This is a genomic window from Sphingobacterium sp. UBA7855 (genome assembly GCA_002500745.1).
Lineage (GTDB): Bacteria > Bacteroidota > Bacteroidia > Sphingobacteriales > Sphingobacteriaceae > Sphingobacterium.
In genome coordinates this window covers 230685-288355 of sequence record DLST01000002.1, presented here as the reverse complement: position 1 = coordinate 288355, position 57671 = coordinate 230685, and the positions used below count along the sequence as shown (strand labels likewise).

The following is a 57671-nucleotide window of genomic DNA, read 5'->3' as shown; positions in this document are numbered from 1 at the left end:
ATTATTAAAGAATTCGCTAAGGATAGAAAGAATAAAGCGTAATAGAACGATTCCATAGGTACTTAAACAGTCAACCATTATATGCTGCAACATGTTCAATGTATAAGTAAAAATAAACACATATATCATGAATACGACAAAAAGTTCAGGTGGTACGAATGCTGTTAATAAACATGAAAAAAAATAGCGTTAATATAAATGAATAGCGTGGATGATAAAAGAGACCCGCTGAATTGCGGGTCTCTTTTACTTCTTACTTTCCTTAGGCCTATCTGTAGGATCGTTCGGCATATCGTTAAGTTGATCGACCTGGGGGTCTACCCCAGCCTCTGCATCGCCTTGATCCTTATCATTTACATCCCGTATTACTTCGCCATTCACGCCTAATTTAACTTTTTTCTTCTTCTCCATTTCTGTTCCGACTACGCGATTTTCGTTCTTTGTTGCCATATCTTTTTCGTTTATTTTTTATAATTAATATAGTATGATACATTAATTTCATATGCAGGACCAAATTTGTTTCAGGTATGCATAAAGGAACAGCCTTCAACTTTATAAAGTTCTTTAGAATTCTATTTTTTCAACAATAAATAAGCGCAACCCTCTTTCCTATAACAATAGATAAATTAAATTCGAAACACTTTCAATTTGAACATTGTTCTCCAGTTGAGCGTATGCCACTGCATACTACCATTAAATAATAAAGTACATATGAGAAATTTAACAAAATTAATTGCCGTTGGGTTGGTTTGTTTTGCCGCCTACGGATGTAACAGCGCGAAGACCGATGATGAGAAATCAAAAGAGCTGATGCGGGACTCTGTCCCAAATGATACTACAACGATACAATATCGTGACACCACCTCTGCGCAATCTAGAGGAGAAATACCACCGACCCCTCAGCCAGACACATCGACGACGCGATAATAGCGTACGAGAATTTGCTACAGTCATTCCAATAGAATTTGGATAACCGTCAATTCTCTTTTATTCGAAGAACATGTAGTCAATTCATTAGCGAGAGCTAGAGCATTATAAAATCTTCTAGCTCTCCTATTTAAAGTTATTTGAAAGTCAAATTGATTTTCGTGAATCCCAAGCCCTGCAGAAGTGGTTTAAAAACCGTATTGGCGTTCGCTTTGGTTTGCTGAAGAATATCTGATTTTTTAACATCATCTGCAACTGCCTTTTCTGCAGCTTTATACCCTTCATCTACAAGTTCGGCTTCTCTCATAAAGGCCATTTTAGTATCATATACCTTGGACGCTTCGTGGTCAATCTTAATATAGCAAATTTCAGGAGCCGGTAACCTGATAGCGACTGAATCTCCAATCACTTCAATATCTTCTGGAGTAAGTTTCGTCAGATTTACACACCCTACTGCATCCGCTTTGACAATTAATAATACACTTGCATCAGGTAAAAATGTATTGACATTCTTATGTTCTACAACATCACTATAACGATATTTCACCAATTCTAATTTCCCCATAGCCTCAATACGATCCACTAACAACTGATGCTTACTTTCCACTAACGGACCGCTATTGTATTTATTGTAGATAAACCAACCGCCCACTACCAAAATGGCTACGACAATTAAAAATTTTAAAAATTTTCCCATAAATTATACTGTACAAATTAAAGACCAAGTTGCCTATTTATCCAATTAACCTCGAAATATTATCCAAATAGTAATGTAAAATTCGCCAACTTGGTAAAAATAAAAATTCTATCTTTTGATAGACAATTGTTTAATTAAAAAGTTTAAAAAACATTTGGAAAATATCTGGTATAATACTACTTTTGTGACATCAAAATCACGGTAGGTATAGCTCAGTTGGTTAGAGCACTAGATTGTGGTTCTAGGGGTCGTCGGTTCGAGCCCGATTACTTACCCTGAAGGCGGATCAATATCAATTGATCCGCCTTTTTTTTGTCTTTTACATTCCTAGCGCCACATAAAGCCACCTATACGAAAAAAACGCAGCAACTTATTGATCATCGTCAAGGCAGGCTTTTTAACTTTCCATTTTAACCCATCAATTCCTGTGGGTGCTGCATTGAAATCCTTTACTGTTGCCTTTCCTGTTTTCATATGTATTGGCGCATCATCTCTTCGGTTCTTCTCCACAACTAAAATACTGTCGTAATAGTGGAGCGAGCTTACCGAACGTGTAAATCCATTTACTTTCAACCCACTTTGCTCCGAATGGTAGGCGTTGATGTAATCGATGAAATTCTTACTATATTCAATAAAAGTTCCATTCCTTTTATGTCCCCCACCATAAAACACTTGATAAGATGTGTGCAGATCTTCGCACAGATAAACTCCAGTATCTTTTACATGATCAAAAAGTTCTTCAAAAGTCACAATCTGCTGTTTCATGGTATGGCCGCCATCATCGATTAAAATATCAATCGGTGGAATAGATTCTTTTACCTGACGCAGGAATTTTCGGTCAGACTGTGAGCCAATAAATATCTCCACATTCTGTTCTTCGAGCTCCTTACAATGCGGGTTGATGTCAATACCGTATATTTTCGCGCGATCACCAAAGTAGTTTTTCCACATCTGAAGGCTTCCTCCCTGAAAAACCCCCACTTCTAAAACGACGATATCTTTGCCTTTAAAACGACTAAAATGTCTGTCGTATATATCGAAATAATGCATCCATTTATTAATCAATTTTGCATCATTATTCCGGAAATAACTTTCTAACTCGTTCATTATTTTTGGTTTATTCTGATTCGTTCTTTTATTTTTATGTGGTGAATTTATAGAAATCTAACGAGAAAAACAATGCTATATTTTCTGTTTCTAATGGACTCATTTAGACGAAATCACTCTCTAACCGCACTACATTTCTTTCTTTGGATTTAGAACTCGATGAAGACGATTTCTGTGGAAACAATCAAGGAAATGACACTCTTTTCCCCTAATATAATCTAATTTTATTTTTCCTATGATATTCTTCAAATACTCTTGCTACCTTTGTGATTCAAATCAAATAAATATGCCAAAAGAGACTAAAGAAGGGCTTTATCAAGGAGTTATAGAGAAAGATGACAATGGAAACTATTTTTGCGGCCCTTACCTACTGGATTATCAGACCGTAGAAACTTACTATAAATTGGGTGACCGTGTTAGCCTAAAAACCATCATTAAAAACACAAGCCGCAAAAGCATGGAGGCTTATCCTCAAAAGTCGGTTAAATTTTCATTTGCTTCTACGGAAAATGATTAATATTAATTCTGGAAAGGGTATCATTTGGTTAGCACTTTTCAACATACCTTTCGACCGGTTAAGGCCATTAAGGCGTCCGTAACACTGTGAATTAAGGGAGGTTATTATACTTGAATTTAGACCTTTTAAAAACTCTACATCCGTTTAATCGGTAGAAAGATTAGAGCAATAGTATCAAAGACCATTGGATCTGTGAGCATTGTGTTGGTTGATCTAGAAAGTATGTAGTTTTTCAGTAATACATATCAGCAAATCAGGTATTGACTCGCTGATATGTAATCTACTGGGGACTGCTAGTTCATCCTATACACTTTAAGCTGTTTTTGGAGTTTTTTACGCACCATGTGTATTCTAGTTTTAACAGTACCTTCTGGCATATCAAAATAGGATGCGATTTCGTGATATTTATAACCGTCCAAAAACAGGCGGAAAATTTCATAATTATCTGAAGTTAAGCTCGTCATCGCTTTTTCAATATCTTCAGCCATGAATTTATTTATTCCTTTATTATGTTCAGTTGTATTTGTACTTTCTAAAACGACGTACTGATCTTGAATTTCAGTAATTCGTTTTGCTTTTCGATACTTATTGATGTACGTATGCTTCATAATGACATATAACCAGCTCATCAATTTTGGATGTTGTACAAATTCATCTATTGACTTCAATGCTCTAATCCATGTCTCTTGTATCAGATCTTCCTTTTCATCCGGATCAGCTGTAAATTTGGCGGCAAAATGATTAAGCAAACTTCTTTTTTCGTTAATGAGTACGTTTAAATTGTAATTGTTCATAACTTATCCTCTTTCTTTGTTCAACTGATTGTTTAAAATGGTTTTACACGATTAGGGTAACAAGAAAAGTGCTACAATTTAATCCCTGTTTATCTTGAAAGAGAAATCACATTGCTCCGAGTAGAAATACGTTTTCCAACTCTCCCAAGCCTAATTAGCGAGCTTTAACGGATATATTCCATATAATATGAATAACAATCAAAAAATGAGCGATATTATAAATAGATAATAAGGTATTTATATACTATTAAAATGTTAGAAATACGTTGAGACTGTATCTTAACGATTTAGTTCTGACAGGTTAGTGTGCAAACCGTATTATAAACTGAACATTTAAATCGATCTAAAATAATTTATCAAAACAAACCATACGTATGCGAACGATGTTCTACTGGTGAAACAAATCAAAAATTATGGGAAATTTATTGTACATCATCGCTGTTATTTTAGTTATCATTTGGGCAATCAGCTTTTTTGGAGGCTATGCTACAGGAAATATCATCCACGTATTATTGGTTATTGCTATTATTGTTGTACTGCTACGCGTTATTCGCGGTGCCGCCTAGTGTGACCGTAGCGAGCTGAAAATTTTGAAAGCCGAACAGTTCCTTGTTCGGCTTTTTTTACAAAAAACTGCTCGTCAGCAAGGATGGTAGTTTATTTAAATAAAATTAAATTGTCGGCAAACATTTTGTCCTACAGTTTTGTTCAGACTACGAAAAAACGTTGCAAGGCAGCAATCGATTTCAATAAACTTAACACAAAAACTTATCCACTATGATACAAAATTCAGAAGTTATGATACACGCCGCTCGCTTAGGCAATATCGAAGTTCTACGTGAATTGATCTCTCAGCAGACTGATGTCAATACTCGTGATAGCAAGGGCTATACGGCGTTGATAATTGCCTGCTACAATAATAAACTCGCCGCAGCCAAATTATTATTGGAAGCTGGTGCCGATGTGAATGCTCAGGACTATGGTGGAAATACAGCGCTTATGGGAGTAGCTTTCAAAGGCTATTACGATATTGCTAAACTATTAATAAGTTATGGTGCAAATTTAAATTTGCAGCATGGCAACGGCGGCACAGCTATCATGTTTGCAGCCATGTTTGGTCGAAATGAAGTTCTTCAACTTTTGCTGCAACACGGTGCAAATACAAGTTTGCTTGACACGCGTGGGCTATCTGTAGTTGACTTAGCCGCCCAACAAGGGAATGATGCCGCAGTTGCCCTTTTACAAAATGACACTGTCTTAAAATAAATAGCCCGCTTATGCGGGCTATTTATTTTAAGACTATGCTGGAACCTTACGTTTTTTTTCACGCTCCCAAAACCGGTGTCTGCCAATTGCCTTAATAAATTTATCAGCTAAAGACTTCGCGTCACCTTCAATGATTAACCCCGCGTCCAAGGGAGAGCCTCCGTCAAACTCCGGCGCATTACTAAGAAAATAGGTAGCATCCAATACTGGACGGGCCTCCGAATCCGCGGCGATAGCTTTACAGTGCTTAAAACCCTCATTTAGAAAATGAATTGCATCAGGATTGGATTGTAATTTGTTCACGCTGGCCTCTCCTCCCGGCACGTATATACCATCATACAGTACGGATGCTGCCGTCAAGAAGCTTTCCTCAACTTGAATCGGCTTATTATCTGAACCTGTAATTTGACCTAACTTTGGTGAGATTATATGAACGATGCCTCCTTCTGATTGGATAGCATCTGTCACAATTTTGAGCGAACTTGCGTCTACACCATCAGCAGCAAGTACCGCGATTTTTCGGCTTGCAATCGTATCTTTAACAGTATTTTCCATACTTAACGCAGCCGATTTTTTTAATTTCACTTTAACTTCAATAGGCTCATAGTCGGAAGGATTTGCATCTGCTGGTAGACTTTTATTGATTGGAGTTTCGAGCTTTTCCTGTACCTCCAGCCCCAGAGCGGCGGCTACTTCGCCTGCTAGGCTCTTATCAACCAAAGATAATATTCCAATCATTCGCTGTCTTACCGGAACTGATTTTACTTTTCCTAATTCGAAACTGAACGCGTCGATAATGTGGTTCCTCTCTGGCTCAGATTGACTATTATAAAATAATCGTGCCTGGCTAAAATGGTCTCGGAAACTATCACTTCTTGCACGAACTTTTCTCGCATCAATACGTTCTTGATAGCTCTTAAATCCCCCTGCCTCTTCTTTAACTTGCAGCGGATAATTATCCCCCAATGAATTTGGTCCATAACTTGTCTTACCGCGGTCGATCCGTTGACGCATAAATCCATCACGTTGGTTATTGTGGGATGGGCTAATAGGTCTATTAATCGGAATTTCGTGAAAATTGGGGCCTCCTAGCCGAATCAACTGGGTATCTGTATAGGAGAATAAACGCCCCTGTAAGAGCGGGTCATTCGTAAAATCGATTCCGGGGACAATGTTGCCGATATGGAAGGCAACCTGCTCTGTTTCAGCGAAGAAATTATCCGGGTTTCGATTCAATGTCATTTTACCTATAGGCAATACGGGTACAAGTTCTTCAGGAACAAGCTTCGTCGAATCCAATAGGTCAAATTCGTACTTAAATTCGTCAGCTTCAGGGATGATTTGTACGCCAAGCTCCCATTCTGGAAAGGCACCACTTTCGATAGCTTCCCAAAGATCCCTCCGGTGAAAATCGGGATCTTTTCCAGAAATATTTTGAGCTTCATCCCATGCAACAGAATGAACTCCAAGCATTGGTTTCCAATGAAATTTAACAAAATTTGATTCTCCTTGGGCATTGATAAATCGAAAAGTATGCACTCCAAAACCCTCCATCATACGATAGCTACGAGGTATGGCACGATCACTCATTAACCACATGATCATATGTGCCGACTCGGGCATCAGAGAAATAAAGTCCCAAAATGTATCGTGGGCCGATGCAGCCTGTGGAATTTCATTATCAGGTTCGGGTTTTACCGCATGAACAAGATCTGGGAATTTCATGGCATCCTGAATGAAGAATACCGGCATATTATTACCGACCAAATCGAAATTACCTTCTTCAGTATAAAATTTGACGGCAAAACCACGTACATCGCGTGCCAAATCTGTTGATCCCCTTGATCCAGCAACTGTTGAGAAACGAACGAACACTGGCGTTTCTATTTCGGTTTTGTTCAAAAAGCCTGCTTTTGTTAACTCACTCAAAGGCTTATATAATTTAAAAACACCATGTGCACCAGACCCTCGAGCATGCACAACACGCTCCGGAATGCGTTCGTGATCGAAATGGGTGATCTTTTCCCGTAGAATAAAATCCTCTAGGAGCGTTGCACCTCGATCACCTGCACGTAACGAATTTTGATCATCATTCACCTTGACTCCCTGATCCGTTGTCATCTCTTGACCTGTAGCATCTGCGGTATGAGGTCTTAGTGCGCTGACTTTCTGATTATCAACTGCCTCAACCTTTTCCGTTTTCGATTCTTTTTTTTTCATTATAGTCGATTTATGGGTTTACACATTTTTAATTGAGTTAAGACTTGTGAAAGCATAGACTAACTATTCACGCTAATCCTAGTAAAAAATATTCGATATTCCTTGTAGGAACTCTTCCAACCCATTAATCGTTTGTTTTATTTATAATATAAATTCTAGCTTTTCGCTATCACTGTTGTTTGCTGCTCACTAAGATATTTTGAATTTTATTTCGTGGATCGATCGGTTTGGTCTTAAAAATTACATAACATCATATTTTTTTGACATTTTAGGTATCCTATCTTTCGAAAGATCATTTCTCATTAACATCATTTGAGCGGCAAAATTTATCGGGGAAAAGTGGATTTTAAGGTCATCATAGAAAAGGGTTCACTTCTTTATTGGCTTTCTATGTACTTATCTATTGCCGCGGTTGCCTCTCGTCCAAGACTACTGTTAAAACTTTTTTAGCAATTATATGTACATTACGGGAACCCCTAAAGCGAGAAAAAGCTAGGTTGGAAAGGACCTAGCTTTTAAACTTTCTTCATGGCTGGACAAGCCGTCTTTGATAGTAAACAACAGTAATAAATACTTTGTTTGAAATTTGTGATTATCTCTGTATGCCCTTTGTTCGCTAAGATAAGTGCTGTAATTTTTAAAATAACCTATTGAGCACTAAAAACGTACCCAGACCATGGTGATAAGGAATAGGCTGTAATTGCGTGCTCGTTAGTATCAACAATAAGCTCATCTTGCGTTTCATGAGTATCAAATATCAATCGCCACTTGAGATCTTCGGGTAAATTTACGCGCTGTATAATGTCGGAGAAGTTCATGATTACTACGATAGCCCGCTCCTTTTTTTGCACCCGAAGCAGAAGGATTTTTCTATCTTCGATGCATTTGACCGTTAACTCATTCCGTTGTATATCTTTTAGCAACGGGTGCGTTTTTCGCAATGCTATTAAAGATTTGTAATAAAATAAACGTTGTCGATATGGTTCGCTATTGAGCTCTTCCCAATCCAATACAGCCTCTCTAAATGTACTTTCGCTCTGTGGATCTGGGACATTGGAATTTGTAAGAAAATCTTCAAACTCTTTCTTCCGACCTTCCCTAACTTGTTGCACAAGCTCAGGATCGCCATGACTTATAAAATATGGAAAAGGTTTTTCCGTCCCCCACTCTTCACCCATAAATAGTAAAGGAAGGTAGGGAGACATAAACACGGCAAAAGCCATGAGACGCGCTTTTGCTGTAGAATAAATCGTCACCGCACGGTCTCCTAGCATTCTATTACCGACCTGATCATGATTTTGGCAAAAAACGATGAAGCGAGGCCCTTCGAGACCAAAACTGTCTGTTCCAAAGAACTTTTCCCGGTGGAAAGAGTAATTGCCGTCGAAAACATAGGCTTTCTCATAGGCTTTTGCCAAATCATTCAATCCATTAAATTCCTCATAATATCCCTTTTTCGGTTCGCCCACCGACACTCTTAAGGCGTGATGAAACTCATCTAGCCACTGTGCATCCATATTAAAGCCATTTTTTGTCAATGGATCTAAGAATCGCCTATCATTGAGATCACACTCAACGAATAAAAAGCGATTTTTACCTGACTTGATGATAATTTGGTCCGTTTCTTTTCGGATTTCCTGGAGGATGTGGACTGCTCCAAAATCTTTAATCGCGTGCACCGCATCGAGTCGAAGAGCGTCAATATGAAAGTCTTCAAACCACATACGGACGTTATTGACTACAAAATCCCGCTGCCCATGACAGAAACGATCATCGTAATTAAGAGCATCACCCCATGGCGTATGATATTTGTCGGTGAAATATGGTCCGTAATTCGAAAAATAATTTCCTTCAGGTCCGATATGGTTATAGACCACATCCAAAATCACAGCTATATTAGCTGCATGGAAGGCATTCACAAGCCGCTGAAATTCTGAGACTCCTCCATAGGAATGCTGCACTGCAAACGGGAAAACCCCATCGTACCCCCAGTTCCTCACTCCTGGAAACTGTGCGATAGGCATGATCTCTATCGCAGTTATACCCAAATCCTTTAAGTGCGGAATTTTTTTTATGACACCATCAAAGTCGTGAGATGAAGTGAATGTTCCGACGTGAACTTCGTAGATCACGAACTCGGAATTTTTAGGAGGCTGATAGTCTTGATCAGTCCAATTAAATCGGAGATCCATTGCCGCTGATGGTCCGTGCACTCCTTCAGGCTGGGAAAGTGAAGCCGGATCTGGGAATTCGTTTCCGTCCACATCGATCTTATACCGATCTCCAGGAGTTATTAACGTACTCTCTGCATACCAATAGCCATATTGCTGTGGTTTTAGGGGTATTTCCAAGTTTTTGTCATGCAATCGACAAATTACAATTTTTGCTATTGGTGCCCATACGCAGATTTGACATGATTCGCCTTCAAAACGAACGCCTACATGTTTAATTTCGGTCTTGCTCATACACTATCCAGTCTATTGTTGGGATTGAAATAACAGGATGGAACGTGACGGAACCAAGACAGTATCACCCGCAGCAAACTCTCCGAAATTCTCTATCGTATCGTTATTCGTATCTAAGATCTTAATCCACCCAGTTCCATAATTTTCGTTTGGAAGCTGATATGATACCTCTTCCCAATACGCATTAAACAAGAGGTAAAAACTTGCATCCACAATTCTCTTGCCGTCGTTATCAACTGATCTAATACCTTCACCATTTAAATATACAGCAAGTGAACGAGCATGATCTTCCTGCCAATGATGATCGTCCATCTCGGATGCATCAGGTAAAAACCATACAATATCCTCAACACCTGTACCGCGAATTGGTAATCCTTGAAACCATTTTCGGCGACAAAATACAGGATGTTCGCTACGAAGATGGATTAATTTTTTGGTGAAATCCAATTGCTTTTCATCCATTTTAGTCCAATCCAACCACGAAATCTCATTGTCCTGGCAATACGCATTATTGTTTCCCTGCTGCGTTCTGCCAAATTCGTCGCCAGCCACAAGCATGGGAACCCCTTGAGAAAGAAACAATGTTGTCAGCATATTTCGTTTCTGTTTCTCCCTTAAGCTATTAATCGCTGGATCATCTGTCGGTCCTTCGAAACCACAGTTCCAAGAACGGTTATGACTCTCTCCATCCTGATTGTCCTCACCATTTGCCTCATTGTGCTTTTCATTATAGGATACGAGATCGTGAAGCGTAAATCCATCGTGTGCGGTAATGAAATTGACACTGGCCGAAGGGGTCCGGTTGTCGCCATGGTATAAATCAGAAGAACCAGTAAGTCGGTTTGCGAATTCGGCAATCATGCTATCTGCTCCAATCCAGTAATCACGGATACAGTCGCGATACTTTCCATTCCATTCGGCCCAGCCGGGAGGGAACTCGCCAACTTGATATCCCCCTTCTCCGATATCCCATGGTTCGGCAATCAGTTTAACCTGCGAGATGATTGGATCTTGATGGATCACATCGAAAAAAGAGCTCAATTTGTCGACTTCGTGCAGTTCACGCGCCAATGCTGAAGCCAGGTCGAATCGAAATCCATCTACATGCATTTCTTGAATCCAATAACGGAGACTATCCATAATCATCCTTAGTACATTTGGTTGGCGGGTATTTAGTGTATTGCCTGTTCCGGTGAAGTCCATGTAATAACGAGGGTCGTCAGCTAATCGATAATAAGAGGCATTGTCAATACCTCTGAAAGAGAGTGTTGGTCCCATTTCGTTACCTTCTCCGGTATGATTGTACACCACATCTAAAATAACTTCTATCCCTGCCTCATGCAGCGCTTTAACCATCGCTTTAAATTCCGAAACCTGTTCTCCATGGTAGCCTGAGGCGGAATAGCGCACATCTGGTGCAAAAAACCCAATGCTGTTGTAACCCCAATAGTTGCTGAGCCCCTTATCCTTTAGATGACGGTCCGTCAAAAAGTGATGGATTGGTAATAATTCTACCGCTGTAACACCTAATTCCTTCAGATAATTTATGGCAACAGGGTGACCCATTGCGGCATAGGTTCCCCTTATTTCTTGAGGAATATCGGGGTGCATTGCTGTAAAGCCTTTTACGTGTGTTTCATAAATCACACTCTTATGCATAGGAATATTGGGTTTCTTATCGCTACCCCAGTCAAATTTGTCGTTTGTAACGACAGCTTTAGGAATAAACGGAGCACTATCAGTTGTATCCATGCTTAAGTCATCTTCTCCTATTTTGTACGCAAATAAAGCATCATTCCATTTAACGGTTCCCGAAATTGCTTTTGCATATGGATCGATCAATAATTTATGTGGGTTGAAGCGATGTCCGTTTGATGGGTCATAAGGGCCATGTACTCGATAACCGTAAAGTTGTCCAGGTTTTATTCCAGAAACATAGATATGCCACACTTGATGTGTTTTCTCCGTGATTTTAAATTTAGCGATTTCTCGCTCATCTGAATTATCATAGAGATAAAGTTCAACAGCCTCAGCGTGTTCGGAGCAGAGTGCAAAGTTCACTCCTTCCCCATCGTAGGTTGCTCCTAAAGGGTAAGGATTTCCGGTATAAATTTTTGTTTCCATCTTTGTGTTTAACGATTATATAATCTATTGTAATTAAGTATTTTTTCTTGAATTTCGGGTGTAAATGCTCGCTTGTGCATGCGCCATAGCCAGTTACCAACAGTACTGGCTGGCCTATTCATACGACATGATCCATCAAGATTTAAAATGTCTTGCATCGGCACTATAACCTTATCGGCTACAGAGGCATAAATTGAGCGAATAAGGACATCATTTACATGCTCACTATTCACTATTTTCCCAAAATAGTTTTTCATATTTATTTTGCTCGATAGACTTAGGTCCTGATTGTACCAAGAAAATGTAGTATTATTATCATGTGTACCGGTGTAGGCAACTGAATTTCGGCGATACTGATGTGGTATGTGAGGTGATCGGGGCATATCCTCGCCAAAGGCAAATTGCAATACCGCCATACCGGGAAATTTAAATCGATCTCGAAGATCATATACAGCGGCATCGACGTCACCGAGATCCTCCACGATAAAGGGCATATTTTCCAGATTGATCTTAACTTGCTCAAAGAAAGCCTCACCAGGCCCAGCCACCCATTTTCCATTCTTTGCAGAGTTCTCTTGACTAGGAACCTCCCAATAAGATGAAAATGCTCTAAAATGATCCAATCGCAAAATGTCGAACAGCGAACAGTTGTGCGCTAGCCGATCGATCCACCATTGGTATCCATCATGTTGAAGAGATTCCCAATTAAAAGTTGGCATTCCCCATAATTGGCCTTCAGCATTAAAGTAGTCGGGAGGTACTCCTGCAACAGATTTCATATCTCCGTCTGGTTGTAAGGAAAAATAGTGTGGATTCACCCACACATCTGCTGAATCGTAGGCTACGTAAAATGGAATATCACCAATAATTCTGATGCCATAATCCCGAGCATATTTTCTTAAGTCATCCCACTGTTTGAAAAATAGAAATTGGAACCACTTTTCTTGTTGTAATTCATCTCGAAATTCATCTGCAAAATTGGTCAGCGCAGCACTTTCGCGATGTTTATAAGGCTTTGGCCACTCATACCACGGTTTATTTCCATTTTTGTTTTTTAAAACCTTGAAAAGTGCATAGTCATTTAACCATTTCGATTCGCGATCTATAAAATCGGAAAATTCAAATCCTTTATGAGCTGGCAAACGATTATAGGCATGTTCCAATAGTTGGTATTTTTCCAAAACTACTTCAGCAAAATTTATCGTTGGCGACACCTTACTTTTTAAGTGTTTTATTTCATCCTTTTGGAGCAGACCTAATTTTATCATCTCCCGTAGATCTATGAATAATGGATTTCCGGCCCTGCTACTCAGCGTGCTATAAGGGGAATGGAATTGTGTAGCATCCGTAGGGCCCAATGGAAGAACTTGCCACCAGCTTTGACCGCTTCGGTAAAGTTGCTTCACAAATCGTCTAGCTTCTGCGCCCAAATTTCCTATCCCGAAAGGAGATGGAATTGAACTAACATGCATCAAAATGCCCGAGCTCCGCTGAGGTGGACAATCCGTATAACTTATGATGGCCATTGGAAGATCCGAAAATATCGTATTGACAGCAATGTCCATTCCTTCGCCCTGTGATCCCGTAAGGATATGCTTCCAGGCCACGGAATGGTTTGATAACAGATGAATTTTCGTATCAGACCAATCAAACGAACCAAGAACAAATTCTGAGATATCGCCGGTTTCTGCGAGATTTAAGGGAACAACTACAACTATCCATTCCTCACCCGATCTACGCGCGAATGCTAAAATATTATTGCGAAAGCGACCAGTTACCTTAAGGGGCACGTAACTACCATCTGATGCGAGCGCACGGTGTTCCTTACGCAGTTTCACCAATTCTTTTACTAACCATAATTTAATTTTTCCATCAAACCTATCTTTCCATAGATCTTGGATAAGTATTTTTTTATCCCCATTTTCAATAGCAGACAAAATCTCCTTCCTACGCTTATAATCTATGGGTCTTCTATTGTCCGGATCGACAAAACTATGGTTCCAAAGCTCTGAACCCTGATAGATGTCAGGTACGCCAGGGCAAGCAAACTTTAAAATTTGCTGAGTAAGCGAATTTATGACACCAAAATCTGCCACCACTTCTAAGAACTGATAAAAGCTGGTAAAAAATGGACGGTCTTTGTCCAGCAGGAAAGTGGCAAACTCCTGAACAGAAGTTTCATAGTCCACATTTGGACTCTCCCAGCTAGATCGTTCTTTCCCCTCTCGGAGATATTTAACCAAGTAGTCTAAAAAGCGCTTTTCAAATGCTAAGGATATATTGGAATCACTCTGTTCCATGGGAAAAGAAGAGACCAGAGACTGATAGATAAAGTATTCATCATTTGGATGCGGAAGATCTCTTGGATATTCGCTACGCACGACATCGTGCCAGATTTTCACTTCTTTAATCCACCTTTGCGCCATAGCGGTTAGTACTAAAAGACGACTACGCGCATCTTCACCGCGTTTGGTATCGTGAGTCGAACTTGCATTCATCGACAGCGACCAGTTCATTTGGCGCTCCTGCATCATTTTATGAAATTCCTTTTTACTCACACCCCAATTCCCTGGATGATCGCCCACTTCATTATGGCCAATAAAGCGGTTATACGTAAACATTAAAGTATCTTCCACCCCCTTCGCCATTACAGGACCTGTCAATTGCATACAACGCATGAAAAATTCTAACAGAACACTTTGGGTTTCCGACTGATAATTCACCTGTGCCTGTTCAAAGAGATTCTTGAACTGATTAACCAGAGTTTGGTCAAGCTCAGAAATATGCGTTAATTTTTCAAAAATTGATAAAAACAATTTGTAGGTTGATGCAGACAACGGAAAGTGATCATCGTAAACGCGGTAAATAGGAAAAGATGATAAGAATGATTGTAAAATATCTTTTAGCTGTTTTTTTTTAACTTTGCTATTAATACGTAAAATACTTGACAGTAACTTTGTGAGGTTTCCAAGCTCGCCCTGCATGTGTTTATTGAGAATTGCAGACTTTTTTAAATATTGTTGTTCCGCAATAGATGAATTTTTGCCAACTAATTTGGTATAATATTTATCTAAAATTTTCTTTCCAGATTTTGATGTTAAGACATTATTGCACATCGATAAGAAGTCGTACCCTGTTGTTCCCTGTATTGGCCATTCATGGGGTAGCACTTCTCCATGCTCCAATATTTTCTCAGCAACTATGTATGTCGCTGAGCCAACAGACTTCCTCAAATTATACAGATAGGCGGTCGGATTGTAAAGTCCATCGATATGATCAATCCTCAATCCGTCAATCACTCCCTCTTTAACCAGTGTTTTTATCAGCTTATGGGATTCATTGAATACATTATCATCTTGTACATTTAAACAAATGAGTTCATTTACTGTAAAGAAACGTCTGAAATTTATTTTTTCGTTTGTGATCCACCAAGGGCAAAGTTCATAATGTTGAGCGTTGACCAACGCATCAACATCATTCAAATTACTATTAAATTGATCGAGAATTTTCTTTAACTTTCTTTTCGTCAGTTTATTAAAAATTTGAGCACGCAATACTTTCCATTCTTCATGATCTCCATCGGCTTGAACGGTATTTATCTGAGTCAAAAGTCCCTCAAAATTAGATGGTGTAGCCTGTAAATAATCCTTGAGGATAACACTATAAGATTCAGGAGAAATTGGGTAACGGTTTCCCTTATAAGACAGCTGAAGACTATTATCCAAAAAAATGATAATGATTTCGTTTTTTGAAATCGCTTCATCCAGATTATCTGTCAATATAGGGACCATCAACTTGCCCTTCTCAAACAAACCTGCACTATAACAGGTATCAAAAAAAGTGCTAAATTTCGATGATTGACCAAATTCCAGAACATTCATAAGCCATTCATTTGTTGGATGAAATGCCATATGGTTAGGAACAATGTCTTGTAACCATTTAATTTGGTATTTATTCAATAGATCCTTAATCGATTTCAGATCTTCTAGATTACCCAACTCGTTATTTATCCGATTAAAATTTACACCATCATAGCCATGAATGCTCCCAGGAGTCGACTGGAAAATAGGTGAAGCGTAAATTGTATCTATACCTAGATCTCGGAGATAAGGAATTACACTTTTGAAGTCTGAGAAGTTGAAATCTTTATGAAACTGAATCCTGTATGTGGTATGTGGCGTATTAATAGACACTTTTTTAGTTGTGTGCATGGCTTGCTGATATCTTTTTAAATCAGAACATCTTTCGCCAATTTTAGTTCATTGGATTTTTAAGAAAAAAAGGTTATGATTTATAAAAAACGGTAAAGCAAAAAAACATTTTAAAATTAAAACGAATTTGCGTGAGTTGCGTTCTTACAGTACTTCTTCAATAATTGCAGTTTAAAAAATATTATACACATGAAAAAAATAGGAATTACGTTTTCTGCTTTTGATTTGCTTCATGCAGGTCACATTAAGATGCTCGAAGATGCCAGAGAACAATGCGACTTTTTGATCTGCGGATTACAAACAGATCCTACTCTCGATCGCCCAGAAAAGAATAAGCCGACCCAATCTGTATTTGAACGCTATATGCAGTTGAAAGCGTGCAAGCACGTTGATATGATTATACCATATGCTACTGAACAGGACTTAGAAGATGTATTACAATCGTTTAAGGTTCATGTTCGCATTTTGGGAGACGAATATATGGATAAAGCATTTACAGGCAGAAAATATTGCGAAGACAAAGGCATAGAACTATATTTCAACAGAAGGGAAAATAGATTTTCGAGTTCGTCTTTACGGAAAATAATTGCGTCCAAAGAAAAAAACAACAAAGGTGCTGTAGTGAGTATAAATGAGGCACCAAATTACGCTTTGAAGCGTATAAATGCATAATTTAACAATTAACATATGATAATAGGTATTATATTTGGGGTATTCGACATGTTGCATGTAGGCCATATTGTGGCTCTTCAGGAAGCTAAGAGTCAATGCGATTATCTTATTGTAGGTCTTAAGACAGACTCAAAACGACAAGAAAACGATAATCATGATGCTGCACAAACTATGGTTGAAAGGTTTATCAAATTAGAAGGCTGCCACTTTGTTGACGAGATTATTCCGTATGAGTCTGATGATGATATTACGGATATGCTTCAGTCGCTTCCTGTACACAAATACTTTATAGGTGAAGAGTATAAGGCCGTAGATTTTTCAGGGAGAGATTACTGCGTTTCAGAAGGAATTGAAATTTATTACACCAAAAACAAAAATAGATTTTCAAGCCAATCACTGCGAAAAATTGTAAGCGAAAGAGAGATAGAAAAGGCAGAAAAAAATTTTAACACGAATCTAAAATATCATACTGCCGATCACACAGCTATAACTCCATCTTGAGAAACCACTGAAAGACTTGTTCGACAGGATTCTAATCAACAGCATTCCTTCCGTAGTCAGGAAAATTGAAATCGGAAAAATTGAAATAGGTGTTTATTCGCCCCCCTGCAGCATTCTTCTGTATAGCGCAATGATTTAAATCTATTAGCAGCAATTCACAATTTTAGAACAAGCCCGAATTGCTGCTATTCATTATATAAATTCACTGCACCACCCACCTCAAATTTATTCATTCTATCAATCCTTTTAAGAACGTTCGATACTTGTCTAGTTCGATATATGTCAAACTAGACAAGTATATGAAATTAGCGATCCGATTACGTTGTTCCTTCAACTTGTCAGCGTATAAATAACGTAGATAAACTGGTTTAGCGATAAAACGCTACTCGGAAAAGTTTTATACGGTTTTGTTTTTTGGATGTTTTTAAACAATGGAAAAAATTACAGCATCTATAACACTCATAATCAGAATACCTAAGCAAATTTAAGTATAAATCACATATCCCGCGATATTTACTTGAAGATAGTGCAGAAGCTTATAAATAGGCATTTTTGACAAAAAACTGCACTGTTGTTGTACTGACTGACCAGTATTCATTAAGATTATTAAATAACAATATGCAACATATCGAAATAAATTCATTTTTTAGAGAAAAGAGAGGTTTGCTCAAAAATTTCGCTTCACAATTCACCTCGGATCCTGAGATTAAGAATGACCTCATACAGGACACCATGGTTAATGCATTAAAATCAATTGAAAAGCTGATGCATAATCCAAAAGTAGGTTCTTGGTTATACGTAATCATGCGGAACATCTATATTAATCATTATAGAAAAACGAAAAGGACTGAAAATTATCATCATGAGTATGCGTCCCTTGTAATGAATGAATCTACTTCGACAAATGCAAGCACAACTAAGTTTATTTTAGATGATATTCAGAAAGCGTTAAATCAACTTTCACATGAAAATTATGAAATTTTTAATATGTTTCTGGAAGGATTTAAATACTATGAAATCGCGGAATATATGAATATGCCCGAGGGAACGATCAAAACACGTATCCATTTTATTCGTAAGACGATGAAAAAACAACTTTCGGTATACCATTAATAGGCTATCGTTAATTAAACCTTCGTTAAATTATAAAAAAGAAAACTATTTACAGATAAATCTTGTTATTTAAAAAACTTCACTAAATAAAGAATATTATGATTTCAAACAAAACATTATTTGCATCCCTAGCCGCTTTAACATTGTTAGCATCGTGTAATAACCAGACGCCACAGGAAAAGGCGGCTGAAAATATGGAACATGCGGAAGAAAAAGCGGCAGATGCGAACGAAGAAGCGATGAAGACTTCTGAAGACGCTGCTACAAAGGATGCCGAAGCAGTAGTCTATTCGGATAAAGCAGCAGCAAACGCTGCTATAGCTTCGGTTGCTGCGCCTGTTCTTTCCAATGATAAAGCAAAAGAGCTCTATACAAAACTTGGAAAAACTTGGGTAGAACGTATCAACGCTGAAACTGCTGACAAAGCATTGGATAAAGAAAAATCGTTGTTAGATATCAAAAACGAAATTGAAAAAAGTGTTGCTGACGGTAAAATATCAGCTTCGGATAAAGATAATATCATGAAATATCAATCCGACTGTATCGCCGCAGTAAAAGCTGCTCTTTAATACGGCGGAGAAATAATAACAATAATTGTGATATCGGGGATGTCTTGCAGATTGATTTTAATTGCAGGACATCCTCATTTTTATGGTGAAACGAAGTTTAAATTATGCAATTATCTATCGACATTTGATGAACTTTGTACTGCTTCTAGCAGGTCATTGATATCAAATGGCTTTGCTATAAAACGATTAGCCCCTGCTCGAAATGCCACATCTTTTCCATCCTTACTGGCGGATATGCATATTACAAACAGTCCTTTCAGTTCTTCATCTTCTCTAATTTTTTTTGTCAACTCATCTCCAGAAAGCATCGGCATCCATAGGTCTAATAAAATGACATCGGGTCTATTTTCCCGGATCACTTCTAAGGCATTAAGACTATTTGTCTCAACAATTGTGTCGTAACCCGACATTTCCAAAAGCATTTGTAACATGTCAACTATTGTACTATCATCATCACAAATGAAAACCGTTTTGTTTTCCATACTTTACTCCAATCCCTAATTTTGAACATTATCTGCTCATTCATTATCACATTGTGTTCCTTTGTTTACCTGACCCGTCTTCAATGAGCGATATTCATCAAATATAATTCATAAATATGTTATAACGCGAAATTCTTAAAAATTTTCTTGATGATCCGTCGCAGAGCAAAAGACTTTGGATACAGAGTTAAAATACATTAGCAATAACTTGCTTTAAAAAATCGATTTGCCGTTCGTTTATCTTTTTGATGGCTTGTGTGAATGTAAACCAGGCGCCACGATCCACTTCAGGATAAATTTGTATTTTTCCTGATCTAGGAGGCCATTCCAATGCAAAGGTATTGCTGATGAGTTTATGCGGATCCATATCTCCCTCAATTGCCCAACACAATACTTTTTTTCCTCCTTTCTGTTGAATAGGACGCAATTCCATAAACTTTCCATCAGGCACATATCCTGTTTCTTCCATAAACTCTCTTTTGGCAGCTGTGAGGGCATCTTCGGCAATATCGATCTCTCCTTTCGGAATAGTCCAATAACCCCCATCCTTCTTGGCAAAATATGGTCCTCCAGGGTGTACTAAGAAAAAATAAATTTGTTGTTCATACACTTTATACAATAATAGTCCCGCACTACAATTAAGTTTTCTAGCCATTCGTGTTATTATTTAATCTAATCCATGTAGGGGCATGATCGCTACTCTTCTCCCATCCACGAACATCGCGATCTATACCACCTTCCATTAACCGAGCCTGAATCGAAGGACTCAAAAGAATGTGATCTATACGCATCCCTGCATTTCGAGCATAGGCATGCCTAAAATAATCCCAGAAGGTATAAACTTCCTTATCTGGAAAAAGTGAACGTATAGCATCTTGCCATCCATCTGTTAGCAGTAGACTGAAAGCTTCCCTAACTTCTTTTGTAAAGAGTGCATCATCGCTGTATTTTTCTGGCTTATAGGTGTCTATCTCTCCTGGAATAATATTGAAATCACCGATCAGAATAGCCGGTACATTCATCTTAAGAAGTGTTTTAGACCTTTTGTTCAACCGTTCTATCCAATTTAATTTGTAATCATATTTGGCCCCTGGGAGAGGATTGCCATTCGGTAGATAAATACAACATATGACAACGTTTTGGATTATGACTTCCAAATATCGACTTTGATTATCCTCAGGATCTCCGGGGAGAACTCTTGTGATTTCTTCAATCTCGTATTTCGAAAGCACCGCAACTCCGTTCCAACTTTTCTGGCCATGCCAAATGGCATGATAGCCAAGATCACTTATCTCTTTCAACGGAAAACGCTCCTGGGCCGATTTTAGTTCTTGAAGACAAACCACATCTGGCGACTCTTCTGCCAACCATCTTAAAAGGACTGGAAGCCGCGCGTTGATACCATTTATATTATAAGTTGCTATCTTCATGAACTAAGTATGTTAACTGAAAACACAACGAGCCAAAGGTCAAAATTGTTTGAAAATTTCTGATATTATCGTATTATAAAATCTACATCCAACATGTCTTATCAATTGTTATTAGGTATTGACGTCAATGTTGAATGGCTACAAAGACAAAAACAAGTTTTACTACGCTATAAATACGGAGTTATATTGAATTTTACGGTAGTTGCATCACTATGCTACGCTATTTCAAGTAAAAAAGTACGGATATGCCATTACACACTGTCTTTGGGTATAAATTTTGATTTATCCTCATCAAAATAATTACACTCAAAATCGCGTACTGATATGGAAAATATTGATATAAAAGCAAAAAAAATAGGATTGGAAAAGGGATATTATTTGTTGCTAATGGCCATTCTCGATCTTCCAGTTGAAGAAGTACAAAATACAAGTAAGGAGGGTTAAGTTTTATGAAAAAAATAGCAATTATAAGTACATGCCCACCACAAGAATGTGGACTGGCTACCTTTACCAAAGACCTTAAAGAAGGTATGGAGTTAGATCCTAGCGTCCATATTGATCTTATCGCATTATCAAAACATGGAGTAGAGGATTTCGACGAATCTGTTCGCTTTGTTATTCATAGAGATCGACTGGACAGTTATCATCAAGCGGCCCGCCTTATCAATGAGGAATACGACTATTGTATTATTCAACATGAGTTTGGAATCTTTGGCGGTGTTGATGGTATTTTTATTACACAAATTGCAAACAACCTCACCATACCATTATTAACAATATTTCATACTATTTTGCAGACACCATCGTTGCAGCAAAAAGAAATTATGGAATTACTTTTAGAGAAATCCCAGGCAGTTGTAAGTCTTTCACCGAAAGGGGTCGAATTATTGAAAGAGCAATTTGATCCAGCGCAAGCGGGTAAGATTAAATTTATACCACATGGTGTTCCGCTGTTTGATTACAATCAAGGTTTAGCAAAATACAAATTAGGTCTCCAAGACAATTTTGTCATGATGACCTTCGGCCTGATTGGGAGGAGTAAAGGATTGGAGTATGCTATAAAATCCCTAGCTGGTACCGATCTACCTGGATTCAAATATCTGATCATCGGAAAGACACATCCTAATGTTTTGGCTCATGAGGGAGAATCCTATCGTTTTGAATTGCAAAATTTAATCAGTCAACTGAATTTGGAAGATAAAGTTGTTTTTATTGATAAATTTCTGACAGATGATGAATTGAAAGAGTATCTGACCGCGTGCGATATCTATCTATCCCCCTACCCTCACGAACAGCAAATCAGCAGTGGAACACTGTCATTCGCTGTGGGAGCAGGTGCTGCTGTTATCTCTACACCATATTGGCATGCCAGCGATTTATTAAAAGATGAACGCGGTATATTGACGCCTTTTAACGATTTAGAGGCAATGCGTGCTAATATCAATTTATTGTACTCTTCAAAACGTCTTTTAGCTTGGCATCGCTTTAAAGCCCGCAGTTACGGTGAGCAGACTGTGTGGAAGAAAGTAGCAAAAATGTACATCGATCTCCTTCACAGTTTAGCCACACCAGTCAGGTCATTAGTCGATTATGAAAAATATGTCTCTTTTGACTTGAAAAGAGAAGCATAAAAATAAAGGTTCTCAGTAATCACTGAGAACCTTTATTTTTTAAAAGCGTATTTAGAATTTCTAACGCCTTGATGCTATACCTAAACTGAGCTTCCTGCATCCTTATAGTCGAACTCAACTCTATTGTTGATGTCAATAAGATCTCCTGCTTATATGCAACAGAGACAAATGCGAACAATTTGCCTTTTGATTCAGGGACTACGGTTGCGTATCCGGTTGTGGCAACCGACCAATCTGTATGGAACATTCTGCCCGCCGCTAGTGCCATTTCTTCTGTTGTTGTTGGCGATACACAGTCACACCTTTCCGCTAGCTCCGCATCGACTTCAAGTGTGTTAATTTTGGTATCAATAGAATAGGCTGTAACACCGCCAGCGAAAATTTCTGTTGCTCCTTCCATCTGCGAGCATGCTAACTGCAAAAATCCTGCAGTTACACTTTCGGCAGTAGAGACACGGGTTTTAGTATTAATTAGACTTTGTCTTACCTCTTTTAATACTATTTCTGGAAAATCTATTTGCGTCATATTGTAAAAATAAGTAATGTAACTGCTTAGTGGCCAATTTATTTTTAACTTTATAATAAATTTCCGTCGTTCAGCACTCAAATGTTGCGCTAACTTGTAAATATGCTGTCGCTATTTGTTTTATTTTTGTTGTCCAAACCAGGTATGTCGCCTGAACAGTCAGAACTTTTCCCTAAATTTAGTAAACTAAGACGTTCAAATCTCTTTTGAAACCAAACAGTAGCTAAGGGAATATCGTTTTTAATAAATAGATTTATTTATTTTTCAACATTATTTTAACCTAATAACTATGATCCAACAGTTTTACACCTACCTAAAAATTATTTCATTCTTTCTAGCTGTAGATCTATTGATTTTACTGAGAATACGGAGATTATCAATCTGGAAATCAAATGAACTTTTTGCTAAACGAGTTTGGTGGTCGTTAAGTTTGCTATCCTATCTCTCGATATTTCTCAATTTATTTTATAAATGGAATAGTTTCGCATCAGCATGTCTGGTATTTTTTCCTATCACTTTACTGTTTGCTAAAATTATAGTTCTCTTCTTTATTGGAATTGATGCAATGTGGCGTGCTTCCACTGTGTTCAAGAATCTCTTTATAAGACCTAAACGATTATCTGAAAAAGATGGAAATACACTATCCATTACAAGATCTGATTTTATAATCAAAAGTGGTCTTGCTTTGGCCAGCGTTCCTATCGCTGCGCTTACCCGTGGATTTGCATTAAGTTTATATGACTATCAAATTAAACATATCGATTTAGTTTTACCACATTTACCACAATCTTTCGATGGAATGACTATTGCTCAGATTTCTGATATACACGCAGGAAGTCTTTTCAATCAGGATAAAGTGAAAAGGGGCATTGACTTGCTATTGGGTGAAAATCCTGATATCATTTTCTTCACGGGAGATTTAATCAATGATTTTGCATCCGAAATGGATCATTATTTGGACGTATTCAAACACCTCAACGCCCCCTTAGGAACATTTTCTATACTCGGTAATCATGATTATGGAGACTATCATTTCAATAGACATCATTTTTTTGATAAAAGTCGATTAACAAAAGAACAGAACTTCGCCGAGCTTAAAAGCATTCACAGTCAATTGGGATGGCAACTGCTTCTCAATGAATCAAAAGAACTTGTAGTGAACAATGATAAAATTACAATTATCGGCGTGGAAAACTGGGGGTTAAATAACCCTAAGAATTATGGTGACATCGATTTGGCAATGGCTAAGGTTGATAATTCATCTTCTGTCAACTTCATGCTTTCACACGATCCTTCACATTGGCGAGCTGAAATCATCCCCAAATATCCCAATATCGATGTTACTTTTAGCGGCCATACTCATGGCGGACAATTTGGTTATATCAACCCAAATTATCAATGGAGTCCAGTGAAATATGCTTACCAGGAATGGGCAGGTTTATATCATGAAGGACAGCAGGCACTCTATGTAAATGCTGGTTTTGGCTATCTAGACTATCCGAGCAGATTAGGAATGTTGCCAGAGGTCACAATATTTCATCTAAAAAGTAAAGGCTAACATTGACACCGTTCCAAGTCTTTTTTTGTCCGAAAATGAGTTTGCACGATTTCTTATAATTTAGATTTTACTAAAATGCTTAATAGAATAATACAATTCTCAGTTCGAAACAAACTGGCGATTGGTCTTTTTATATTGGTATGGGTCGGCTATGGCATCTACCAATTGACCAAGTTGCCTATCGATGCCGTACCAGATATTACGAACAATCAAGTTCAAGTTATCACGACCGCGCCCTCTCTTGGTGCCGAAGACGTTGAGCGACTTATCACCTTTCCCGTGGAATTGGCTGTCAGCAATGTTCCCGAAATCAAGGAAAGTCGAAGTATGTCGCGGTTTGGTCTATCTTTAATAACCATTGTATTTGAAGATGGCACCGATATCTACTGGGCGAGACAGCAAGTCACAGAGCGTCTCGCACAAATTGAAATAAACGAAAATGCAAGTGCTCCTACACTCGCTCCCGTCAATACAGGACTTGGTGAAATCTACCAATATGTCCTCAAACCTCAAAAAGGTTATGAACAGACCTATTCGCTGTCAGACTAGCGCACCATTCAGGACTGGACTGTGCGCCGTCAACTTCTCGGAACTCCCGGAGTTTCAGATGTTGCTACATTTGGTGGAGAACTCAAACAATATAAGGTTGCTGTAAACCCATCCAAGCTGAAAGTCTTGAATATCAGCATAAGCGACGTCTTTACGGCACTCGAAAACAACAACGAGAATACACAATTAGCACTCAAAAATGCTTTCGCGTTACTAATGAAAGCACAGAATAAGGAAGAGTAAAATCATACTTATCGAATAAATCATTTCAAGTGATAGCCGCCATTTATCGTCCTTTTAAGAACAATGAATGGCGGCATTTAATTTCGGATAAGCCGATCATCCATCTAACCTGCGTTAGTTAACGTACGCAAACTTAGATTTATTGTCGTAAACTGAGGTCAAATGTCGCTCAAGCGAGCGATCGTCATTTTTTGTTCTGTAACCACCGGACATATTTATTTCAGAATAGTTCGAAGTGCTTTTCGAATGATGTATTGCGTTTCCTTGGTATCGCTTTCCTGTTCCCAGCGATTACAAAGTGCCCTAACAAAACTGGGTTGGCTTTTGCTGGCGTCATTCAGCCAATTTCCAACACTATCCTGAACATATTTTGAAGGGTCAGATTTTAGCGGTTCTAAAATAGACAAGGCTAGACTTGGCTCCTGCTTCAAGCGATCGATGTGCTTACACCATACACCTCTCGGTCGGGTTGCCTCCGAAGCAAAACGTCTCAAATTTTCATCCTTCTCCATCGTCCATAGACTCAGACCGGCAAAACTCCTTTCCAAGTCAAAAGCTATCCTATTACGTATCGCCATCCAGCTGATTTCTCGTACCCCAAAATGCCGATCTGCGGCAAAAGGACGCATTGACAACAGTAGTTTCTCAATTTCAAGCTGCTTATCATCTCCGACCGTGTAGGTTGCCCAGCAACGCACGAGATCTGCAGCATGATTGGATAGTATTGTCAGGAAGGTATTATCACGATATTGTGTGATCAAATCGAGCAGCGCCCGCCCGATCGTTTCATTGATGGAATTTACCGTCGGTTTCTGTAATTGATCAAGCAGTACCAAGATTGGTTTCAAGTAATGAATACGCCCATTTTGCTGAAGGATATACTCGAGTAAAAACCGTTGGTCAACAGCGAGCGACTCCATAAGATTTGCAGTTTCAATTTCTCAGCGGTTCAGACTGGCCAGGCAATCTATCGAAATATCCGCTATCCGTCTTGCTCCTTTACGTTGTATTTTACTCATAGCTGTGCTATTAACTCTTCGATATTAAGCCTATTCATATAGTTGACATCCATAAATCGATAAGATATCGTATAATCAGGATCGATCACAAAAACAGCAGGGACCGGCAGTCTGTTGCTGTCATTACCATTGTAGGCGGACAAGTTGATTCCCAAGCGATCATAGCTTGAAATGGCATAATCCTGAAGTTCAAATGAGATGCCAACACTAATTGCCAAAGTATTATCTTCGTCAAACAGCAATTCGAAATCCAAATTGTTGTCCGTCAGAAGTGCTTCGCTAAATTTAGGCACTTGTGGCGAAATTGCAAGAAGAGTGGCTTCAACAGCATTAAAATGAGTCAAATTCTGTTGTAAAGCTCTTAACTCGAGATTACAGTAGGGACACCAGCTACCGCGGAAAAAAGCCACAATGACCTTTCCTTTCTTCAGAAGTTTTCCCAGCTCAATTTCTTCACGCTTCGAATTCACCAAATAAAAATCAGGGAACTTGTCCCCTATCTGCAGACTCTTTTCGGTTAGATCTCCAGACTGTAGATCCTGAATGGATCTGCCAAATATTTCCTTTATTCCGAGAGGAAGAGTTGCTAAATTCGCATTTAATTTAGCAATTTCGTATTCTAAATTTTTCATGATGCTGTATGTTGTTTCTGCAAAGTTTTAAAAGTAAATGTACAATCACAATACCGCATTTTATTATCCCTATGGGACAAAAAAGTCAATTTTATGCGTATAACAGAGAAAACAATAAAACAAAAAATATGTCCATTGGAATTTGCTGTCAATGCGATTAGTGGGAAATGGAAAATTCCGATTGTATGGCGTATCAATGAAGGGGAAAAACGCCCAAGTGAAATGCTTCGTGGTATTGCAAAAGTTGATAGACGAGTGCTAAACCAACAATTGGGTGAAATGGTCAATGATGGCATTCTAATCAAACAATCTTTCCATGAGCTTCCTCCAAGAGTGGAGTATTCATTGACCCCCTTAGGGAAAAGTTTAGTGGAAGTACTCTGGAAATTGAATGCTTGGGGAGAACTTTTATTGGAAAATTCCAATAAAAGTTAGCACAAACGGGCAGATTCGATCGACAAAGCGATGCTCTATTTGCGAGAGAAGTATTTGACCCTGCTATAACAGCTCTTAGCGAAAACTGCAAAACACAAAACGCTGTTTCGTGTCGAAGGGTGTTATATGGTCAATATCATTATTGTCATAAAGTGCAACCGCGCCATTAACATGACACTCATCAAAATATTTTTGAAAGTCAGATCTAATAGTAATGCTGTCGCTTGCGTTGCGATTTTACTGTCCGGAATAACAATGCCCGCCACTTTTTTTAAACTTTTTTTAGATGATTTACTGCCATAACTTTAAGATATTTAGAACAAAATTATGGTGGCAACAGCCCATAGGAATAGCAATGAGTACGTTTGAAATGTCAAAATTTACCGTGTGCAATTTTCAATCTGTATCGACAAATTGATTACGGTAGTTCAGGGGAAAACCCATTACCGAAGTCTGATCTGAAAAAGCATAGATCTGTCTCTTGGGTAAGAGAAAAATGCTATTGTCATGTAACTCAAATATATTATTATCATTAGAAAGATAGCCGGTACCGGTTTCGACAAAAAAAATACGATTATAGGTCGGTCTATTAAATGTTTCATGATCGTTAAGGTGATGATCTATCCGACTTATAGAAAAAGAATCATCTATTACAGGTTCAATTATAATCTTCTTAGCTGATTTCATACTGTAAAATCAATAAACCTTGACAATCTCTATTGCTCGCTATTTGAAAATATCCATATTCTCATCATAGATAGGGCTCTTCATATCCAAAAATTTCAGCACACTATGAAATACATGATTTTGGGTCAAGGTTTTATTTGGTTTCAACTGTTTTGAATGGTCAGACACCCAGACAATAAAAGGAATTTCATATTGCTCTTTTGGAGCAATACTCATTGGAAGCCCATGCATATATAGGTTATTTTCACCCAATGACTCCCCATGATCAGACACGAATAACATGGCACTGTTATATTCTTTTAATCCTTTTAGGTCTTCTATCAGCTTGTGTAAAATATAGTCCGTATAGACGACCGTATTATCGTAAGCATTGATCAGCTCTTCTTTTGAACAATTCCCTAATTCTACACTATTACAAACGGGTTTAAACTTTTCGAATCGAGCTGGGTACTTCCTGCTATATGTTGGACCATGGCTTGTACTTGTGTGAAGAACGACAAATACTTTATCCTTTTTACTCGCGCATATCCGTTCTTTTAATCGTGTTAATAAAACCTCATCGTAAGCACATTCTTCACCTTTACAGTTTGCTGCAAGCTGGTCAATTGTTTCATATTCTTTAATATGTACAGGCGGCTCACCCCAATTGCTTGTACGCCATATTACATCAACATCATTTCTGTAAAGGTAATTTGGCAGAATTTCGTATAAATCGTCTGTATTTTTGTGTTCCAATAAACACTTTACTCCTGCTGTGGTGTAGGTCGAACAAGAGGTTGCATCAAAATGATAAAGATTGGGTGTCTTTGAAAGCAAAGGATTTGTATTTTTTTGATATCCATACAACGAAAAATTCTCCCTTCTTGCAGATTCTCCAATAACAAGCACGACCACCGCTTTTCTGTGGTCAGTTATCGTCGCGTCAGGCAATAATATCTCTTTTTTATTCTTTTGATGTTCGTGAATGTAAAAACGTGAAATATTTACGGTATAAGACCAAGGCATGGCAAGCGCGCCGAGAGTCTTAGAATTCTTATCAATCCATAGCCAGTTACTTGCATTAGCAAATATTAAAATAGTAATAAACAACAGGGATAAAGAGGTCGTAATAAGGAACTTTTTCGGTTTATCTTTTATTATTTTGGCTTTGATAATGAAGATACTAGGAATAATGCCAAGAAAAATTAAGTAGAGTATCAATTTGAATGAAAAGAAACCACTGGACTCAGAATACCGGGTATTCAATATATTACCGATCATTGTTTCATCTAGAATCACGCTATACGTATTGACAAAATAAACGGCGACTGAATTGATCAGAAAGAACAAAACAAGTATGGATTTCCCGAAGCGACGTGACGCCGAAAAAAACAGATAAAGTACAAAAGCATTCATCACCAGCATTAAAACGATTAAACTAGCAATCAGAATAACGCCGCCAAAGCTTCTATAATCAATGTTGTTAAAAACAAAAGTATAAAACGGAAAATGGAAGAATATAAAATTCAACACACTCATGAAAAGGACAAAATGAACTAATTTTAAGCTGTTTTTTAGCATAAACTGTAATGATTTTATAACGTACAATAATTAAGCAGATAAATGTAAAATAAATTATTAGCAAATTATTATTAATTATCGTATCAGCCAATACAATGTTCAAAACAAGGGAGTAAAATTAAATCATACTAAATTTACCAATTATTCATACGGATGCTGCCACGGACTGCGATAGGGTCTGCGCAGCATTCGAGTGGCCTCGGGGTCACCAATACATATTTTATGTGTTGGATCATACACTAAGGGGCGATTTAGCTGCATCGACAAATTGGCTAAAATACAGCTTGCGGTCGATATATACCCTTCTTCGATATCCGCTATAGGAAGACGATTATTATCAATTGCCGATAAAAGATCAAGCATATGCTTTCTGGTAGCAGGAGCAGTATGAAGCTCTATCCGTTGCTCTGTAAGATCTTCGGGAAACTCTTCTTTTTCCAAAATAACATCTTGTCGAATGGACTTACCATCTCCGATAGGGATAAATTCATATTTCATAACGCTCCCCTTCAAAGTACCTTTATCACCATATATAATGAATGCCCAAGGATAGTCTGGGTCTACTGGTGAACCCCATGTCCTATGCTGCCATACGCAATTCAGATCTTCGTATTCAAATATGGCCGTTTGCGTATCGGCAATTGTCGATTTCCCACCTTTTTGAACATAAATTCCCCCTTTCGCATAAACGCTTTTTGGCCATTTAAGCTGCAAAAGCCAACGCACTGTATCAAACATATGCATTCCCATATCCCCGGTTATTCCGTTCCCGTAGTCCATAAAGGTTCGCCACCAGCTACCATGAGGTAGGCCATCATAGGCACGCAAAGGTGCTGGCCCAGTCCAAAGTTCATAATCAAAAAAATCTGGCACTGCTTCGGCAGGAGGATTGCCATTCTTTCGCATAGGATAGTAACAGCACATTTCTACATGAGAAATTTTACCGAGTAAACCGCGATCGATCACACGATTCTTGGCATCCACAAGATGAGCTGTGCTTCTGCGTTGAGTTCCTACCTGAACTTTTCTGTTATATTTTCTTGCAGCACGCCAAATCGCATCGCCCTCGAGCACATCAACACTAATAGGTTTTTGCAAATAAAGATGGGCACCCGAACGTATTGCGTCAATAGCCTGTTTTGCATGCCAATGATCTGGAGTTGCTATTAGAACGAGATCAAATTTGTGATTAGCCAGCATTTCCCTGTAGTCATTGTAAAGTTTCGGAACCTTTTTCGAAACCTGACGATCACTAATTAGGCGCCCCGCTTCATGTAAGTGATGGTTATCAACATCACATATCGCAACGACATCGACATCACAAACCTGAATTAAACGACACAAATCACTTCTCCCGTACCAGCCTGCACCAATCAACCCAACCCGAAATTTTTTCACGATATCTTTAAATGACAAGGCTTTAACTTGCAAGGCTGACAAGGTTAGGACTGCTCCTGCTCCTTGGATAAATTTCCTGCGATTTAAATTGAAAGTACTCATAATTTAATAGTTTATTACCTAATATAAGAATAATAGGCAATAAACCATTAAAAAGCTGTCATTAATAGCTGTTTACGTGAATATTTAATTGCTTTTAAATAACACTTTTACTACCTTAGGTAACGATTAAGATCATTAAATAACTATTATGCTTACAAAGAAGATTCTCTGTTTTGCTCTTGGCTACTTTTTACTTTCGCAGCTATATGCTCAAAAAATCAAATTGATACCAAATAATGTATTGCCTTCGCAGGTAGCTACTCAGTTAACGAACTTCAAGGGAGAAAATGTACTACAGGTAAAAGGACTTACAGATGGTGAAAAAACAATGGCACTGTTAAAAAATGTCGACTTCCATAACGGAGTGATTGAGGTAAGCGTTGCGGGCCAGCCCATGGATCAAGCGGGAGAAACCGCCCGTGGCTTTGTGGGCATTGCTTTTCGAACAAGCGGCGACATCTCAAAAACAGAAATCTTTTACCTACGTCCAACAAATGGCCGGGCTGAAGAACAATTGCGTAGAAACCATGCAACCCAATATATCTCTATTCCGGGATATCCTTGGGAAAAATTAAGGGAAGAGAGTCCTGGAAAGTATGAAGCTTATGCTGATATGGGACCTGGGGAATGGATAAAAGTAAAAATTGAAGTCAATGACGAAAAGGCGAAACTTTATTTAAATGAATCTTCTCAGCCAACTTTGATCGTTAATGATCTCAAACAGGGCAAAGACTTGCGGGGAAGCATTGCACTCTGGGTCGGCCCGGGCACTTTAGGACATTTTAAAGATCTCAAATTAATTAAAGGAGATTGATAGTACACCATTAACTAAACATAAAAAGCCCTAGAGCGGGGAACTCTAGGGTCTTAGCCATATATTAACCTATTTTATGAAAAGTATTTGTATTAATAACGTTTAAGTTCTCTATTTATTTTGTACAAAATGGCGATTTGTTACTTTTTATTTTACCAAAATAATCTTCTAAAATCAATGCTTGGATAAGGCATACAAAGCAAATGTACCTAGCCAATGCGAACCCATATAGTCATCATTGTTTGTAATATTAGGCAAAGAGTACATTAAATGTTTATTAGCCAATTTGTGTAGATAACTCAACTCAGGAAGAGCCCTTGCGATACCATTCAAACAATTTGCACGACTAAAGTTAAGTCCATCCAAATGAACTAAATGTCCATCTGTCCGGTCTTTCACAATACCGGGCTCAAGATTGAAGCTTACACTAAACAGCTCTGGCATAAATTCCTTCAGCCATTTGCGGTAATCCTCCTTTTGAAGTACCAAACTCATACATAGTGCTTCCTCAAGACAAGGAGAAAGAAAATCACTTCCACTTGGCTCAAAAGAAATGTTGCAGCCTTTGTCTTGGCTAAATAATCGTGAAGCATTAGTCATCAATGATTTTTCGAATGTTACATTCCCCGTAGTTCTCGCGTAATCTAAAGACAACGAAAGACCAAATGCAGAATTATCGTGGTATCCTGTTCTGATCGGATAAACCAATTTGGGCAGATACTCCTCATAAGATCGTACGACATGACTCGCCAAAGGTTCTAGGTTCATGGCCCAGCGTTTTGCATCTGCATCTTTCCAGGTTAACAACTCTTTATGTAACTGTAACAACCAAGCCCATCCATACGTACGCTCAAAATTTTTATTATTCTTATCTTTGAAAAAAGCTAGTTCGATCGCAACATTTTCTGCTGTTATATTTTGGTTTAATTGCCGCCGAATTTCTCCAGAACTATCCAGATTGGGAAATTCCTTCAAAATATGGACGATTGACCAATAACCATGTACAGAAGAATGCCAATCAAAACAACCATAAAAAATTGGGTGTAGTATGCGCGGTGATTTCAGATCGAGATCATTACCTAGCACCTGTCCGAGTTTATTGGGATACTCCACTCCGATGCAATGTAATGGTAAACTGAGCAAATGCTTCGCTTGCATACTATCCAAAACTAAAGGCTGATTATATGTGCTTGTGTTTACTTTAATTTGCGAATTATTATGGCAGGCTATAACAGCAAATGATACGCAAAGAATTCCTATTGCTTTTTTCATATTTTTTTTAAACTGTCTGTTATCTAATCAAGTAATTCCTTTACTAATTTGGGAACAGCGACAGTAGCTGCCTCCTCAAAAAAAGTTATATTACGCAAGGATTTGTTGTTCGGTATTTTTTTATCGATTAAAAATGTTTTGCAACGATTGGGTGCAAATTCTTTGAGTCCAGCTGCAGGATAAACTTGCAACGAGGTACCTACAATGATCAATATATCAGCTTCCGAAACGAAATGGACAGCCTCTTCGATTGCTGGTACGGCCTCTCCAAACCAGACGATATTAGGCCTCAACTGACTCCCTTTTTGACACAGATCCCCCATTTTGATCTCATTTCCGACAATTGGATAAACCAGTCGGTCATCAATAGAGGACTTTGCCTGATCTAGGCGACCATGCAAATGAATAACTTGCGATGACCCCGCTTGCTCGTGTAAGAGATCGACATTTTGTGTGATAACAACTACATTGTATTTAGATTCAAGTTTGGCTAAAGCAAAATGAGCGAGGTTTGCTTGTGCCAACGAAGCCGCCCTCCTTCTCAGATTATAAAACTCTTGGACCAGTGACGGATTTCTACGCCAGCCCTCAATAGAAGCTACTTCCATCACATCATGCCCCTCCCATAATCCGTTTGCATCCCTAAATGTAGGTATACCACTTTCTGCCGAAATACCAGCTCCACTTAATACTACGATATTTTTCTTTTTCATCTCAATTTACTTCGTAATGAATTTAAAAATAACCCTCTTAGGTGACCATCTGGAGGAAGAACGCCTACCATCGATCATTCCGCTATCAGCAAAGTCGCATAATCATTAGGAAGCTTTAATCGAATAGAATCTTTACTCGCCGCAGCCCGCCGATTCATTTCCTCAAACGAACGTTGGTAATATACAAAAGCTTTATTTGGAATATGCAATTGCCTGGCATTTTGAATATGAAACCGATACCGATTGTTCTCCAATTTAACATGCTGATATATTCTATAGGTCACCACTTGAATTTGTATTTTATCAAACTTCGAAATAATCTTTAAATTTGCAGGCTCATAAAAATATTTATCCTTAAAATACATAAATTCATTAGACTCTGCCAAACTTAGTAAAGATAAATTTCCTTGAACCACTTCCCTTACCAAAGAATCAGCCCGCAAGCGTTCAGTCTTACTTCCATCCCCAGAATAGCAACAAATAAAAATAAGAGCGAAAAGCGGAATTAATGCAATTTGAAACACATTCATAGGACTAAATTAATAAAAAATGCTATCGTGCCACAAACCAGGAGAAATATCGCGTACACCTAGTTTAAAGGTTACTCTCAATAGCACCGACTTTCTCCCGATAGAGTTCTATAGGGGCATCCAATAATATGGCAATAACCGTCATGTTTTTATCTAATCGTTCTGCAGGGGCTTCGATATAGATAATCCCGGGAATAGTACTCCAGTATAGCTTATTAAAGACTTCATGGTTGATCATTGATCCTTCGCCAACTAAACGTACTCTCGCTACGCCATTCTTGATACCTTTTAGCGCAATTGGGCCTGTTGGTTTCCCCTCGACAAAAAGATATAGGGTCTGACGATCTTTGGAAAGCGTACTGAGCCCTTCGTAATGTCCCTCAGGCAATCCTTCTCCAGTTTCGTAAAGTGCTTCGGCATGATCTTTAATCCAATTCAGTACCGTTGAATTGATCTCACTGTTACTCCCTAGTTTGGTATCCATACCATCCACAGTCAATCCTGAATTATTAAAAATATTGTTACCTAGGTGCAGTGTTGAGGCAATCTGAACCAAGGCTCTATCGGCAACTGGGTTATCCAACACAGATTTCAATGTAACTTTGGTATCTCTCGGTGACTCCCAACGAAGCGCCTCGGCAAAATTCAACTCGAGTACGGTAACATCCTGATCGAAATTCACCTTGGTCAAATCTAGCTGAACAACTCCATCCGCTGATTTAAGGTTCACTTTCGAGGCTATATCTCCAACAACTGAAACAGTTTTGATGGCTGTATAATTGACCAGCCCTTTGAGCAAAAGCTCTGGTTTCTTTTCGTAAACATATAGATAAAGTGTTTTTCTGTCTTTCGATAAAGCAGACTTCCCACTGTAGTTTGCAAATGGAATACCAGCCCTTGTACCGTAGATTGCGTCGGCATGTTTACGTGTCCATCGTCCAAGCTGCTTTAAAATCTCTAATTGCTCCTCAGGAATAGTTCCGTCAGCCTTCGGACCAATATCCAATAAAAGATTTCCTCCCATGGAAATGCAGTCTACCAATGTCCGAATAATCATATTGGATGATTTGTATTTCTTATCAAAGGGTTGATATCCCCAGGAATCATTCATAGTATAGCAAAGTTCCCAAAACTTACTATCTGGACGCGTTACCGGAATCCCCTGCTCAGGAGTTTCGTAATCGCCATGATGGTTCAATCGCGAGTTTATAATAATATTCGGATTATATTTTCGCAAAAGATTCAGAGTCTCTTGCGATTTCCATTCTTCTGCCGTATGTTCCCAGTCTCCGTCAAACCAAATTAAATCCGGTTTAAATTGTTCAGATAATTCGCTTAGTTGCTGTTGGTAGTATTTGACGTAGTTATTCCAACGGATAGGCTCTCCTTTCAATTCATAACGCTTTCTATTGCGCGTAAAAACATCATAATATGGGTGGCTCCAATCGGGTAACGAATAATACAGTCCAGTGTGCAAGCCCTCTTCTTGTATTGCTTTCACAAACGGTGTAATTACATCCTGTTTTGCAGCCGCGTCTTGTAATGTAGTGATCGCTTTATCAGCCTTCGTATTCCACATCGAGATTCCGTCATGGTGTTTGGTCGTAATCACCGTGTATTTCGCACCAGCATCTTTAATCAATTTGGCCCATTCCTTGGGTTTATAACCCTTTGCTGTAAACCCATTAAGCTGTTTGATATAATTGTCATGGTTAATATAATTATTGAAGAATGACCAAGATTCTGAGATCCCATCTACAGAATAAATACCCCAGTGAATAAAAATACCCAATTTGGCATCTTCAAACCAATCCATTTTTTGCGTGGATACATTGTCCTGAGCTGAAACGTTTAGGCACGCAGACGCTAAAAGATAAAAAGAGAAATCTTTCGATAGTTCATAAGGTAATTTTACAGTTTACATAACAAGTTTATGCCGGAAAAATACATATAAATTTGCAGAGTTATATTGTTTAAGCGATAAATTGTGCATACAACAAACAAATTGCTTCCATATTTTAGAAGCAGCATAAATTGAATCGCTTATCCCAAGAATCGCTTATGATTAGCTACATATGGATAATAAACACGAGGATATTCAGAAAGTTACTTATAACCTATCGCAATAGATGTTCGTTATTATTGGATATAAAAGCAAATTTATCTATGTTTGAGGGGTATGATCGAATTATATACAGATGGTGCTTCAAGCGGGAATCCAGGCCCAGGAGGTTACGGAACTATTTTAAGAACTATTTATACGGGCGATAATGAAACCTTTAAAGGCAAACTTATCGAAAAGGAGTTTTCGGGTGGTTACCGTAAAACGACCAACAACAGAATGGAGCTAATGGCGGTTATCGTTGGCCTTGAGGCCTTAAAAAACTTGCATCAGCAAGTTACCGTGTATTCTGACTCCAAATATGTTATTGATGCCATTGATAAAAAGTGGGTATATGGCTGGATCCAAAAAGGTTTCGCTGGGAAAAAAAATAAGGATCTCTGGTTGCGGTTAATGAGCGCCTATAAATTGCACAACGTACGACTTGTATGGGTAAAAGGTCACGCTGGGCATCCGTTAAATGAGCGTTGCGATCGTTTGGCTGTTGCTGCAGCCAAGGACAAAGTGAACTGGAAAATTGACAGTGTCTTTGAAATGGAGGAAGGTAAATAAAAGAGGGACATGCTTTTGTGCAATGCCCCTCTTTTATTTCAACTTGATTATTCGCCGCTTTCTTTAGCCGCTAAATATCTTTCAGCTTCCAAAGCTGCCATACAACCTGTACCCGCAGCGGTGATCGCCTGACGGAAGACATTATCCTGAACGTCTCCACAAGCAAACACTCCTGGTATATTGGTAGCTGTACTATCGGGTTTGGTGATCAAATAGCCTGTTTCATCCATATCCAATACACCTGTGAAAAGCTCGGTATTAGGCTTATGCCCAATAGCGACAAAGAAACCTGTTACTTCGAGATCTTTTTCACACTGGTCTTTGTTGTTAATAACACGTATTCCGGTCACCACTTGACCATCTCCCAAAACTTCTTTTGCTTCAGAATTGTAGTGAACTTCAATATTTGGCGTGTTCATAACACGATGTACCATTGCTTTAGAAGCACGAAACTCGTCACGGCGCACCAACATATGTACTTTTGAGCATAATTTTGCAAGATATGTTGCTTCTTCTGCCGCTGTATCCCCAGCACCTACAATTGCAACCTCTTGGTTTTTAAAGAAGAATCCATCGCAAACAGCACATGCAGAAACTCCAAAGCCATTATATTTTTGTTCAGATTCCAGACCTAACCATTTTGCGGTTGCTCCTGTTGCGATAATGACTGTATCTGCGGTAACTTGTACAGTTCCATCGATCTCAACACGGTGTAACTCCCCTGTAAAATCCACTTTAGTCACATATCCAAAACGAACTGAAGTACCAAAGCGCTCCGCTTGTTCACGCAGATCTTCCATCATCACGGGGCCCGTAATACCTTTTGGATAACCTGGAAAATTGTCCACTTCAGTGGTTTGTGTCAATTGTCCCCCCGGAACAATACCGGTATAAACTACTGGTTTCATATCCGCACGTGCTGCATAAATTGCTGCCGTATAGCCTGCTGGCCCCGAACCAATAATCAAACACTGTATATGCTCAACTTCTTGTTTGAATTCCATAATACTTTTTCTAAGCTATTAATTAAAGTTATTTTTTAAATTTATCTTGCAATCCTTTCAACATATCCAAAGAAATGCTCTGTGGCGCCTCTTCATTTTGTTTATTGAACTCTTTTTTCGCAAGTTTTTTATCTTCTGCAGAATGAGCTACAGCAGCTTTAGTTTTTTGCTCATTCTTTTCCTTTTTGTACCTATTCCAGATATTTTCTAGCACTTTTTTGGTATACAATGGAAAATCTCCATTTTGCATCCAAGCGTAGTAGCTCGGCTCCTGCTCAAATACCTCTACAATTGGTTTTCCTTTGTGTTTTCCAAAATTGATCGTTTCCAAACCGTCGGCATTGTAAACAAGACGTCCGGCAAAATCCACTGGCTTACTTAAATTTGTAAATGCATGTAAAGCTTCCACATCGTTGACGACAGGATGAGACACCACACCATGTTTATCTTCAAAAGGTACACCTTCATACTTAGTCAGCTGCGCTTTCAAAACTTCGTAAGTTGCGCGTACATCCGCTTCAGCAGTATGTGCATTTTCGAGGTTTTCATTGCAATAAAACTTATAGGCAGCTTTCAAAGTCCGTTGTTCCATTTGATGAAAGATATTTTGAACATCCACAAATGCCCTACCCTCCAATGAAAAATCCACACCAGCCCTTAAAAACTCCTCCATCAACATTGGCACATCAAACTTATTGGAGTTATATCCTGCTAAATCTCCATCCGCAATGAAAGAAGCTAGTTCGACTGCTATCGCTTTAAAATTAGGAGCATCTTTTACATCCTCATCGTAGATCCCATGGAAAAAAGAGGATTCCGCCGGAATAGGTATTTCCGGATTAACCTTCTTAGTATAGACTGTTTCTTCTCCACTGGGCATCACTTTCAGAAATGACACTTCAACAATACGATCGGACGCTACATTAACGCCTGTAGTTTCCAAATCGAAAAATACCAATGGCCTTTTTAATTTTAATTCCATACTGGATAGTTCACTTTTTTATCAAAAACCAAAAATACAAAGTAGTATTCGATTTTCGTAGTCTAAGAAATTTAATTTACAACCGCTTGATGAACTGGTTCTTCCTGGCTTATTTTACCAACAACAACTTTCACCATCGCGTTAAAGTCCAAATATTTATTGGCAATATCATACACCTTTTCAGGTGACATATTTCTAATCTGATCCATATAATAAGAATAATATGTTAATGTCATCTCATTTAACAATACACTTTTAAACTTATCAGCATGCGAAAAGATACTTTCCAATGATCCTAACATTGAACCTTCCATATAGGTTTTAACAAGATTTACCTCGTCTTTTGAAGCCACTTGTGCTTTTAACAAGTTGATCTCCTTTTCAATCTCTGCTAAAGTCGCTTGTGTTACATCCACCCCAACTTCGGTTACAATGGTCATAAAGCCTGTATGTTTGAGGGTAGCTATGGCTGAACCAATACTATAGGTGTAGCCTTTTTCTTCTCGAATATTACGCATGAGACGGGAACCAAAAAAGCCTCCTAACAAGGTATTAACAAACTGTAAAGCAGGATAATCAGGATGTGTTCTTGAAATGGTTTGACAACCTAAGCGAATAGCAGACTGCAAAGCGCTATCTTTCTCCTCATAGGATAATTCGGAGGAACCTTGGATCAATACAGGTTTCTCTAAGGAAACCGAAGGTGCCCCATGCCACTCCTCTCCAAAAATCTGCTCAAGTTCTTGTAAAAGCTCGTCGGAAACGTTTCCAGAAACAATTAACGTGCAATTGCCAGGTACAATTTGTTTTTGGTACAATTCGATGAGTTGCATGCGAGTAATCGCGTCATAATCTTCTAGCTTCGGTGTCCGTCCATAGCGATTACCCGTACCGAAGATCAAGTTATAAAATTTACGCCTAGCCAGATAATCATTTTTCTGAATAGAAACCTGAAACTTCTGTTTGTTGTTACGTAAATAGGTATCCAGCTCCTGCTGTGGTATCGATGCCTCCGTAAGAATATCTTTTACAAGAGGTAGAAGTACTTGACTATGTCTGTTCAAGGTATAAAGGGATAGTGAAGTCACGTCAAAAGAGTATTCCGGAATTAGAAATGCGCCATAAAAATCCACTTTATCCGCAATCTCTGCACTGGACATTGACTTGGTACCCTCTTTAAGCAAAGCACTTAAAGCGCTATTTAATAAAGGGTTCTCTATCTCTCCATCAAGATAGGCATTGTTAAAAATCCATTCGATACGCACCAACTCTTGTTCAGGCGACTGAAATATATAGACTGGCAAACCATTTCCAAATTGTTTCTTTATCGGTTCTTTTAAACTGATGTTTCCAATTTCACGAAACACAGGTCTTTGCGTTCTATCCAACATGTATAGCCTCCTCCATTTTTGATTTATACATTAATATCGAAGCATTTTCGAGTCTAAAAATTGCTTGCGCTTGGCGCTGAACCTCCTCGGCACTTACCAACAGGTATTTGGAGACCTCAGTGTTGATACCATCTGCATCGCCTAGCAACTCATGATAAGCTAGATTCATCGCTTTATCCAAAATGGATAATTCTGCAAAGACATTGGTCGATTCGATTTTATTTTTCACCTTTTCCAACTCCTTCATAGGTACTAATTCGGATTTTATAATGTCCAATTCAGACCACACCGCCTGCTCCGCTTCTTCTAGCGAAATGCCCGCAGTTGGTTTCCCTTCTATAATGAAAAGGTTACTATCTATGCTTCCCATGACATAAGCGTTTATCTCGCTAAAAAACTTTCCTTCCTTAACCAACCGTCGATACAAACGTGAAGAAGAACCTCGGGATAAAATATCTGATAAAAGATCCATGGCAAAATAACCTTCTTCCAATCGTGACGGCCCATGAAATGCCATGTAAAGTGCATCCAAAGGCACCTCCGCCCAAATAGTTTCACGCCGCATTGCTTTCTGTTTTGGTTCTTTCGGCAATTGACGATCATATTTTACACCAGGTTCAATATCACCAAACCATTTTTGGGTTAAAAACTTAACTTCTTCAAAATGTACATCACCTGAAACAACCATTATTGCATTCTGCGGATTATAATGTAATTTGAAAAAGGCTTTCACATCTTCCATTGTAGCTTCCTCGATATGACTCAACTCCTTGCCGATCGTTGCCCATCGATACGGATGTACCTGATAAGCTAAGGGGCGCAACTTAAGCCATGCATCCCCATAAGGTTGATTCAAGTAACGCTGCTTAAACTCTTCGATCACTACATTCCGCTGTACTTCGAGACTCTGTGCTGAAAAAGCCAAACTCAACATCCGGTCCGACTCTAACCACAACGCTGTCTCGAGATTTGAGGACGGCAATGTGATGTAATAATTGGTGATATCGTTGCTTGTGAAAGCATTATTCTCTCCTCCGACTTTTTGCAATTCAGTATCAAAATTAGGAATATTGATACTGCCACCAAACATTAGGTGCTCAAATAAATGGGCGAATCCGGTTTGCTCCGGCGACTCATCCCGTGCACCCACATCGTATAAAATGTTGACACAAGCCATAGCCGTATTGTGGTCCTCGTGAACCAAAACACGGAGCCCGTTTTCTAATATAAATTTTTGATAAGAAACCATCTTATTTTTTTCGGCGTTTTTAAATCCAGTTAATACCTTTTCGTAATAAAGATAGGGTCTTGGCTTCTTCAGAGCCGGCTTCAGGATGATAATCATATGCCCAATTGGCTTGGGCTGGTAAACTCATCAATATCGACTCTATACGTCCATTCGTTTCTAACCCAAATTTGGTACCCGAGTCCCAAACAAGATTAAATTCTACATAACGACCGCGACGTATAAGCTGCCAATTTTTTTGCTGTTCGGTAAAAGTTTTATGCCGGCTCCTTTCTACTAGTGTTGTGTACGTTGGAGCAAAAGTGCGGCCTAGATCGCATGAAAAAGCAAAAATCTCATCCATACTAAGCCCTGTATTTTCACTATTTAACTTGTCATAGAATACACCTCCCACACCGCGCGTTTCTTGCCGATGACGAATATAGAAATAGTCGTCGGCCCATTTCTTAAATTTACCGTAAAAAGTGCTATCGTGCTTATCGCATACCGCCTTTAGTTGTTGATGGAAATAACGGGCATCAGTCTCATCAACATAGTGTGGTGTCAGGTCTATTCCTCCACCGAACCAGCGAATCTGATCGTTTAACTCAAAATAGCGAATATTCATGTGTATAATCGGCACCAGAGGGTTATTGGGATGAATCACAATCGAAACACCTGTAGCAAAAAAATCATCTTCATCTACTCCGAACGATTTTTTAAGCGTTTCAGGCAACTTCCCATAGACAGCAGAAAAATTAACTCCGCCTTTTTCTAAGATACGACCATTTTGAATAATTCTGGTACGACCGCCCCCGCCACCTTCTCTCTCCCACAATTCCTCTTCAAAACTCGCCGAACCATCTAATTTTTCCAGCGCCCGGCATATTTCATCCTGAATTTCTTTATAAGCTAAAGCAATTGCTTCTTTTTTTATCATCTATTTTCTTACAAATTTTTATGTTAATTTTTCGCTCAAAGCTTGAATAATTTTAGACGAAGGAAGATGCTCATATAAGATTTGATGTACAGCATCACATATAGGCAATTCAACATCATATTTTTTAGCGTATTCCTGAATACAAGCAGAAGCATAGTACCCTTCAGCTACCATATTCATTTCTAACTGCGCCGACTGTACGCTATACCCTTTTCCGATCATGTTTCCAAAAGTCCTATTTCTGCTGAACTGAGAATAAGCTGTTACTAAAAGATCTCCCAAATAGGCCGACGTATTTACATCACGAGAGGTATCTCCATCCACTTTGCCCACAAATCGTCGCATTTCCCGAATCGCATTGGACACCAATACAGCCTGAAAATTATCTCCATAACCTAATCCATGACAAATGCCGCCAGCTAGAGCATAAATATTCTTTAGTACTGCCCCAAACTCTATTCCAAGTACATCGACAGACAAAATGGTTTTGATAACACGTGAGGATAAAAACGAAGCGACCAAAGCCGCACTATCTAGATTTTTGCATCCGAAAGTTAAATAAGACAATTTACCTAACGCCACCTCCTCGGCATGGCAGGGACCTCCCACCACACAGATTTGGTCTATATTAACCGAATAGCGCTGCTCCAAAAACTCACCGATAATCAAATTATCTTTAGGAATAATCCCTTTGATAGCCGAAACAACAATTTTATCACTGAAATCTTCCTTCGTGACATTTGCTAAAGCATCTTTCAAATAAGCAGCGGGAGTATTCAAAATCACTATATCTGAATTCGCAATCACACTTTTTGCATCAGTATCAATCGTAGTAATGTTAAGGTCAACGGATACGCTGCTCAAATACGTAGGATTGTGCTTAAACTTCTGGATATATTCTGCATCCTCTTCTTTTCTCACCCACCAAAAAATATGTTTATCTTGGTCATTCTCGCATAGCATCTTGATCATAGCTGTAGCCCAGCTTCCGCTACCAATTATACCAATCTTTTTCCCCTGCATGTCTTTAATTTGTTTTCGGAAGCAAATATACTTATTTACTGGCTAGATATATGATTCACGCGAAGAGATATGATATTTTCGTTACTTTCTAAGTGAATAAGCATTGCCAAAAGCCTATTTTCAAACCGACATAATATTCTTTATCTTCTAATTTTACGGGGTAAACAGTAATAAAATTATGCTGGTCAGGATTACCTCTACCTGAAATTAAATCAAATTCGTGGCGGTGAAAAGGACAGATTACTTTTCCACGCTCACACCAGCCATTTTTCAGTGGTGCTCCAGCGTGAGGGCATTTTCGGGAGAAAGCATAGAGTTGGTCTTCAAACCACGTTATACAAATAATTTTTCCACCGAATTTATGTTCGCTGATGCCCTGATTTTTCAGAAAATCGGCATGTTCAATTTTGTACCAATGAACCATTCGACAAGATAGCTAAAAATTACAGTGAATTTTCTATCTTTGTGCAATTTCAAAAATTTGCACTATATATGGCTTTACAATGCGGTATCGTAGGTTTACCAAACGTCGGTAAATCAACATTATTTAACTGTTTGTCGAACGCGAAAGCGCAAGCGGCTAACTTTCCATTTTGTACAATTGAACCAAATGTTGGGGTAATTACCGTACCGGATGCCCGTCTCAATAAATTAGCTGAATTAGTCAACCCACAACGTGTTGTTCCAAATACAATCGAGATCGTCGACATCGCAGGTCTTGTAAAAGGCGCTTCAAAAGGTGAAGGCTTAGGCAACCAATTCTTAGGAAATATTCGTACAACCAATGCTATTATTCACGTTTTAAGATGTTTTGACGACGGAAACGTGATCCACGTTGATGGTTCGGTAGACCCCATCAGAGATAAAGAAATCATTGACACCGAATTACAGCTTAAGGATTTGGACACTGTTGTAAAACGTATCCAAAAGGTTGAAAAAATGGCTAAAACAGGCGGCGACAAAGACGCAAAAAGAACATTTGACATCCTATCGATCGTTAAAGATCATCTTGAGGCAGGCAAATCTGCACGTACGGCAGCGATAGAAGCTGAAGATTTTGAGTTTATTCAGGATTTAGCATTATTGACCGCTAAACCTGTACTTTATGTATGTAATGTAGATGAAGGCTCCGTCAACACAGGAAACGCTTATGTCGAACGTGTTAAGGAAGCTGTAAAAGACGAAAAAGCTGAAGTATTGATTATCTCTGCGCAGATCGAATCCGAAATTGCACAACTGGAAAGCTACGAAGAACGCAAAATGTTCTTAGATGACCTTGGCCTTGAAGAATCTGGTGTACACAAGCTGATCCGCGCCGCATATTCGCTTTTAAATCTGGCCACTTATTTTACTGCTGGTGTACAAGAAGTCCGCGCTTGGACGATTGAGAACGGATTTACAGCCCCTCAGGCTGCAGGTGTCATTCACACAGATTTCGAAAAAGGATTTATCCGCGCTGAAGTAATTAAGTATGACGATTTCGTCACGCTTGGCTCCGAAAATGCAGTAAAAGAAGCTGGAAAATTATCAGTGGAAGGAAAAACATATATTGTCCAAGATGGCGATATCATGCACTTCCGTTTTAACGTATAACCATCCCACCTGTTCAAACAGGTAAACATAAAAAAGAGGCGAACACTTCAAAAGTATTCTCCTCTTTTTTATGCTTTATCATCTCCTTTTTTATTGCCAAAACTATGCCCCACCTAGTGGACGAGCTATTACCAAATTCGCCTTGTAAGCACAGTGAGTCCACCATGAGTCCACGTTGAGTCCACCTTTTTATTGTCCAGTCACTGTGCTCTCACATTATTCGAACCCCGCTCACAGGCCGAAGTAAGTACCGCATTGTTGTCAGGCAGACCTGTAGAAGCCTCCACTAAAAACACTTTTACATTAAGCTAGGGATACAAGGCTTGCTATTTAACAAAATAGCGATGCTCAATCACCTCAACTTTTTTGATATCCTTATCTTCTAATACTTTCTTAACATCACAATGACCCGTTACGCCACGATAGATCAAAGCTCCACCAAGGGTTAATCCAGACAATCCAGTAAGTGGGGATTTAAACAGTTTTTTAACACCCAAGCCCAATATGAATCCGCCGGCAATCACCGACAAAACACGCTCAGAGTTGCCAATATTTTCTTCGATACAATCGTCTTCGATCTTCGTTTTTATCTTATCAAATGCAAAGTTTAGTAGGTTACTCATAATTATCTTTATTTTATTTATCGTACATGTTATAAACAAATGGTGCCCTAAAAAAGTTTAGGAATAGAATAATAGTTTTTTATGTTGTTTCTCCGGCGACATCTCTTATATTCGTATTTAACAAATTAGAAATACATGCAAATCAAAAAATATTCTGGTGAATTAGTACCCTTTAATGGTGAATCGCTACGCCATTCGCTTTCTCGTTCCGGTGCCAATGCTGACCAGGTTAATCAGGTCTACGATAAGGTACTCAACGAAATATATGATGGCATTTCAACAAGAGAACTCTATCAGCTGGCCTTTGATACTTTAAAAACAGTACGAAATTCCTTTGCCGCACGCTATAGCCTTAAAAAAGCTCTGCGAGAACTTGGTCCTGAAGGCTTCTACTTCGAAAAATACATTGCTCACCTATTGCGATCCATCGGCTATGAAAGCACCACGGGGCAGACCGTGCGGGGGCATGCTGTTTCGCATGAATTGGACGTTGTCGCCTATAAGGACGGCAAACTCATTACCGCGGAATGTAAATTTCGAAACGATATTGACGCTAAAATATCGGTAACAACACCGATGTATTACCTTTCCAGATTCAAAGATATCAGCAATATTAATTATCAGTTTTTTGGAAAGCAGCTGCAGTTTCAAGAAGGCTGGCTGATTACCAATGCTTACTTCACTTCCGACTCGATTGATTTTGCTAAATATTATAATATCAACCTGCTCTCTTGGGATTACCCCAAAGAAAATAGCATTAAAAAAAGAGTAGATAAAGCAGTTTTCTATCCAGTCACTTGTCTAACAACTCTTTCAGACCTTGAGGAACAACAACTGCTCAAAAATCAGCTTATTTTAGTGAAAGATATCGTCAGTAGTCCCGAAAAATTGGATCTTCTAAACTTAACAAAAGAACGGAAAGAAAAGGTTTTAAATGAGGCTCGCGAACTCATAAACTATCAAGTGGAAGAAGAGTATTAATAACATACTAAAAAAAGCATTATGTCTATCTATCCAAACAGGTATACATAATGCTTTTTTAGTAATCGATAATACGCTTACAGCTTGGTTGGATGATAGATCTTGCCATATTTTGCAAGCTCGCTTAAATCTGTTTTTTCCCAAAATATACCATAAATAGCCGCTCCGGAACCCGACATAGAAGCATATATCGCTCCGTTTTGATATAAAGTTTCTTTGATTTCTTTCAACAATGGGTAAGTCTCGAAAATACCATCCTCAAAATCATTTCGAATATGAAACTTCCATTCTTGGATAGGTAAACGAATTGCTTCTTCCAAATTAACTTCGGGCACCTTAGGTTCTACACCAGCATAAGCTTCCGCTGTAGAAATATGAATATTGGGCATAATGACTGCAATATGGTAGCCATCCAAATTTAGATTTAAGTCTTTAAAATCAGTCCCAATGCCTGTTGCAAAAACAGGATTATTCGCAACAAAAAAGGGACAGTCGGCACCAAGTCTTGCCGCATAACTTTCTAGCTGCTCATTGGTGAGATTTAGATGGAAAAGCGCATTAAGTCCTTTTAATATAAAAGATGCATCTGCAGAACCTCCACCCAATCCCGCTCCAATTGGAATTTGTTTGATCAAATCGATTGAAACGGGCGGAATGCCATAATCTTTTTCTAACAATTCAAAGGCTCTTATACAAAGGTTATCACGGAGATTTCCTGGGATATGTTCTCCCTGAATATTTAGTGTTGTCTCCGTAGCAGTCGTATCCAATAATTCGATAATATCGTAAATTGGAAGTGGATAAAAAACACTATTCAACTCGTGATAGCCATCTAGGCGCTTAGCAATTACTTGAAGACCGATATTTATCTTTGCGTTTGCAAAAAGTATCATTTGAGTTTATCTAGATTCTATATTTTAAAATTAATAGCTCACCAAAGAATAGATGTTATCACTAAATCTGGATAATCTTCCTTTCGCTTTTAAAAAGTCTAAAGAGATAATAAAGCTATAAGCGACAATCTCTCCTCCCAATCTTTCAATAAGCTTACTAGCTGCAACTACTGTTCCACCTGTAGCCAACAGGTCATCATGAACCAATATTCGACTTCCTTTTTTGAATGCGTCTTCATGAATTTCAATTGTAGCCTGACCATATTCCAGTGCATAGGACTCAGATACTGTCTTAAAAGGTAATTTGCCTTGCTTTCTTATTGGAATAAATGGCAATCCCAATCTGTTTGCCAGTAAAAATCCAAATAAAAATCCTCGGCTCTCAATTCCAGCAATCGCATCGATCGCTACACCTTGCAATTGATCAACAATCGAATCAATCATTTCATTGCACAATGCCGCATCTTTCAATAATGGCGTGATATCTTTAAATACAATACCAGGTTTAGGAAAATCCACTATATCCCGGATTTCTAGTTTCAATTTATCTTGAATCATTTTCAAATATTAAATAAGGTGCGATCTTAGCAATAGCTAAATCTGAGAGCGTTCCTACTTTTGTCAGATCCTCTATATTAACATAATTTCCATGCTGATCCCGATAATTTATGATCAATTTCGCATCTTTGCCGCTAAGATACGGATGTTTGGCCAATGAAGTTGCATCTACCTTATTAATATTGATTTTTTTGATTTCATCTAAACTTGACACAATAATATGATCTTTAATTAGATCGTAAGTTTCTGTTGGAACACCATAAACTTCTTTTAACTGTTCAATACGGTAGAATCCTCCCAATACATCTTTATATTTCAAAATGCGTTTGGATAGAACTGAACCTATCCCTTTGAGCGTCATCAAATCCGTAGTATCACAGGAGTTTATATCAATAAGTTCAGCTGTATTTCTCTCGAATTTATCATACAACAAAGGCGTTCTTCTTTGCTCGTCGGTTATTGCTGTATCGGGAATTGCTTTGATGCGGATATAGGGTTCTAGTCGTCTGTAAAGTCCGTCATTAATGGAATAGATTTTCTTTAAATCAGTCTTTTGCTTAAATCGTCCTCCTTTATTTTCATAGTTTTTCAATACCGCAATCTGTTTATCTGAAAGTCCCAGTTTATGCCAATCAGCATGTGGTAAACCATTTGGGTCGAAGTAGAATAGTTTGCCCTCATCCAAAATGGTATTTGGATTTACCGACAGCTCGCTTTCATTATAAGTTAAATAGCCTGAATTTTCCATCTCTTGTCTAGTCGAACTTGATAGCTCTAAAGAGTCATGGAAGGATTGTTCAAATAGCTTGGCCTGATTTGGAATTGTATCCATTGTATTGCTTTTAAGTAAGGCATAGATTGTGAAAAACAATACAATAATTACCAAAATAATGAAAAAACCATTTTGTTCTGTTTTATTAAATTTAAAATATGTCAATAGCCTCCTCATAAGCCGCTGATAATTGGGTTTTTTAAATTTAATAAATTATAAGGAAAATAAAAAGGGAGTTATTCAACTTAATAAACTCCCTTTTTCAATAATTATTATCTACAAAGAGATTTACAATTTTGATTTATCTACTTTCTCTACTTGGCTACCATCTTTTAAAGTCTTTGAAATTGCATCAAATGGTCTGGAAACAACCTCATCTCCTTTTTTTAATCCGGAAATGACGATGATATTTTTATCATCCTGAATCCCTGTTTTCACCAAAACTTGTTTAACAGCTTTATCTTTTAACACAAATACATACTCTTCAACTTTCTTATTAGTAGTTGTAGAATCTTTTTCATCAGAACGTACAGTTACCGATTGGATGGGAACGACCAATCCTTTTGCATGTTTTGTAAATATCTGAACAGTTGCCGAAAGCCCCGGTTTAAATGGAGAAGCAACATTCTCTCTCATTAAATCCTGATAAGATTGTGCACTGATGCGAACCTTTACATTAAAATTTGTCACCTGGTCAGTCGACGAGGTAGACGCGGTGGTCGTTGCTATATTTTTAGACGAACTAGCTATTTCGGTCACTACGCCTTTAAACTTTCTGTCCTTAAACGCATCAACTTCGATCTCAGCTTGATTGCCTACTCTTACATTATTGATATCATTTTCATTTACATCAACATTCACCTCCATCGAACTCATATTAGCTATGCGCATAATTTCGGTACCTGCCATTTGTGCCGTACCCACCACACGTTCTCCTTTTTCGATAGATAAAAGTGATATGATGCCATCAGATGGCGCATAAATGGTCGTTCTATTCAGATTGTCTTGCGCTTCCTTTACCGAAGCTTGCGATTGGTCAATACCAAACTTCGAAGACCGTACTGTTTCCCGCTGCGCTTGGATAGATGCCTGTGCAGCGAAATATTCAGCTGAACTTTTATCCATCTCCGCCGCAGAAATAACACGTTTTTCAAAAAGTTCCTGATTCCGTTTATATGTAGCAGCCACGTTCTTAAAGTTCTCTTCCTGTTGTTTTAATTGTTGTTGTGCAGCCGCTAGGTTAGCGCGCTGTGAATTCATAGCTGCTACAGACCGATCGTAGCCTGACTGCAAGATATCGGGTTTTATGCGGCAGAGAACTTGCCCCTTTTTAACTAAATCACCTTCTTTTATATTAAGTTCAACCACCTCGCCTGACACTTCGGAACTTAACTTCACCTCCACTTCGGGTTGAATTTTTCCACTTGCGGCAACTAACTCATCGACATCCATTTCTTTTACCACATCGACTGCAACTTTAGTAATATCTCCTTTACCAAACCATCCTACTTTAAAACCAATAAAGCCAAGGATCGCCAGCAGTACGACCATGATCAATATAATTTTTCCTATGCTACGTTTTTTCTTTGCCATTTCTTTTGTTGGATCAAATAGGTTAATTGTTATCGAATTGAATTGGATTTCCTACGTAATAATCGATGATCTTTGATCGGAATATTACATTATATTTTGCTTGAATAAGATCAAATTCAGCTTTGTTTCGTTCCGTTTGGGACGTAAATAACTCTAATGAATTCGCCATACCGATATCATAACGCTCTTTGGTTGCTTTAAATGCTGTTTCAGCGCTCTCAAATGCTACAGTTGCTGATCTATAGCGTTGCTTCGCAGCATTAACATCCAAAACAGCTTGACTCACGGCCTTGTTTAGATTATTTTTTGCCAATTGTTCAGCAGCTTCAGCCTGCTTTAAGCCGATTTTTGCTTTAGCAACATTCACTTTGTTTTGATTATTATTGAAAATCGGGACTGTCAGATTTAACGTTGTCCCCAATGCTTTGTTCCGTCCCAGCTGATCATTAAATGATAACTTTTGTCGCGTCAAATAGTCTACCCCTTCTGAGGAATAGTTTGTTCCATAACTTACGTTGAAATCCAATGATGGATAATATCCCCCTTTGGCAATTTCTATCTGCTTTGCAGCAACATCTTTATCCAACGCCGCTTTCTTAATGTCCGGTTGATAGCGTAATGCTGTTTCATATACTTCAGCTGCAATATTATCTTCGACCCTTAGGATAGAAAATTCGACATTTGGCCTAACTAACGAGATTTCTGTCTGCGGCGACATCTCCATCAATTGCTTCAAAGTCAAAAGAGAAAGCTGATAAGAATTCTGTAGATTAACACCGTTTAGTTGGTCTGTTGCCACTTGGTTTTTAGATTTTGCAATGTCGGCAATTGTTTTATTCCCCACTGCAAACTGAATGGAATCCAATTTATATTGCTGTTGAGAAAGTTTAAGTTGGCCTTCACTGGCTGTAAAGAGTTCATAATTAGTGATTGCATCAAGATAAGTAATCAAGACATTTAGAACCAGATCATTTTTAATCTTTTCAACCTGAGTTGCAGCGGATTCCAACTGAGACTTCGTCGCCTTAATCTGATTAACTTGTTGAAAACCTTTGAAGAGATTTACACTGGAACTGACGGACCCATATGCAGAATTGGTCCATTGATTTCCAGTAATGGGCTGACCTGCAACTTGATCAAAGAAAAATCCGTAATTTAAACGTTGTGTAACTCCAGCATTTAAGCTCGGATACAAATTGCTTTTCGCCTGAAATACATCTTGAGCAGCTAAATCTTTATTTAATTCCGCTTGTTTTATTTGTACATTGCGTTCCAGGGTCATACGAATGGCTTCTGCCACCCCCACAACCTGTTGGGCTTGAACCAAATCATTAGTTCCTAGAAATAACCCAGTAAATACTACTGCAGAATAATAAAATCTTTTCATGTCCATATGTAGAACCATACATTTTTTCTTTAGATTTGAACTTCATTTATCGGTTATGTATTTTGTCAAATCTCCATTCTTCCTAAGATGGTTATATTCCAAATCAATATGGCATATGCCACGCCATGATAAAAAAGTCTACCTTACATTTGATGATGGTCCAATTCCTGAAATTACACCTTTTATACTCGATATCCTAAAAAAATATCAGGCAAAGGCAACATTTTTTTGTGTTGGTGAAAATATTAAAAAAAATCCACATTTGTTTCAACGAATTTTAGATGAAGGGCATCAGGTAGGCAACCATACTTACAACCACCTCAAAGGCTGGGAAACAAATGATGAGCAGTATTTGGCAAATGTTGCGAAATGCCAGGAACTAACCCAGACCGATCTTTTTCGTCCGCCTTATGCCCGAGCAACAAAATCCCAACTCCGCCAACTCTATAAAAAATACCGAGTGATCATGTGGGATATTATGTCGGGTGATTTTGATCCGAATTTAAGTCCCCAGAAATGCCTGGACAACGTTCTGCCCAACATTAAAAATGGCTCTGTTATCATTTTTCATGATAATATCAAAGCCATTCCTCGTGTTAAATATGCCCTTCCTAAAACCATAGAGTTTTTGTTAAAAAACAACTACCAGCTTGAGAGGATAGATTAAGGTTTACTTCTAACAAACGTCACCTCAGATTCGTAATATTTACCTACACTGACACTGAAATACCCCAGTGCATTGTTGCTTAAATTTGAAATCGGATTAGATGGTGAAGCCGAACCAGGATTAATCATTTGAAAACTATTCCAGTAATTGTAGGCGCCTACATCGATACATTGACGTAGGATACGCACACGATCACCAACTTTCAAATCTCTATCACGGTCGACAATATCATGCTGCACCTCTAAGCCATTGTTATACTTATCGTTAAACACATCAATAAAACGTAATTTACCACCATTGACCGACATTTTATACTTATAATAGTTACCTTTTTCCGGTGGATCGATAAATACGAGGGTCGGATAGTAAATCGTATCAGTAAAAATAATTCGCTCTGAAAGCCCTATAGAATCCACATCCACATAGCTGGGAACCTTTGATACCCCTTGTATCTCCCTTCCATCAGCGGTCTTTACCTGCAACTGGTAAGTGACCTTTTCCTGTAACCGTAATGTTTTATTGGTATACAACCCATCAGCTCCCGCTTGAAACGTATAAGTGCGATTATTTTGCATATTCTTAACGCTCACCTCCGCATCTGTTATCGGAGAAAATAGAGAGTCTTTAATGCTTACAACCTTCTGTATACTAATTTCATGTTGTTGATCCGAAACCATCAAATCTGCGGTGATAACCAATTGACCTGTATTTTCGGGCAGTTCCAAATCTATTTTATCCTCGCAGCTCCCTAAAGTAAATAATGCAACAGCTATAACTCCTAATATCTTCTTCATTCTTTGCTAAAATTTAAAATTCCAAGTAATCGATGGGATCGTCCCAAATAATGCTATCCGATAAATCTCGGTGACATTGGATTGCCCTTCTTTTTCTCTAAAGTCGATCAAATAAGCATTTTTTCGATTATAGGCATTATAGAGACCAAACGACAAGCTCGAGTAGCTATTCTTTGTCCGCTTAATATCATAAGTTGCTGCCAAATCCAGGCGGTGATAAGCAGGCATCCGCTGCCCATTTCTTTTATCGTAATAAAAGATCGTACGATCGTCAACAAAATATTTCCCCGCGGGCATCGTTACAGCGTCCCCTGTATAGTATACGAAATTCGCACTTAAATTCCACTTCGGATTTAACTGATACTGCGCTACGATCGCTATATTATTTGTTTTGTCCTGACGTGCGTTAAACCATTGACCATCATTAATTTGTTCAAATTGCCGCTCACTTTTGGACAAAGTATAACTCAGCCAGCCGCTGAATCTTCCCAGTCTCTTTTTCAGAAACCATTCAATGCCGTACGCTCTACCTTTTCCAAACAGCAATTCACCTTCCAGAAATTCATTTGCCTGTAGATCGGCGCCATTCCTATAATCAATCTGGTTATTTAAATCTCGGTAATAACCTTCAACAGAGAATTCATATCTGTTGGATGCAAAATTCCGAAAGTAACCAAGCGAATACTGATTGGACAGCTGGGGTTTAATCGTATTATTGCTCAGTACATATTGATCTGTAGGAAGACTACTGGTTGTATTGCTCAATTGATGCAGATACTGAACATTGGTATTAAAAGAAGCCTTTAACGTCGTTAAATCATTGATAGCGTAGTTTAAGGAAACGCGAGGTTCCAGATAGAAGTACTTTTTACCCAACTTGCCATTTCCCACATAGGTAGAATCTACGGCCTCACCTGCAGAATCGAAGGTATAAAATGTACCCGGCCCCAATGTTGCGTAAGCGGATGCCCTCAGTCCGTAATTTAATTTTAAACGATCGGTAATAGACCAGTCATCGGTTAAATAAGCAGCAACATCAGCACCCTTGCGATGTTGAATTTGCAACGAATTCACCTTCGAATCTTCCCCCGCTTCGATACTTGCCGGTCGGATTTCCTGCAAGGCTGCCTGCAATCCAAATTTTAGATTGTGACGGTCCGAAAGATTGTATTGGAAATCTTGTTTAAAATTATAATTAAAGATGTCTGAACGGATTTTAAAGTTGTTATCATCCTCAATCTTAACCTGATAATTGAATTTGCTAAAAATAAGCGTAGTATTGCTAAACAACCTATTGCTCCACACATGGTTCCAGCGCATGGTTCCAGTCGCATTTCCCCAATTGAAATCAAACAAATCATGATAAGCCATCGCATCCTTGCCGAAATATCCAGACAAGTAAAGTGTGTTCCTATCATTGATACGGTAATTAAACTTTGCGTTGAGGTCATAAAAAAATAATGCGCTTTTCTTTATATTTTCATCACTTGAAAGCTTTAAGAAAAGATCGGCATAGGTACGTCTACCGGAGATCATAAATGAGCTCTTGCCTTTTTGAATCGGCCCTTCCAATTTAAGACGCGAAGCAATAAGACCCAAGCCACCTTCTACATTGAAATGCTGGTTGTTTCCATCCAAGGTGGTAATTTCCATGACCGATGATATTTTGCCTCCATATTGGGCTGGAACACCTCCCTTGTAGAAATTCACGTCTTTGATCGCATCGGAATTAAAGGTCGAGAAAAAACCGAACAAATGGGAACTGTTATAGACAGGAGCCTCATCCAGCAAAATCAGATTTTGGTCGCCACCGCCGCCGCGCACATAAAAGTTGCTGCTTCCTTCCCCCCCACTGGTTACTCCCGGAAATAGCTGAATAGTCTTGAGAATATCCTTTTCTCCAAATAGTACTGGAACTTTTTCGATTTCCTTAGGGCTAAACTGTGTCAACCCAGGGGTTAGATCCTTTATTGATTTGCGCCTATTTCCGGTTACGGTAACCTCAGCGAGCTGATTTTCCTCAGGCACCAACTGAATAATATACGTAGAGTCCTTGTCAAGGTGGACAGAAAATGCTTTCGTTCGGTAGCCTACAGATGATACTTCCATCCCTTTGCTGGCATCACGTACAGACAAACTAAAAAAACCATATTTATTTGAAGCGGTGGATTTTTTCTCTGTATCGTTTCTTATGACGGCGCCAATGATATTCTCACCGCTGATACTGTCCCTAACAAACCCAGAAATAGATTTAGACTGTTGACTATACGCTTGCTGCGCGCAGAACAAAATGGAAGAAAAACAAAATACAACCTTTATAGGCTTAAACATAATCGAGTGAAGTCAAAAATTTTGCTGAAAATAATAAAAAAGCCTTACAATTTGTAAGGCTTAATAATAAGTTTATAATTTGTTAGTTAAGGTCTCTGTTTAACAAAAATAGCATTTTATTCATTTACGCCAAATTTTTATCCATTTTTCTTTTCACTTTTCTTCGCTTGATCAAAATATCCTTTAAAAAAAGCCATTTGATAAACAATTGACCGAGACCAGTATTCCCAATTGTGTCCACCTTCACTTGTAACAAAAGTATGATTTATATTATGGTACATCAATTTATCGTGCAGTGCGACATTCACGGTGTAGAAAAAATCTTCCTTACCGCAATCGATGATTAGGCGAAGTTTATTATTGACTAATTTGGGAACCATATTAATAACAACACGATTATCCCATTCTTGCGGTACATCAGCATAATTCCCAATGCGATCTTTAATTTCCCAGTTTAAGGGAAAAGGTCTAAAATCTACCCCACCAGCTGTACTTCCTGCAGCGCCATAGCTATCCTGATGTTTTATGGCCAGCGACAGCGCACCATGTCCCCCCATACTTAAACCGCTAATTGCCCTTCCGCTCCGATCCTTGATCGTCGAATAGTGCTGATCCATATAATCGATCAGCTCTTTGGACACAAAAGTTTCATATTGGTAATTTTTATCATTCGCAACATCCCAGTACCAGCTTCCAAAACCACCGTCAGGACATACCACCATATAACCATATTGATCTGCCAATGCGCTTATACTGGAATTCTTTACCCAATTGCTATAATTACCGGAATAACCATGCAACAGGTAAAGGACCGGATAACTGATTTTGTTCGAGTAATTTTGAGGAAGAATTACGACAGTCTTAATTGCTTTACCCATGGATGGGCTCTGAATGGACAAGGTGTCCACTTTGGCAGCAAAGGCGTTCGTGAGGGTACATAAAAATAAAACGAAGGCAATTAACATAAGCCTAATACCTCTTGAACAAAATAGGCAGTTTTTGATAGGCTCGGTTTGATGAAAATTATGCAGCGAATAACTGAAAATAGGTCTAGTTTTTATCATAAATTTATTGATTTCTTTCAAAAAAATAAAGATAGGATTTTAAAACCAAATGGACGCTCGCTAATTGTATAAAATCCATTTCCCTTGCTATCGAAAGCTATCGCTTCCCCTTGTGGCTCCACCTGATAAGGCAGAATAGCTGGCTTTTGTTGGAGTACCTGTTTCCAGGATTCACTCCGGTTTCTCTGCCAATAGAAAATATGGGTAATATTCTTTACAAGCAACTGTGTACCGGTCGGATCTATAGCGGCGGCAGTAGCAAAAGTAAATGGGAGCTCCGCTACGCTATTTAAAGTGAAATACTGTTGTTTAGAATTTGTAAATACCGCTGCGGAATAAACAGTCGATCGAAATTCACGTTTAGATATTACATACAACATTTTGTCTATTGGATCAATCATAATCGATTCGG

53 protein-coding genes, 1 tRNA gene and 2 pseudogenes (2 of these 56 cut by a window edge) are annotated in these 57671 nt (G+C 38.5%); 18 read left to right on the top strand and 38 right to left on the bottom strand.

Features of this window, described 5'->3' with window-relative positions:
- A protein-coding gene (locus B2107_RS02260) for a type 1 glutamine amidotransferase domain-containing protein (protein ID WP_293952764.1) crosses the window boundary here: on the top strand, positions 1-42 show its end. Its footprint begins 513 nt before the window's first position; 42 of the gene's 555 nt are visible here — the last part of the coding sequence; its start codon lies beyond the left edge, outside the window; its stop codon occupies positions 40-42.
- 204 nt (positions 43-246) lie between these two features.
- Here B2107_RS02260 and B2107_RS02255 read toward each other — a convergent pair whose 3' ends face one another.
- On the bottom strand, positions 247-450 hold the full coding sequence (locus B2107_RS02255; RefSeq protein WP_293952762.1) for a hypothetical protein: 204 nt from the start codon (positions 448-450) through the stop codon (positions 247-249).
- A 613-nt stretch (positions 451-1063) separates the two neighbouring features.
- Complete coding sequence (locus B2107_RS02250) at positions 1064-1624, bottom strand: DUF4230 domain-containing protein (RefSeq protein WP_293952760.1); 561 nt, start codon at positions 1622-1624, stop codon at positions 1064-1066.
- A gap of 201 nt (positions 1625-1825) precedes the next feature.
- Between B2107_RS02250 and B2107_RS02245 the strand changes: the two genes are divergently transcribed.
- Positions 1826-1899: transfer RNA gene (locus tag B2107_RS02245), tRNA-His, on the top strand.
- Between the two features lie 52 nt (positions 1900-1951).
- Here the strand turns inward: B2107_RS02245 and B2107_RS02240 are convergent.
- Complete coding sequence (locus B2107_RS02240) at positions 1952-2731, bottom strand: class I SAM-dependent methyltransferase (RefSeq protein ID WP_293952758.1); 780 nt, start codon at positions 2729-2731, stop codon at positions 1952-1954.
- Positions 2732-3017: 286 nt separating this feature from the next.
- Here B2107_RS02240 and B2107_RS02235 point away from each other — a divergent pair, with 286 nt between their 5' ends.
- Positions 3018-3248: a hypothetical protein gene (locus B2107_RS02235; protein WP_293952756.1), complete on the top strand. Its 231-nt coding sequence runs from the start codon at positions 3018-3020 to the stop codon at positions 3246-3248.
- A gap of 293 nt (positions 3249-3541) precedes the next feature.
- Here B2107_RS02235 and B2107_RS02230 read toward each other — a convergent pair whose 3' ends face one another.
- Positions 3542-4042: an RNA polymerase sigma factor gene (locus B2107_RS02230; RefSeq protein ID WP_293952754.1), complete on the bottom strand. Its 501-nt coding sequence runs from the start codon at positions 4040-4042 to the stop codon at positions 3542-3544.
- Between the two features lie 413 nt (positions 4043-4455).
- On the opposite strand from B2107_RS02230, the gene B2107_RS02225 reads away from it, so the two are divergent.
- Positions 4456-4608 (top strand): lmo0937 family membrane protein, encoded by a 153-nt coding sequence (locus B2107_RS02225; protein WP_115048587.1) that lies wholly within the window; start codon positions 4456-4458, stop codon positions 4606-4608.
- A 211-nt stretch (positions 4609-4819) separates the two neighbouring features.
- Positions 4820-5308 carry an ankyrin repeat domain-containing protein gene (locus B2107_RS02220; RefSeq protein ID WP_293952752.1) on the top strand — a complete coding sequence of 163 codons (489 nt, stop codon included), beginning with the start codon at positions 4820-4822 and terminating at the stop codon, positions 5306-5308.
- Between the two features lie 33 nt (positions 5309-5341).
- Here B2107_RS02220 and B2107_RS02215 read toward each other — a convergent pair whose 3' ends face one another.
- From B2107_RS02215 to treY, 4 genes are all read right to left on the bottom strand, one after another.
- Positions 5342-7528, bottom strand: coding sequence for a catalase (locus tag B2107_RS02215; protein ID WP_293952750.1), 2187 nt, complete (start codon positions 7526-7528; stop codon positions 5342-5344).
- 647 nt (positions 7529-8175) lie between these two features.
- Positions 8176-9993 (bottom strand): malto-oligosyltrehalose trehalohydrolase, encoded by a 1818-nt coding sequence (treZ, locus tag B2107_RS02210; protein ID WP_293952748.1) that lies wholly within the window; start codon positions 9991-9993, stop codon positions 8176-8178.
- Between the two features lie 12 nt (positions 9994-10005).
- Entirely contained in the window at positions 10006-12117 is a 2112-nt protein-coding gene (gene glgX, locus B2107_RS02205; protein WP_293952747.1) for a glycogen debranching protein GlgX, read from the bottom strand.
- Between the two features lie 8 nt (positions 12118-12125).
- A complete protein-coding gene (gene treY / locus B2107_RS02200) occupies positions 12126-16328 on the bottom strand; it encodes a malto-oligosyltrehalose synthase (RefSeq protein ID WP_293952745.1) in 4203 nt (1400 codons plus the stop codon).
- Between the two features lie 189 nt (positions 16329-16517).
- Between treY and B2107_RS02195 the strand changes: the two genes are divergently transcribed.
- The 4 genes from B2107_RS02195 to B2107_RS02180 all read left to right on the top strand — a co-directional run bounded on the left by B2107_RS02195 (position 16518) and on the right by B2107_RS02180 (position 19183).
- Entirely contained in the window at positions 16518-17000 is a 483-nt protein-coding gene (locus tag B2107_RS02195; protein ID WP_293952743.1) for an adenylyltransferase/cytidyltransferase family protein, read from the top strand.
- Between the two features lie 15 nt (positions 17001-17015).
- Positions 17016-17501: an adenylyltransferase/cytidyltransferase family protein gene (locus B2107_RS02190; protein WP_293952741.1), complete on the top strand. Its 486-nt coding sequence runs from the start codon at positions 17016-17018 to the stop codon at positions 17499-17501.
- Positions 17502-18119: 618 nt separating this feature from the next.
- Entirely contained in the window at positions 18120-18614 is a 495-nt protein-coding gene (locus tag B2107_RS02185; protein WP_293952739.1) for an RNA polymerase sigma factor, read from the top strand.
- A gap of 98 nt (positions 18615-18712) precedes the next feature.
- Positions 18713-19183 (top strand): hypothetical protein, encoded by a 471-nt coding sequence (locus B2107_RS02180; protein ID WP_293952737.1) that lies wholly within the window; start codon positions 18713-18715, stop codon positions 19181-19183.
- 110 nt (positions 19184-19293) lie between these two features.
- Here B2107_RS02180 and B2107_RS02175 read toward each other — a convergent pair whose 3' ends face one another.
- The 3 genes from B2107_RS02175 to xth form a co-directional block, all read right to left on the bottom strand.
- Positions 19294-19665: a response regulator gene (locus B2107_RS02175; RefSeq protein WP_293952736.1), complete on the bottom strand. Its 372-nt coding sequence runs from the start codon at positions 19663-19665 to the stop codon at positions 19294-19296.
- A 187-nt stretch (positions 19666-19852) separates the two neighbouring features.
- The gene (locus B2107_RS02170; protein ID WP_293952734.1) at positions 19853-20320 is read right to left on the bottom strand and encodes an NUDIX domain-containing protein; all 468 of its coding nucleotides are present in this window, start codon (positions 20318-20320) and stop codon (positions 19853-19855) included.
- Positions 20313-21095, bottom strand: a complete 783-nt coding sequence (xth, locus tag B2107_RS02165; RefSeq protein WP_293952732.1) for an exodeoxyribonuclease III — start codon at positions 21093-21095, stop codon at positions 20313-20315. The genes B2107_RS02170 and xth overlap by 8 nt, the downstream gene beginning before the upstream one ends.
- A gap of 449 nt (positions 21096-21544) precedes the next feature.
- Here xth and B2107_RS02160 point away from each other — a divergent pair, with 449 nt between their 5' ends.
- Positions 21545-22726 carry a glycosyltransferase gene (locus tag B2107_RS02160; protein ID WP_293952730.1) on the top strand — a complete coding sequence of 394 codons (1182 nt, stop codon included), beginning with the start codon at positions 21545-21547 and terminating at the stop codon, positions 22724-22726.
- Between the two features lie 19 nt (positions 22727-22745).
- On the opposite strand, the gene B2107_RS02155 is transcribed toward B2107_RS02160, so the two are convergent.
- Positions 22746-23252: a CinA family protein gene (locus B2107_RS02155; protein WP_293952728.1), complete on the bottom strand. Its 507-nt coding sequence runs from the start codon at positions 23250-23252 to the stop codon at positions 22746-22748.
- Between the two features lie 289 nt (positions 23253-23541).
- Between B2107_RS02155 and B2107_RS02150 the strand changes: the two genes are divergently transcribed.
- Entirely contained in the window at positions 23542-24810 is a 1269-nt protein-coding gene (locus B2107_RS02150; protein ID WP_293952726.1) for a metallophosphoesterase, read from the top strand.
- Positions 24811-24885: 75 nt separating this feature from the next.
- Positions 24886-25602, top strand: a pseudogene (locus tag B2107_RS02145) (efflux RND transporter permease subunit).
- Between the two features lie 215 nt (positions 25603-25817).
- Here B2107_RS02145 and B2107_RS02140 read toward each other — a convergent pair.
- Together B2107_RS02140 and B2107_RS02135 are read right to left on the bottom strand one after the other, a co-directional pair.
- A complete protein-coding gene (locus tag B2107_RS02140) occupies positions 25818-26522 on the bottom strand; it encodes a DNA alkylation repair protein (RefSeq protein WP_293952724.1) in 705 nt (234 codons plus the stop codon).
- Positions 26523-26617: 95 nt separating this feature from the next.
- The gene (locus B2107_RS02135; RefSeq protein WP_293952722.1) at positions 26618-27253 is read right to left on the bottom strand and encodes a peroxiredoxin-like family protein; all 636 of its coding nucleotides are present in this window, start codon (positions 27251-27253) and stop codon (positions 26618-26620) included.
- Positions 27254-27346: 93 nt separating this feature from the next.
- Here B2107_RS02135 and B2107_RS02130 point away from each other — a divergent pair, with 93 nt between their 5' ends.
- On the top strand, positions 27347-27688 hold the full coding sequence (locus B2107_RS02130) for a winged helix-turn-helix transcriptional regulator (RefSeq protein WP_293952720.1): 342 nt from the start codon (positions 27347-27349) through the stop codon (positions 27686-27688).
- Positions 27689-28084: 396 nt separating this feature from the next.
- Here the strand turns inward: B2107_RS02130 and B2107_RS02125 are convergent, their stop codons facing one another.
- The 3 genes from B2107_RS02125 to B2107_RS02115 all read right to left on the bottom strand — a co-directional run bounded on the left by B2107_RS02125 (position 28085) and on the right by B2107_RS02115 (position 31435).
- Entirely contained in the window at positions 28085-28375 is a 291-nt protein-coding gene (locus B2107_RS02125; RefSeq protein WP_293952718.1) for a hypothetical protein, read from the bottom strand.
- 39 nt (positions 28376-28414) lie between these two features.
- Positions 28415-29935 carry a phosphoethanolamine--lipid A transferase EptA gene (gene eptA / locus B2107_RS02120; protein WP_293952716.1) on the bottom strand — a complete coding sequence of 507 codons (1521 nt, stop codon included), beginning with the start codon at positions 29933-29935 and terminating at the stop codon, positions 28415-28417.
- A gap of 141 nt (positions 29936-30076) precedes the next feature.
- The gene (locus B2107_RS02115; protein ID WP_293952714.1) at positions 30077-31435 is read right to left on the bottom strand and encodes a Gfo/Idh/MocA family protein; all 1359 of its coding nucleotides are present in this window, start codon (positions 31433-31435) and stop codon (positions 30077-30079) included.
- A 148-nt stretch (positions 31436-31583) separates the two neighbouring features.
- On the opposite strand from B2107_RS02115, the gene B2107_RS02110 reads away from it, so the two are divergent.
- The gene (locus B2107_RS02110) at positions 31584-32249 is read left to right on the top strand and encodes a hypothetical protein (RefSeq protein WP_293952712.1); all 666 of its coding nucleotides are present in this window, start codon (positions 31584-31586) and stop codon (positions 32247-32249) included.
- A 174-nt stretch (positions 32250-32423) separates the two neighbouring features.
- Here B2107_RS02110 and B2107_RS02105 read toward each other — a convergent pair whose 3' ends face one another.
- The 4 genes and pseudogenes from B2107_RS02105 to B2107_RS02090 all read right to left on the bottom strand — a co-directional run.
- Positions 32424-33521 carry a DUF2891 domain-containing protein gene (locus B2107_RS02105; RefSeq protein ID WP_293952710.1) on the bottom strand — a complete coding sequence of 366 codons (1098 nt, stop codon included), beginning with the start codon at positions 33519-33521 and terminating at the stop codon, positions 32424-32426.
- Positions 33522-33544: 23 nt separating this feature from the next.
- Complete coding sequence (locus tag B2107_RS02100) at positions 33545-34234, bottom strand: SIR2 family NAD-dependent protein deacylase (protein ID WP_293952708.1); 690 nt, start codon at positions 34232-34234, stop codon at positions 33545-33547.
- Positions 34235-34308: 74 nt separating this feature from the next.
- On the bottom strand, positions 34309-34764 hold the full coding sequence (locus tag B2107_RS02095) for a hypothetical protein (RefSeq protein ID WP_293952706.1): 456 nt from the start codon (positions 34762-34764) through the stop codon (positions 34309-34311).
- Between the two features lie 64 nt (positions 34765-34828).
- Positions 34829-36586 (bottom strand): annotated as a pseudogene (locus B2107_RS02090) (alpha-L-fucosidase); the annotation flags it as partial.
- A gap of 357 nt (positions 36587-36943) precedes the next feature.
- Between B2107_RS02090 and rnhA the strand changes: the two are divergent.
- Positions 36944-37438, top strand: a complete 495-nt coding sequence (rnhA, locus tag B2107_RS02085) for a ribonuclease HI (RefSeq protein ID WP_293952704.1) — start codon at positions 36944-36946, stop codon at positions 37436-37438.
- 47 nt (positions 37439-37485) lie between these two features.
- Here rnhA and trxB read toward each other — a convergent pair whose 3' ends face one another.
- The 7 genes from trxB to B2107_RS02050 form a co-directional block, all read right to left on the bottom strand.
- Positions 37486-38442: a thioredoxin-disulfide reductase gene (trxB, locus tag B2107_RS02080; protein ID WP_293952702.1), complete on the bottom strand. Its 957-nt coding sequence runs from the start codon at positions 38440-38442 to the stop codon at positions 37486-37488.
- A gap of 28 nt (positions 38443-38470) precedes the next feature.
- On the bottom strand, positions 38471-39424 hold the full coding sequence (locus B2107_RS02075; protein WP_293952700.1) for a 3'-5' exonuclease: 954 nt from the start codon (positions 39422-39424) through the stop codon (positions 38471-38473).
- Between the two features lie 71 nt (positions 39425-39495).
- Positions 39496-40815: a M16 family metallopeptidase gene (locus B2107_RS02070; RefSeq protein WP_293952699.1), complete on the bottom strand. Its 1320-nt coding sequence runs from the start codon at positions 40813-40815 to the stop codon at positions 39496-39498.
- Positions 40805-42064, bottom strand: coding sequence for a M16 family metallopeptidase (locus B2107_RS02065; RefSeq protein ID WP_293952852.1), 1260 nt, complete (start codon positions 42062-42064; stop codon positions 40805-40807). Before B2107_RS02065 ends, B2107_RS02070 begins: the two co-directional genes overlap by 11 nt.
- 19 nt (positions 42065-42083) lie before the next feature.
- Positions 42084-42980 (bottom strand): oxygen-dependent coproporphyrinogen oxidase, encoded by an 897-nt coding sequence (hemF, locus tag B2107_RS02060; RefSeq protein WP_293952697.1) that lies wholly within the window; start codon positions 42978-42980, stop codon positions 42084-42086.
- A gap of 18 nt (positions 42981-42998) precedes the next feature.
- The gene (locus B2107_RS02055) at positions 42999-44003 is read right to left on the bottom strand and encodes an NAD(P)H-dependent glycerol-3-phosphate dehydrogenase (RefSeq protein ID WP_293952695.1); all 1005 of its coding nucleotides are present in this window, start codon (positions 44001-44003) and stop codon (positions 42999-43001) included.
- 88 nt (positions 44004-44091) lie between these two features.
- A complete protein-coding gene (locus B2107_RS02050) occupies positions 44092-44427 on the bottom strand; it encodes a Rieske (2Fe-2S) protein (RefSeq protein ID WP_293952693.1) in 336 nt (111 codons plus the stop codon).
- A 68-nt stretch (positions 44428-44495) separates the two neighbouring features.
- Here B2107_RS02050 and ychF point away from each other — a divergent pair, with 68 nt between their 5' ends.
- Positions 44496-45596, top strand: coding sequence for a redox-regulated ATPase YchF (ychF, locus tag B2107_RS02045; RefSeq protein WP_075992480.1), 1101 nt, complete (start codon positions 44496-44498; stop codon positions 45594-45596).
- A 326-nt stretch (positions 45597-45922) separates the two neighbouring features.
- Here the strand turns inward: ychF and B2107_RS02040 are convergent, their stop codons facing one another.
- A complete protein-coding gene (locus B2107_RS02040; RefSeq protein ID WP_293952689.1) occupies positions 45923-46219 on the bottom strand; it encodes a YgaP family membrane protein in 297 nt (98 codons plus the stop codon).
- 135 nt (positions 46220-46354) lie between these two features.
- On the opposite strand from B2107_RS02040, the gene B2107_RS02035 reads away from it, so the two are divergent.
- The gene (locus tag B2107_RS02035; RefSeq protein WP_293952687.1) at positions 46355-47200 is read left to right on the top strand and encodes an ATP cone domain-containing protein; all 846 of its coding nucleotides are present in this window, start codon (positions 46355-46357) and stop codon (positions 47198-47200) included.
- 77 nt (positions 47201-47277) lie between these two features.
- On the opposite strand, the gene ispE is transcribed toward B2107_RS02035, so the two are convergent.
- From ispE to B2107_RS02010, 5 genes are all read right to left on the bottom strand, one after another.
- On the bottom strand, positions 47278-48093 hold the full coding sequence (gene ispE, locus B2107_RS02030; RefSeq protein WP_293952685.1) for a 4-(cytidine 5'-diphospho)-2-C-methyl-D-erythritol kinase: 816 nt from the start codon (positions 48091-48093) through the stop codon (positions 47278-47280).
- Between the two features lie 30 nt (positions 48094-48123).
- The gene (locus B2107_RS02025; RefSeq protein ID WP_293952683.1) at positions 48124-48651 is read right to left on the bottom strand and encodes an adenine phosphoribosyltransferase; all 528 of its coding nucleotides are present in this window, start codon (positions 48649-48651) and stop codon (positions 48124-48126) included.
- Entirely contained in the window at positions 48638-49483 is an 846-nt protein-coding gene (locus B2107_RS02020) for a helix-hairpin-helix domain-containing protein (protein WP_293952681.1), read from the bottom strand. Before B2107_RS02020 ends, B2107_RS02025 begins: the two co-directional genes overlap by 14 nt.
- A gap of 228 nt (positions 49484-49711) precedes the next feature.
- A complete protein-coding gene (locus B2107_RS02015) occupies positions 49712-51016 on the bottom strand; it encodes an efflux RND transporter periplasmic adaptor subunit (protein WP_293952679.1) in 1305 nt (434 codons plus the stop codon).
- 22 nt (positions 51017-51038) lie between these two features.
- Complete coding sequence (locus B2107_RS02010; protein ID WP_293952677.1) at positions 51039-52403, bottom strand: TolC family protein; 1365 nt, start codon at positions 52401-52403, stop codon at positions 51039-51041.
- Positions 52404-52458: 55 nt separating this feature from the next.
- Between B2107_RS02010 and B2107_RS02005 the strand changes: the two genes are divergently transcribed.
- The gene (locus B2107_RS02005) at positions 52459-53070 is read left to right on the top strand and encodes a polysaccharide deacetylase family protein (RefSeq protein WP_293952675.1); all 612 of its coding nucleotides are present in this window, start codon (positions 52459-52461) and stop codon (positions 53068-53070) included.
- Here the strand turns inward: B2107_RS02005 and B2107_RS02000 are convergent.
- The 4 genes from B2107_RS02000 to B2107_RS01985 all read right to left on the bottom strand — a co-directional run.
- The gene (locus B2107_RS02000) at positions 53067-53864 is read right to left on the bottom strand and encodes a DUF4249 family protein (RefSeq protein ID WP_293952673.1); all 798 of its coding nucleotides are present in this window, start codon (positions 53862-53864) and stop codon (positions 53067-53069) included. The two genes, B2107_RS02005 and B2107_RS02000, sit on opposite strands and share 4 nt — an antisense overlap.
- A 6-nt stretch (positions 53865-53870) precedes the next feature.
- A complete protein-coding gene (locus B2107_RS01995; protein WP_293952671.1) occupies positions 53871-56195 on the bottom strand; it encodes a TonB-dependent receptor in 2325 nt (774 codons plus the stop codon).
- Between the two features lie 137 nt (positions 56196-56332).
- Positions 56333-57259 carry an alpha/beta hydrolase family protein gene (locus tag B2107_RS01990; RefSeq protein WP_349682259.1) on the bottom strand — a complete coding sequence of 309 codons (927 nt, stop codon included), beginning with the start codon at positions 57257-57259 and terminating at the stop codon, positions 56333-56335.
- A gap of 17 nt (positions 57260-57276) precedes the next feature.
- On the bottom strand, positions 57277-57671 hold the 3' end of the coding sequence (locus B2107_RS01985; protein WP_293952669.1) for a hypothetical protein. The gene runs 475 nt beyond the window's last position; only the last 395 of its 870 coding nucleotides appear in the window; its start codon lies beyond the right edge, outside the window; it ends in the stop codon at positions 57277-57279.

What these genes read in the sequence shown, in the direction of transcription:
- B2107_RS02255 (WP_293952762.1), bottom strand. Translation starts at nt 450, where the DNA reads ATGGCAACAAAGAACGAAAATCGCGTAGTCGGAACAGAAATGGAGAAG.
- B2107_RS02250 (WP_293952760.1), bottom strand. Translation starts at nt 1,624, where the DNA reads ATGGGAAAATTTTTAAAATTTTTAATTGTCGTAGCCATTTTGGTAGTG.
- B2107_RS02240 (WP_293952758.1), bottom strand. Translation starts at nt 2,731, where the DNA reads ATGAACGAGTTAGAAAGTTATTTCCGGAATAATGATGCAAAATTGATT.
- B2107_RS02235 (WP_293952756.1), top strand. Translation starts at nt 3,018, where the DNA reads ATGCCAAAAGAGACTAAAGAAGGGCTTTATCAAGGAGTTATAGAGAAA.
- B2107_RS02230 (WP_293952754.1), bottom strand. Translation starts at nt 4,042, where the DNA reads ATGAACAATTACAATTTAAACGTACTCATTAACGAAAAAAGAAGTTTG.
- B2107_RS02225 (WP_115048587.1), top strand. Translation starts at nt 4,456, where the DNA reads ATGGGAAATTTATTGTACATCATCGCTGTTATTTTAGTTATCATTTGG.
- B2107_RS02220 (WP_293952752.1), top strand. Translation starts at nt 4,820, where the DNA reads ATGATACAAAATTCAGAAGTTATGATACACGCCGCTCGCTTAGGCAAT.
- B2107_RS02215 (WP_293952750.1), bottom strand. Translation starts at nt 7,528, where the DNA reads ATGAAAAAAAAAGAATCGAAAACGGAAAAGGTTGAGGCAGTTGATAAT.
- treZ (WP_293952748.1), bottom strand. Translation starts at nt 9,993, where the DNA reads ATGAGCAAGACCGAAATTAAACATGTAGGCGTTCGTTTTGAAGGCGAA.
- glgX (WP_293952747.1), bottom strand. Translation starts at nt 12,117, where the DNA reads ATGGAAACAAAAATTTATACCGGAAATCCTTACCCTTTAGGAGCAACC.
- treY (WP_293952745.1), bottom strand. Translation starts at nt 16,328, where the DNA reads ATGCACACAACTAAAAAAGTGTCTATTAATACGCCACATACCACATAC.
- B2107_RS02195 (WP_293952743.1), top strand. Translation starts at nt 16,518, where the DNA reads ATGAAAAAAATAGGAATTACGTTTTCTGCTTTTGATTTGCTTCATGCA.
- B2107_RS02190 (WP_293952741.1), top strand. Translation starts at nt 17,016, where the DNA reads ATGATAATAGGTATTATATTTGGGGTATTCGACATGTTGCATGTAGGC.
- B2107_RS02185 (WP_293952739.1), top strand. Translation starts at nt 18,120, where the DNA reads ATGCAACATATCGAAATAAATTCATTTTTTAGAGAAAAGAGAGGTTTG.
- B2107_RS02180 (WP_293952737.1), top strand. Translation starts at nt 18,713, where the DNA reads ATGATTTCAAACAAAACATTATTTGCATCCCTAGCCGCTTTAACATTG.
- B2107_RS02175 (WP_293952736.1), bottom strand. Translation starts at nt 19,665, where the DNA reads ATGGAAAACAAAACGGTTTTCATTTGTGATGATGATAGTACAATAGTT.
- B2107_RS02170 (WP_293952734.1), bottom strand. Translation starts at nt 20,320, where the DNA reads ATGGCTAGAAAACTTAATTGTAGTGCGGGACTATTATTGTATAAAGTG.
- xth (WP_293952732.1), bottom strand. Translation starts at nt 21,095, where the DNA reads ATGAAGATAGCAACTTATAATATAAATGGTATCAACGCGCGGCTTCCA.
- B2107_RS02160 (WP_293952730.1), top strand. Translation starts at nt 21,545, where the DNA reads ATGAAAAAAATAGCAATTATAAGTACATGCCCACCACAAGAATGTGGA.
- B2107_RS02155 (WP_293952728.1), bottom strand. Translation starts at nt 23,252, where the DNA reads ATGACGCAAATAGATTTTCCAGAAATAGTATTAAAAGAGGTAAGACAA.
- B2107_RS02150 (WP_293952726.1), top strand. Translation starts at nt 23,542, where the DNA reads ATGATCCAACAGTTTTACACCTACCTAAAAATTATTTCATTCTTTCTA.
- B2107_RS02140 (WP_293952724.1), bottom strand. Translation starts at nt 26,522, where the DNA reads ATGGAGTCGCTCGCTGTTGACCAACGGTTTTTACTCGAGTATATCCTT.
- B2107_RS02135 (WP_293952722.1), bottom strand. Translation starts at nt 27,253, where the DNA reads ATGAAAAATTTAGAATACGAAATTGCTAAATTAAATGCGAATTTAGCA.
- B2107_RS02130 (WP_293952720.1), top strand. Translation starts at nt 27,347, where the DNA reads ATGCGTATAACAGAGAAAACAATAAAACAAAAAATATGTCCATTGGAA.
- B2107_RS02125 (WP_293952718.1), bottom strand. Translation starts at nt 28,375, where the DNA reads ATGAAATCAGCTAAGAAGATTATAATTGAACCTGTAATAGATGATTCT.
- eptA (WP_293952716.1), bottom strand. Translation starts at nt 29,935, where the DNA reads ATGCTAAAAAACAGCTTAAAATTAGTTCATTTTGTCCTTTTCATGAGT.
- B2107_RS02115 (WP_293952714.1), bottom strand. Translation starts at nt 31,435, where the DNA reads ATGAGTACTTTCAATTTAAATCGCAGGAAATTTATCCAAGGAGCAGGA.
- B2107_RS02110 (WP_293952712.1), top strand. Translation starts at nt 31,584, where the DNA reads ATGCTTACAAAGAAGATTCTCTGTTTTGCTCTTGGCTACTTTTTACTT.
- B2107_RS02105 (WP_293952710.1), bottom strand. Translation starts at nt 33,521, where the DNA reads ATGAAAAAAGCAATAGGAATTCTTTGCGTATCATTTGCTGTTATAGCC.
- B2107_RS02100 (WP_293952708.1), bottom strand. Translation starts at nt 34,234, where the DNA reads ATGAAAAAGAAAAATATCGTAGTATTAAGTGGAGCTGGTATTTCGGCA.
- B2107_RS02095 (WP_293952706.1), bottom strand. Translation starts at nt 34,764, where the DNA reads ATGAATGTGTTTCAAATTGCATTAATTCCGCTTTTCGCTCTTATTTTT.
- rnhA (WP_293952704.1), top strand. Translation starts at nt 36,944, where the DNA reads ATGATCGAATTATATACAGATGGTGCTTCAAGCGGGAATCCAGGCCCA.
- trxB (WP_293952702.1), bottom strand. Translation starts at nt 38,442, where the DNA reads ATGGAATTCAAACAAGAAGTTGAGCATATACAGTGTTTGATTATTGGT.
- B2107_RS02075 (WP_293952700.1), bottom strand. Translation starts at nt 39,424, where the DNA reads ATGGAATTAAAATTAAAAAGGCCATTGGTATTTTTCGATTTGGAAACT.
- B2107_RS02070 (WP_293952699.1), bottom strand. Translation starts at nt 40,815, where the DNA reads ATGTTGGATAGAACGCAAAGACCTGTGTTTCGTGAAATTGGAAACATC.
- B2107_RS02065 (WP_293952852.1), bottom strand. Translation starts at nt 42,064, where the DNA reads ATGGTTTCTTATCAAAAATTTATATTAGAAAACGGGCTCCGTGTTTTG.
- hemF (WP_293952697.1), bottom strand. Translation starts at nt 42,980, where the DNA reads ATGATAAAAAAAGAAGCAATTGCTTTAGCTTATAAAGAAATTCAGGAT.
- B2107_RS02055 (WP_293952695.1), bottom strand. Translation starts at nt 44,003, where the DNA reads ATGCAGGGGAAAAAGATTGGTATAATTGGTAGCGGAAGCTGGGCTACA.
- B2107_RS02050 (WP_293952693.1), bottom strand. Translation starts at nt 44,427, where the DNA reads ATGGTTCATTGGTACAAAATTGAACATGCCGATTTTCTGAAAAATCAG.
- ychF (WP_075992480.1), top strand. Translation starts at nt 44,496, where the DNA reads ATGGCTTTACAATGCGGTATCGTAGGTTTACCAAACGTCGGTAAATCA.
- B2107_RS02040 (WP_293952689.1), bottom strand. Translation starts at nt 46,219, where the DNA reads ATGAGTAACCTACTAAACTTTGCATTTGATAAGATAAAAACGAAGATC.
- B2107_RS02035 (WP_293952687.1), top strand. Translation starts at nt 46,355, where the DNA reads ATGCAAATCAAAAAATATTCTGGTGAATTAGTACCCTTTAATGGTGAA.
- ispE (WP_293952685.1), bottom strand. Translation starts at nt 48,093, where the DNA reads ATGATACTTTTTGCAAACGCAAAGATAAATATCGGTCTTCAAGTAATT.
- B2107_RS02025 (WP_293952683.1), bottom strand. Translation starts at nt 48,651, where the DNA reads ATGATTCAAGATAAATTGAAACTAGAAATCCGGGATATAGTGGATTTT.
- B2107_RS02020 (WP_293952681.1), bottom strand. Translation starts at nt 49,483, where the DNA reads ATGGATACAATTCCAAATCAGGCCAAGCTATTTGAACAATCCTTCCAT.
- B2107_RS02015 (WP_293952679.1), bottom strand. Translation starts at nt 51,016, where the DNA reads ATGGCAAAGAAAAAACGTAGCATAGGAAAAATTATATTGATCATGGTC.
- B2107_RS02010 (WP_293952677.1), bottom strand. Translation starts at nt 52,403, where the DNA reads ATGAAAAGATTTTATTATTCTGCAGTAGTATTTACTGGGTTATTTCTA.
- B2107_RS02005 (WP_293952675.1), top strand. Translation starts at nt 52,459, where the DNA reads ATGTATTTTGTCAAATCTCCATTCTTCCTAAGATGGTTATATTCCAAA.
- B2107_RS02000 (WP_293952673.1), bottom strand. Translation starts at nt 53,864, where the DNA reads ATGAAGAAGATATTAGGAGTTATAGCTGTTGCATTATTTACTTTAGGG.
- B2107_RS01995 (WP_293952671.1), bottom strand. Translation starts at nt 56,195, where the DNA reads ATGTTTAAGCCTATAAAGGTTGTATTTTGTTTTTCTTCCATTTTGTTC.
- B2107_RS01990 (WP_349682259.1), bottom strand. Translation starts at nt 57,259, where the DNA reads ATGATAAAAACTAGACCTATTTTCAGTTATTCGCTGCATAATTTTCAT.